At 44.4% G+C, this 57671-nt stretch carries 55 protein-coding genes and 1 pseudogene (1 of these 56 running past the window's edge); 12 read left to right on the forward strand and 44 right to left on the reverse strand.

The genetic code is table 11. The features are described 5' to 3' along the window. Positions 1-224: 224 nt before the first annotated feature. The 16 genes and pseudogenes from L9Q40_RS02895 to L9Q40_RS02970 all read right to left on the reverse strand — a co-directional run bounded on the left by L9Q40_RS02895 (position 225) and on the right by L9Q40_RS02970 (position 12707). A complete protein-coding gene (locus tag L9Q40_RS02895) occupies positions 225-458 on the reverse strand; it encodes a hypothetical protein (protein WP_029827106.1) in 234 nt (77 codons plus the stop codon). A 46-nt stretch (positions 459-504) separates the two neighbouring features. Continuing rightward, positions 505-1743 carry an ISL3 family transposase gene (locus tag L9Q40_RS02900; RefSeq protein WP_498791601.1) on the reverse strand — a complete coding sequence of 413 codons (1239 nt, stop codon included), beginning with the start codon at positions 1741-1743 and terminating at the stop codon, positions 505-507. Positions 1744-2003: 260 nt separating this feature from the next. Then, the gene (locus L9Q40_RS02905) at positions 2004-2663 is read right to left on the reverse strand and encodes a Bax inhibitor-1 family protein (RefSeq protein ID WP_498791927.1); all 660 of its coding nucleotides are present in this window, start codon (positions 2661-2663) and stop codon (positions 2004-2006) included. Positions 2664-2908: 245 nt separating this feature from the next. After that, positions 2909-3112, reverse strand: a pseudogene (locus L9Q40_RS02910) (DUF3709 domain-containing protein). Positions 3113-3413: 301 nt separating this feature from the next. After that, a complete protein-coding gene (locus L9Q40_RS02915; RefSeq protein WP_017634597.1) occupies positions 3414-3773 on the reverse strand; it encodes a hypothetical protein in 360 nt (119 codons plus the stop codon). A 684-nt stretch (positions 3774-4457) separates the two neighbouring features. Further along, a complete protein-coding gene (locus L9Q40_RS02920) occupies positions 4458-4883 on the reverse strand; it encodes a hypothetical protein (RefSeq protein WP_498791930.1) in 426 nt (141 codons plus the stop codon). Positions 4884-5111: 228 nt separating this feature from the next. Next, the gene (locus L9Q40_RS02925) at positions 5112-5537 is read right to left on the reverse strand and encodes a GFA family protein (RefSeq protein WP_322626544.1); all 426 of its coding nucleotides are present in this window, start codon (positions 5535-5537) and stop codon (positions 5112-5114) included. Positions 5538-6267: 730 nt separating this feature from the next. Beyond that, positions 6268-6729, reverse strand: a complete 462-nt coding sequence (locus tag L9Q40_RS02930) for a hypothetical protein (protein WP_434172432.1) — start codon at positions 6727-6729, stop codon at positions 6268-6270. A gap of 152 nt (positions 6730-6881) precedes the next feature. Next, positions 6882-7124 (reverse strand): hypothetical protein, encoded by a 243-nt coding sequence (locus L9Q40_RS02935; protein ID WP_498791933.1) that lies wholly within the window; start codon positions 7122-7124, stop codon positions 6882-6884. A 161-nt stretch (positions 7125-7285) separates the two neighbouring features. Then, positions 7286-7768: a nucleotidyltransferase domain-containing protein gene (locus L9Q40_RS02940; RefSeq protein WP_025523681.1), complete on the reverse strand. Its 483-nt coding sequence runs from the start codon at positions 7766-7768 to the stop codon at positions 7286-7288. Positions 7769-7918: 150 nt separating this feature from the next. Beyond that, entirely contained in the window at positions 7919-8341 is a 423-nt protein-coding gene (locus tag L9Q40_RS02945; protein ID WP_498791935.1) for a DUF4259 domain-containing protein, read from the reverse strand. A 139-nt stretch (positions 8342-8480) separates the two neighbouring features. Further along, entirely contained in the window at positions 8481-9017 is a 537-nt protein-coding gene (locus L9Q40_RS02950) for a GNAT family N-acetyltransferase (RefSeq protein ID WP_498791937.1), read from the reverse strand. Positions 9018-9164: 147 nt separating this feature from the next. After that, on the reverse strand, positions 9165-9590 hold the full coding sequence (locus L9Q40_RS02955; protein WP_322626544.1) for a GFA family protein: 426 nt from the start codon (positions 9588-9590) through the stop codon (positions 9165-9167). A 163-nt stretch (positions 9591-9753) separates the two neighbouring features. Further along, positions 9754-10158, reverse strand: a complete 405-nt coding sequence (locus tag L9Q40_RS02960; protein WP_498791940.1) for a DUF1801 domain-containing protein — start codon at positions 10156-10158, stop codon at positions 9754-9756. A 1300-nt stretch (positions 10159-11458) separates the two neighbouring features. Further along, positions 11459-12103, reverse strand: a complete 645-nt coding sequence (locus L9Q40_RS02965) for a Type 1 glutamine amidotransferase-like domain-containing protein (protein ID WP_498791942.1) — start codon at positions 12101-12103, stop codon at positions 11459-11461. 148 nt (positions 12104-12251) lie between these two features. Further along, positions 12252-12707, reverse strand: coding sequence for a GNAT family N-acetyltransferase (locus L9Q40_RS02970; protein ID WP_498792063.1), 456 nt, complete (start codon positions 12705-12707; stop codon positions 12252-12254). A gap of 237 nt (positions 12708-12944) precedes the next feature. Here L9Q40_RS02970 and L9Q40_RS02975 point away from each other — a divergent pair, with 237 nt between their 5' ends. Continuing rightward, a complete protein-coding gene (locus tag L9Q40_RS02975) occupies positions 12945-13907 on the forward strand; it encodes an integron integrase (protein ID WP_498791944.1) in 963 nt (320 codons plus the stop codon). 51 nt (positions 13908-13958) lie between these two features. Here the strand turns inward: L9Q40_RS02975 and L9Q40_RS02980 are convergent, their stop codons facing one another. The 8 genes from L9Q40_RS02980 to L9Q40_RS03015 all read right to left on the reverse strand — a co-directional run bounded on the left by L9Q40_RS02980 (position 13959) and on the right by L9Q40_RS03015 (position 21783). Then, positions 13959-14432 carry a DUF2947 domain-containing protein gene (locus L9Q40_RS02980; RefSeq protein WP_498791946.1) on the reverse strand — a complete coding sequence of 158 codons (474 nt, stop codon included), beginning with the start codon at positions 14430-14432 and terminating at the stop codon, positions 13959-13961. 13 nt (positions 14433-14445) lie between these two features. Then, positions 14446-15033 (reverse strand): HD domain-containing protein, encoded by a 588-nt coding sequence (locus L9Q40_RS02985; protein WP_498791948.1) that lies wholly within the window; start codon positions 15031-15033, stop codon positions 14446-14448. A 1-nt stretch (position 15034) separates the two neighbouring features. Then, the gene (gene rimJ / locus L9Q40_RS02990; protein WP_014232343.1) at positions 15035-15619 is read right to left on the reverse strand and encodes a ribosomal protein S5-alanine N-acetyltransferase; all 585 of its coding nucleotides are present in this window, start codon (positions 15617-15619) and stop codon (positions 15035-15037) included. Between the two features lie 36 nt (positions 15620-15655). After that, entirely contained in the window at positions 15656-17200 is a 1545-nt protein-coding gene (tyrR, locus tag L9Q40_RS02995; RefSeq protein ID WP_014232344.1) for a transcriptional regulator TyrR, read from the reverse strand. 100 nt (positions 17201-17300) lie between these two features. Continuing rightward, the gene (locus L9Q40_RS03000) at positions 17301-18341 is read right to left on the reverse strand and encodes a YcjF family protein (protein ID WP_498791952.1); all 1041 of its coding nucleotides are present in this window, start codon (positions 18339-18341) and stop codon (positions 17301-17303) included. Further along, positions 18338-19714, reverse strand: coding sequence for a YcjX family GTP-binding protein (locus L9Q40_RS03005; protein ID WP_498791954.1), 1377 nt, complete (start codon positions 19712-19714; stop codon positions 18338-18340). Before L9Q40_RS03005 ends, L9Q40_RS03000 begins: the two co-directional genes overlap by 4 nt. Before the next feature lie 191 nt (positions 19715-19905). Continuing rightward, positions 19906-20091 carry a hypothetical protein gene (locus L9Q40_RS03010; RefSeq protein WP_014232347.1) on the reverse strand — a complete coding sequence of 62 codons (186 nt, stop codon included), beginning with the start codon at positions 20089-20091 and terminating at the stop codon, positions 19906-19908. 174 nt (positions 20092-20265) lie between these two features. After that, positions 20266-21783, reverse strand: a complete 1518-nt coding sequence (locus tag L9Q40_RS03015; RefSeq protein ID WP_498791956.1) for a fumarate hydratase — start codon at positions 21781-21783, stop codon at positions 20266-20268. 288 nt (positions 21784-22071) lie between these two features. On the opposite strand from L9Q40_RS03015, the gene pabB reads away from it, so the two are divergent. From pabB to L9Q40_RS03035, 4 genes are all read left to right on the forward strand, one after another. After that, the gene (pabB, locus tag L9Q40_RS03020) at positions 22072-23433 is read left to right on the forward strand and encodes an aminodeoxychorismate synthase component I (protein WP_498791958.1); all 1362 of its coding nucleotides are present in this window, start codon (positions 22072-22074) and stop codon (positions 23431-23433) included. 182 nt (positions 23434-23615) lie between these two features. After that, a complete protein-coding gene (locus L9Q40_RS03025; protein ID WP_264905521.1) occupies positions 23616-24215 on the forward strand; it encodes a CoA pyrophosphatase in 600 nt (199 codons plus the stop codon). A gap of 365 nt (positions 24216-24580) precedes the next feature. Further along, complete coding sequence (locus L9Q40_RS03030; RefSeq protein WP_498791960.1) at positions 24581-25834, forward strand: aromatic amino acid transport family protein; 1254 nt, start codon at positions 24581-24583, stop codon at positions 25832-25834. A 97-nt stretch (positions 25835-25931) separates the two neighbouring features. Beyond that, a complete protein-coding gene (locus L9Q40_RS03035) occupies positions 25932-27293 on the forward strand; it encodes an L-serine ammonia-lyase (protein ID WP_498791962.1) in 1362 nt (453 codons plus the stop codon). A 133-nt stretch (positions 27294-27426) separates the two neighbouring features. Here the strand turns inward: L9Q40_RS03035 and queD are convergent, their stop codons facing one another. Further along, complete coding sequence (gene queD / locus L9Q40_RS03040) at positions 27427-27789, reverse strand: 6-carboxytetrahydropterin synthase QueD (protein WP_005376896.1); 363 nt, start codon at positions 27787-27789, stop codon at positions 27427-27429. 513 nt (positions 27790-28302) lie between these two features. Between queD and asnS the strand changes: the two genes are divergently transcribed. Beyond that, a complete protein-coding gene (gene asnS, locus L9Q40_RS03045) occupies positions 28303-29703 on the forward strand; it encodes an asparagine--tRNA ligase (RefSeq protein WP_014232354.1) in 1401 nt (466 codons plus the stop codon). Between the two features lie 72 nt (positions 29704-29775). Here asnS and L9Q40_RS03050 read toward each other — a convergent pair whose 3' ends face one another. Together L9Q40_RS03050 and L9Q40_RS03055 are read right to left on the reverse strand one after the other, a co-directional pair. After that, positions 29776-29994, reverse strand: coding sequence for a hypothetical protein (locus tag L9Q40_RS03050; RefSeq protein ID WP_020335524.1), 219 nt, complete (start codon positions 29992-29994; stop codon positions 29776-29778). A gap of 86 nt (positions 29995-30080) precedes the next feature. Then, entirely contained in the window at positions 30081-31478 is a 1398-nt protein-coding gene (locus tag L9Q40_RS03055) for an aminotransferase-like domain-containing protein (RefSeq protein ID WP_498792064.1), read from the reverse strand. Between the two features lie 172 nt (positions 31479-31650). Here L9Q40_RS03055 and L9Q40_RS03060 point away from each other — a divergent pair, with 172 nt between their 5' ends. Then, on the forward strand, positions 31651-31908 hold the full coding sequence (locus L9Q40_RS03060) for a hypothetical protein (protein WP_174234189.1): 258 nt from the start codon (positions 31651-31653) through the stop codon (positions 31906-31908). A 704-nt stretch (positions 31909-32612) separates the two neighbouring features. Continuing rightward, positions 32613-33803 (forward strand): amino acid aminotransferase, encoded by a 1191-nt coding sequence (locus L9Q40_RS03065; RefSeq protein WP_014232358.1) that lies wholly within the window; start codon positions 32613-32615, stop codon positions 33801-33803. Between the two features lie 68 nt (positions 33804-33871). Here the strand turns inward: L9Q40_RS03065 and L9Q40_RS03070 are convergent, their stop codons facing one another. Next, complete coding sequence (locus tag L9Q40_RS03070; protein WP_014232359.1) at positions 33872-34513, reverse strand: outer membrane beta-barrel protein; 642 nt, start codon at positions 34511-34513, stop codon at positions 33872-33874. Between the two features lie 206 nt (positions 34514-34719). On the opposite strand from L9Q40_RS03070, the gene L9Q40_RS03075 reads away from it, so the two are divergent. Both L9Q40_RS03075 and L9Q40_RS03080 read left to right on the forward strand, forming a co-directional pair. Further along, positions 34720-36609 (forward strand): DUF294 nucleotidyltransferase-like domain-containing protein, encoded by a 1890-nt coding sequence (locus tag L9Q40_RS03075; RefSeq protein ID WP_498791967.1) that lies wholly within the window; start codon positions 34720-34722, stop codon positions 36607-36609. Positions 36610-36617: 8 nt separating this feature from the next. Beyond that, positions 36618-37337, forward strand: coding sequence for a 3'-5' exonuclease (locus tag L9Q40_RS03080; RefSeq protein WP_020335530.1), 720 nt, complete (start codon positions 36618-36620; stop codon positions 37335-37337). 71 nt (positions 37338-37408) lie between these two features. On the opposite strand, the gene L9Q40_RS03085 is transcribed toward L9Q40_RS03080, so the two are convergent. Further along, on the reverse strand, positions 37409-39292 hold the full coding sequence (locus tag L9Q40_RS03085; protein WP_020335533.1) for a methyl-accepting chemotaxis protein: 1884 nt from the start codon (positions 39290-39292) through the stop codon (positions 37409-37411). Positions 39293-39500: 208 nt separating this feature from the next. Beyond that, complete coding sequence (locus tag L9Q40_RS03090; RefSeq protein WP_020335534.1) at positions 39501-41072, reverse strand: BCCT family transporter; 1572 nt, start codon at positions 41070-41072, stop codon at positions 39501-39503. A 392-nt stretch (positions 41073-41464) separates the two neighbouring features. Between L9Q40_RS03090 and cosR the strand changes: the two genes are divergently transcribed. Further along, the gene (gene cosR, locus L9Q40_RS03095; protein WP_014232364.1) at positions 41465-41953 is read left to right on the forward strand and encodes a MarR family transcriptional regulator CosR; all 489 of its coding nucleotides are present in this window, start codon (positions 41465-41467) and stop codon (positions 41951-41953) included. A gap of 37 nt (positions 41954-41990) precedes the next feature. On the opposite strand, the gene L9Q40_RS03100 is transcribed toward cosR, so the two are convergent. From L9Q40_RS03100 to L9Q40_RS03125, 6 genes are all read right to left on the reverse strand, one after another. Continuing rightward, positions 41991-42629 (reverse strand): response regulator, encoded by a 639-nt coding sequence (locus tag L9Q40_RS03100; RefSeq protein WP_020335536.1) that lies wholly within the window; start codon positions 42627-42629, stop codon positions 41991-41993. Beyond that, on the reverse strand, positions 42622-43977 hold the full coding sequence (locus L9Q40_RS03105) for a cache domain-containing protein (protein ID WP_118118833.1): 1356 nt from the start codon (positions 43975-43977) through the stop codon (positions 42622-42624). Before L9Q40_RS03105 ends, L9Q40_RS03100 begins: the two co-directional genes overlap by 8 nt. A 97-nt stretch (positions 43978-44074) precedes the next feature. After that, positions 44075-45361 (reverse strand): TRAP transporter large permease, encoded by a 1287-nt coding sequence (locus tag L9Q40_RS03110; protein WP_014232367.1) that lies wholly within the window; start codon positions 45359-45361, stop codon positions 44075-44077. Positions 45362-45373: 12 nt separating this feature from the next. Beyond that, entirely contained in the window at positions 45374-45913 is a 540-nt protein-coding gene (locus L9Q40_RS03115) for a TRAP transporter small permease subunit (RefSeq protein ID WP_014232368.1), read from the reverse strand. Between the two features lie 119 nt (positions 45914-46032). Further along, positions 46033-47121 (reverse strand): TRAP transporter substrate-binding protein, encoded by a 1089-nt coding sequence (locus L9Q40_RS03120; protein ID WP_020335537.1) that lies wholly within the window; start codon positions 47119-47121, stop codon positions 46033-46035. A 522-nt stretch (positions 47122-47643) separates the two neighbouring features. Further along, the gene (locus L9Q40_RS03125) at positions 47644-48045 is read right to left on the reverse strand and encodes a MarR family transcriptional regulator (protein ID WP_498791974.1); all 402 of its coding nucleotides are present in this window, start codon (positions 48043-48045) and stop codon (positions 47644-47646) included. A gap of 335 nt (positions 48046-48380) precedes the next feature. On the opposite strand from L9Q40_RS03125, the gene L9Q40_RS03130 reads away from it, so the two are divergent. Then, complete coding sequence (locus L9Q40_RS03130; RefSeq protein ID WP_498791976.1) at positions 48381-49061, forward strand: DUF2982 domain-containing protein; 681 nt, start codon at positions 48381-48383, stop codon at positions 49059-49061. A 57-nt stretch (positions 49062-49118) separates the two neighbouring features. On the opposite strand, the gene L9Q40_RS03135 is transcribed toward L9Q40_RS03130, so the two are convergent. The 8 genes from L9Q40_RS03135 to L9Q40_RS03170 form a co-directional block, all read right to left on the reverse strand. Next, positions 49119-49775: an MBL fold metallo-hydrolase gene (locus L9Q40_RS03135; RefSeq protein ID WP_498791978.1), complete on the reverse strand. Its 657-nt coding sequence runs from the start codon at positions 49773-49775 to the stop codon at positions 49119-49121. Positions 49776-49897: 122 nt separating this feature from the next. Beyond that, on the reverse strand, positions 49898-50446 hold the full coding sequence (mepK, locus tag L9Q40_RS03140; RefSeq protein WP_065297668.1) for a peptidoglycan L,D-endopeptidase MepK: 549 nt from the start codon (positions 50444-50446) through the stop codon (positions 49898-49900). A 172-nt stretch (positions 50447-50618) separates the two neighbouring features. Continuing rightward, positions 50619-52181 carry a L,D-transpeptidase family protein gene (locus L9Q40_RS03145; protein ID WP_481930591.1) on the reverse strand — a complete coding sequence of 521 codons (1563 nt, stop codon included), beginning with the start codon at positions 52179-52181 and terminating at the stop codon, positions 50619-50621. A gap of 131 nt (positions 52182-52312) precedes the next feature. Next, the gene (locus tag L9Q40_RS03150) at positions 52313-53395 is read right to left on the reverse strand and encodes a DUF1513 domain-containing protein (protein ID WP_498791981.1); all 1083 of its coding nucleotides are present in this window, start codon (positions 53393-53395) and stop codon (positions 52313-52315) included. After that, positions 53376-54413, reverse strand: coding sequence for an imelysin family protein (locus L9Q40_RS03155; protein WP_498791983.1), 1038 nt, complete (start codon positions 54411-54413; stop codon positions 53376-53378). Before L9Q40_RS03155 ends, L9Q40_RS03150 begins: the two co-directional genes overlap by 20 nt. Before the next feature lie 10 nt (positions 54414-54423). Then, entirely contained in the window at positions 54424-55824 is a 1401-nt protein-coding gene (locus L9Q40_RS03160; protein ID WP_498791984.1) for a di-heme oxidoreductase family protein, read from the reverse strand. Between the two features lie 93 nt (positions 55825-55917). Beyond that, on the reverse strand, positions 55918-57180 hold the full coding sequence (locus tag L9Q40_RS03165) for an imelysin family protein (protein ID WP_498791986.1): 1263 nt from the start codon (positions 57178-57180) through the stop codon (positions 55918-55920). A 176-nt stretch (positions 57181-57356) separates the two neighbouring features. Further along, positions 57357-57671, reverse strand: the 3' end of a protein-coding gene (locus L9Q40_RS03170; RefSeq protein ID WP_014232379.1) for a GTP cyclohydrolase II. It continues 333 nt past the right edge of the window; only the last 315 of its 648 coding nucleotides appear in the window; its start codon lies off the right edge, out of view; its stop codon occupies positions 57357-57359.

Below are 57671 nucleotides of genomic sequence, written 5' to 3' on the forward strand. Positions count from 1 at the left end.
AAAATTGAAGTACGAAACGCCACCAAAAACACACTAATTTTAACTCTAAACATTCTGCTTTAGCTGCGTTTTCCTCGTTGGCAACTAACGCCCTGTTAAGGTGTGAGCAACGCAATACCCAAGCTCCCGCATACCACCTTAAACACTAAAACCAACGCATAGTAAAAATGCCACGCGTTGCGAATCACTCTTAAACAGTTTGTTATGTGAATTTATCTTTCAAACTATTTAATAGACGAAAACAACAGTTCTGCTTTTTTTTGATTATTCAAGTATGCACCAGAATTAGGGTCGTTTATGAGTAGAAGCATACTATTTAGGAGCTCTTTCAATGTGATAAGTTCTCCATCAGACAACTTATCTAAATCAGATACAGCTAACGAATCTATAATTGGATTCACTTCATTAGATTTTATCTCTCCTTTTGAGAGCAAAGTTTTAATTTGGCTTAGGTTCATATTTACCTCTGTAATCTGGTTGAAAACAAAAACGGTTCTTCTCCGCTTAGGTGAGCTTGATATTTGGGTAAAAAGTTGAGTGGGTATCAGGAACCGATGTTTGTCTGATCTTCAACTTAAAATAATCTGTATCTCTTACTCCTCTGGCTCTTCGTCTGAGTAACCCTATAGATACATTGCCAGCCTCAACCCGAGCGTTGGTCAGCTTGTATTTTGCGTAGTTACAGATACCTACTTTTCTTTCTAATATTGAGTCTGCAAAGCTGCTTAGTGACATTATCCGAGTTGACTTTGCTAGACGGCACCAAGCTTCAAGAGCGGCTGTCATGGTCTCGTAACAAGGCTCATCCCATATCGCTTGTAGCTGCTCTTTTAGCATATAAATCACGCACAACGTCTTGTTACTCTCAAGTAAATCGTCGAGTCTGTCAGACTGCTTGTCATCCAATTTCTGTGCATTTTTCAGTAGGAGGAAGAGTGTGCCTTTAAGCATCCTTTTCTCATCGTGCGAGCCAATCCTAAAAGCTTTCGCTCTCTCTTTTCTGATTAAAATGCAGTAGTTTTGCATCACATGGAATCGGTCAAAAACGATGTCTGCATGAGGTAACATTTTTCTTACCGCTGATTGGTAAGCTTGCCCCATATCCATTGATACCGCTTTAATTCCAGCCTTTGTTTCCTCTGATAGTTGCTCGAAAAATGAGATAAGGACTTCTGCTTTTCGTCCATGTTCTACCCAAATTAAATGACCAGAAACAAGGTCGTAAACGACGGTCATATAATCGTGTCGTTTAGCTCTAGCTACTTCATCAACGCCAATGTGGAGTAAGTTCTTTAGTTTCTCGGGTTCTAAAGCTGGCAGGCTTGAACGCAAGTATTCTCTATCGATGTTTTTGACTGTTTCCCACCGAATACCTAAATGCTGAGACACGGCATGTATGCTCATGTGGCGGCATAATCCACTGATAAACTTGCAAAAGCGAGCGGTATAGCGACCTCCTTTAGAGACATAGTCAGTATCTTCAATTAGCCGTCTTCCGTCTTTATCTCTGGTTTTAGCCAGTTCAACTTCTATCGTGCATGGCCGTCCGCTAACAGGCAGATCCTGAAGTCGTCTTTTGACATAGTGGTCTACGGTGCAGGTTGCACCTGTGATTGGATCTTTGACCTTATATCTTCGGTCTCGACGGCAACGAACGAAAACTGATTGGGACACTTCTTCTATTGAACAAGATTCGACACACTGACCTTTAAAGCAAAACAACGAGGAATACAAAGACGACAAAATACACTACAAACTTATAATAAAAATAAGCATTATAAATCATGTGATTATGATAGGTTCATTGATGTTGTTTGACTCATGAAAGCGGAGAAGAGCCACAAAAACTAATCTGTAGTGTGCTGAATTCACATAACGCCCGCCTAAGGGGCTGACAACGCCTAACACTAAACTCAAAAACAACAGCCGAAACCACCCTGGCTCAGTGGGACTGGAAACGCCACGCGTTGACAGTCCCTCTTGAGGCGTTTGTTATGTGAATTTTATTTACGCCCCATAATCCGAACGATTCTCAAAAAGAGGTTAATGATATCCATGTAGAGTGCTGCTGCGCTATCAACTGCATTGTCTATTGTCTTGGGAATTTGATTTGCTCGCCCCCAATCATAGCCAATGTAACCACAGAATATGATAACAACTGCCCAATCCAGCCATTCCTGGTGAATGCCGAGTATGAATATTTGAAAAAGCTCAACAACAATTACAGCTATTAATGCAATGGTTAACGCGCCAGAAATTTTTTGGAAGAAAACCGGAAACATTGTACCGAGCAACATCATTATGCCGGTCACTAATCCTGTAACCTTAATCGCTTCCAGAACTAACGAGGGATCATAATTTGATACGACTATGTTGATGATTAGTCCAAAAGGTACAACTACAAAGTTATAGCCTGCAAAACTAACTAGAGGATTTGATGACTTACTGAATAAGTAAATCCCAAATAAACAGCTTGCCAAATAGCCAATAAAAAAGATCCAAGGATTGACAGATGTAATTGACTCAACGGGGATATTCCCAACCATTAACCAATTAACCCAAAATCCCCAACACAGCACAGCCCCTATTGTGAGGTTATACAGCCTTGAGCTTATTTCTGGCTCTCCGATGTTAGTTCGTTCAAAAACATTAGATTCCATCAACCCTGTTCTCCTTTTTCCACTATTCACATAACGCCCGCCTAAGGGGCTGACAACGCATTTCCACTAAACTCAAACACAACAACTGCAACCACCGCGGCTCAATGGGACTGGAAACGCCGCGCGTTGACAGTCCCTCTTGAGGCGTTTGTTATGCTTAAGCCACAACACTTTGAACTTAAACCAACTCAAGAATAACTCACTGAAATCATTGGCCAAACCACAACATTTCTTGAATTAGAACTGACTCAAATACCTATAAACTGACCAATACAGGGGTTCATGCTACAAATCAGACAATGTGGAAACCCTTTCCGACAAACACATTACTGTTTCATTAGACAGCAAAAAACAATGCTCAATTGCCGACAGACTTTCAGCCTATAAGTAAAGGCACCAAACTTCTCAACGCGACTTGAGAGAGACAAACTCACCTCGCGCAGACTCAACATTCCATTGAGGCAATGACTCAGAAATTAAAGCGCACGCAAAATTGCCGCTTCGTTAGGCAGCGACGAATAATATTGAATTGCCGACAAACCTGAACGAAATGCCAAAGGGTTCGAAAACCACAAGCACTTGATTTTAATGGATTAAGCATAACGCCCTGTTAAGGGGTGAGCAACGCAATACCGAAGTAGCCGCATACCACCTTAATCACTTAAACCAACGCATAGTGAAAATGCCACGCGTTGCGAATCCCTCTTGAACAGTTTGTTAGGTTAATTTCTCAACGCACGCTCATTTCTAACCTTAACTGTTTTCGTTAACCGGAGGAAAGAAGTCGCTGTAGTTTAATACCGTGAGTTGTTGAACTAAAAGACTAAAACCTAAAAGAAGAAACAACGTTGAGATCAGGCTAATTACTATAGTCCCTTTCAAAGAGCCTCTAGGCTGTTGAAAAAGTTTCCTTTCCATTATTTTTGTATTCACCCAAAACAAGTAAATAGCCAAGCAACTAAACAGTATTCCGAGTGTATCTATAAATAAATTTCCAGCAGGACGGATTACAGTCCAAACACCAACATAGAGAATTACTCCGCAATATATGTAGTTTCGAATTCCGTCAAACAATGATTTAACTTTATCATCATCTTCATACCATTTATTCAATTATTATCTCCATTAACCTAACGCCCAGTTAAGGGGTGAACAACGCAATACCGATGCTGCTGCATACCGCCTTAAACACTAAAACCAACGCATAGTAAAAATGCCACGCGTTGTGAATCCCACTTGAACTGTTTGTTAGCACGCTGCCCTTTAAGCCTTTGGTACACGCCAAGATATTGAAATATAGCACGAAATTTATGACTAAAAACACTGAAACCAAACAGGCAGCTGCCAAACTGAAAACTAAATCCAAGACGTAAGTTGGCTAGAAGAAAAACATGCTTAACTGCCCTTTTTCACCTCTTTCAAATTAGCAAAGAATACGGGCTTCGAACTTGAGCAACAGCGACAAAGAAACGCTTGTTTTGCCGAAAATTTCTCAGCGCTAAAGAAACAACACCAGAGAAATAACCCGAAAGTTAGAAACCGTAAAGAATGAACTCAAAGCGAAAACTTCACATCTAGTGCCACCGGAGCGAACCTGAAAGGCACATTTGCTCAGGTGTAAAGCGAGGAAAAGAAACCAATAAAAACAGAAACTTTTAGCCTTTAATGCCAACCCAGTGCTAACGCCCAGTTAAGGGGTGAAGCACGCAATGACCAAGTTTCCGCATTGCACTTCAACACCGAAATCAAACGCATACCAAAAATGCCACGCGTGCTGAATCCCACTTGAACTGGTTGTTATGTTCGTACTTTTTTCACCTCTGCTCTCAATAGAACAATGTGAGCAACTGAGATTGCAGCGATAATAAGTGGAATAAATACCGAAACGAGTGATAGCAAAATGTATATTTGAGACATCATTAGCTTTTCACCCACACTGCCACTATGCGTCCAACCTGCTAAATGACCATCTGCAAAAAGCCCAAAAGAGCCATAATAGTAAATTGGATACATTAACGCTGACTCTTTCCAATAACCTTTCTGCAAGTACCTAATTGAAAATCCAGAAATCAGGAATGCTAGTAGGCCACCAAACACTATAAACATAAAGTCTGAAGGATATTTGAACGCCGTCCCCAAAAAACTCCCTTTTGAAACTAAACCCGCGATAATCATTCCCAAAATGAACGTGATCATAGCGTTTGTTAATCTTAACTCTTTCATATTGCCCTCCGCTCACACAGTATGAAAGAGTCTCAGAAGGAAAATGTATGAAAAAGACTCAAGCTCGACTCATATCCCTTTTTTAACGATGAGAACATAACGCCGCGTTAAGGGGTGAACAACGCCACCACCTGACGCAAACCATTGTGCCATAATCACAAAAGCCAAACTTTGAACTAAAACTGCCAAGCGTTGAGAATCCCTCTTGAACGCCTTGTTATGCGTGCGTTACCTGCATATTTTTAACCAATCTTTCTCAGTTGGCATCGTATCAAATTTCGGTATACCGTCATTAACAAAACCCACGTCCCAACTAGCGTGAGAGCCAACATAAACATGAGCAGAAACTTTTGTATCCACGGGCTCGGACAGCAGACCAGCTGGCACCCAATATGAATCACCGCTTGAGCTGATATTCGGTACTGGGCTACCGCATTGACAGCAAAACTCAGATTTAAAACCTGAGCTCGTAGAAAATGACCTAATTTGATGTTCGCCGGAACGCCACTTAAAATTTGATGCTTCAACTATCAACGCTGAATTTGATGAAGAACCCGAAACCTTGCGACACAGAGAACAATGGCATTGATAGATGGGTGGCAATTCGCCTGACAACTCAAACGAAACCTCTCCACACAAACAGTTTCCTTTCAAATTTAATTCTTCCTTGTTAATTAGTACGCATAACGCCCGCTTAAGTGGTGAGCAACACTACCACGACACTTAATTATTACACCGTAAACGCAAAAGCCAATTCAAACCAAAACCGCCGAGCGTTGCGAATCCGTCTTGAAGCGTTTGTTATGTTTTACCACAAACGCCTGATTTATTTGGCAATGAACTGCTTTGTTGAATGCATTCTAAGAAGTGAATCACACGCTCAAAGTCACTTAGCCGCCAAATGCGCCAAACATTCAGCGAACAATTCCACTTCCCAGACCAATGAGGCAACCCAACCAACGTTCAACAAGCGCCCTCTCTTTCCAACCAAAGCGCTGAACAATGGCAAATTGCCGAGACAACTGCTAAGCCAATAGGCTGATTGGCAAATACACTGACAACAACTTTACGCCAGACAGACTATCAACACGGAGGCGCGACTTCGAATTGAAGCAACCCACGAATCTTGAAGCGTAAAGTCGGTAGAGGAATTCTAGAATTTGAACAGACAAAGCGGAGTTGCTGAGACTACTCGATCTAACGGGTAAAGAGACCAAAGAATCAGAGCCACGAAATCATCTTATTCATTGAAAATCAAAGAAAACATAACGCCGCGTTAAGTGGTGAGCAACGCTACCACCCTACCTAAACCATTGCGCCGTAACCACTAAATTCAAAGCAAACCGAAAATGCCAAGCGTTGGGAATCCGTCTTAAACGCTTTGTTATGCATATTCCCACTTATCACCTAGAAAATCGCCCTTGGCATTCCACGCAAGGAAATTACTTTGTAATTTAGAGAACTCATTAAACAAACCGCCCAGCCGATTCAGATCTCTAGGTTCAAGTTGTATACAAAACTCTGATACGTGTTTATAGGGTAGAGGAGAATTATTGCAGAACCTAATTTGAAGAGCACATTGCCCTCGTGGGCTCACCATAAATGCCCTCAGACGAAAATAATGCGCAAAGTTATCCTCTTCCCTTTCCGAACCTATTTCATACAGAAAAACGTCTTTTGGATGACGAGGGAAAACCTCTAGAGCTTTAGCGATTTTCAGTAGATCAGAGGCATTATTATATAGTTCAAATCTTGTGCTCTGCATACCATTTGAAACGTCCCACAATAGTTGCAGATGATATGGCTCTTCATAAGGAACTCTTTCTATTTTTACGCAATATTCCATTTTTTGCCCTTATATGCATAACGCCGCATTAAGGGGTGAACAACGCAAACCACCTGACCTAAACCATTGTGCCGTAAACACTAAAGCCAATTCAAACCAAAATTGCCAAGCGTTGTGAATCCCTCTTGAATGCTTTGTTAGCCTTTTTATTTTCAATGCTTCTCTACTTTGCCGCATTTGTCACAATGGTATAGTTTTTCTTTAGCAATATAGTAAGAAGAGCCGACTAAACTTCGCCAAAAAACTTCGAAAGAGAAGCCAAGCGCCCGGATAAATGAAAACGCACTTGGCTTCTCTTTACTTTGTTCATCATCGTTAAATGTTGAAATCAAAGTATGAGGAGTTAACGCATTACAAAATGAACAGTTTAATGGGTATTTTTGGTACTTATTCATGTGCATTTCCTCTATTTGATTCTACATGCTTGGAGAGAAGGCTAACGCCGCATTAAGGTGTGAACAACGCGACCACTGAACCTAACCATACCACCGTAAACACTGAACTCAACGATGGAATGAAAAATGCCAAGCGTTGAGAATCACCCTTAAATGCTTTGTTATGGCGCTGAACTTGAAGCTAACTGCTGAACGTCTATGAGGTCTACTTCCCTACCCAATATTCGCTTATATTCTACCAACTGATGAACCGGAATGACCTGTAATTCAATACCTTGATAGCTTTTGACAACTGACTTTGAGAAGTCGATTTCAAGTTGGTGCCACGAACCATCCAGTGAAGATTGGATCTTGGTATGTTGAGCCAAACCTATTTCAATTTTTTGATTTCGATAGATTAACTGAAAATACTCTAAGTCCCAGCCATATTCCGAGTAACGAGTAAGTGGCTTAGAAACATACTGTGAAACGTGAGCTAATACTTTTTTTGCATCTGAATTGTGGATATAGAGGTCGATGTCTGCGACTTCACGACTGCCACCATGAATCGTTGCCGCCAACCCACCGACTATTTGATACTCGATATTCTCCGATTCCAAAAGACCTTTGAGCCAGTTCAAGGCTACTTTTACTTTCTCGCTCATAGAGTTCCCTTAGCTGATTCTATCCCTGCGCCATAACGCCCTGTTAAGGTGTGAGCAACGCAATACCAACGCCGCCGCATACCACCTTAATCACTAAAATCAACGCATGATGAAAATGCCACGCGTTGCGAATCACTCTTAAACAGTTTGTTATGCGCTTTCTAACTTGGCAATGAGATTACTTTGTATTTCTCTCCATTTTTCATTAACTCCATCCTCTTCCCAGAGTTCTTGAAGCTCAGAGCTTGAAAGTATTTTTTGAACTGCTCTTAGCGCTTGTTTCGCATGCTCTGCTGTTATTTGAGGCTTACGACCAATTAGCCAACCTTGCTTACGATTAAGCCAATTTCGGGCTTCATCTGGCAACAAAATGTGATCGTTTGTTATCGCCGCCGCAATGACTTCTGAGGCAGCTAAAGCTTCGGAGCAAATATCTACTTCCAAGTACTCATTCTCATTTACCACCGATTGTATCGGTGACAGTAGAGTATTCACCCCTTTTGATTTCTCCAATTCCCATATCCAATTACTGGCACTATCATTGCCAAAATTGTCTTCACTCCATGCACCCAAAATAAAACTCCTCTTTTACGCATAACGCTTTGTTAAGGGGTGAACAACGCAATACCGAAGTTGCTGCAAACCACCTTAAACACCAAAACCAACGCATAGTAAAAATGCCACGCGTTGTGAATCCCTCTTGAACAACTTGTTAGGCGAATTTGCAAAGGCTTATACGCATATCAGCACAGTTGAATAGACCATCGCCCAAAGTCGGAAACCGCGCATGATTTTTGAGCGTACCATGATTTGAGAAACCCGACTTTTCTAAAACTCTTATGCTTGCGAGATGCTCAATAAAGGGATTTGTTCTTACTTCATTTACACCCAAACTTTTCAAGTATTGCAGACCAGAGCGGCATAACTTTGTTGCGATGCCTTGATGACTAAATTGATCTGATATACCAAAGTGAATTTCAGCATATTGCTCATTAAATACGAAAACAACTAAACCGAACACGAAATCATCTGGACTCGCAGCAACAGCATACACACAAACTTTGGGAGCATTTTCTGAATAGAATTTTCGCCATTGCTTAATTTTCGAGAGCGTGGTTTCAACTGTGTCGTGAGGCAATGTCGATATGTACTTGGCTGAACTGCTTGAGCCTGAATACATATTGAACAAAGAATTTGCATCAGCTTCTCGAAACTCTCTGACTCTAAAAATTCCACTTTCGTAGTTCATTGCACCTCCATTCGCCTAACGCCGCGTTAAGGGGTGAACAACGCCACCACCTGACGCAAACCATTGTGCCATAATCACAAAAGCCAAACTTTGAACTAAAACTGCCAAGCGTTGAGAATCCCTCTTGAACGCCTTGTTATGCGTGCGTTACCTGCATATTTTTAACCAATCTTTCTCAGTTGGCATCGTATCAAATTTCGGTATACCGTCATTAACAAAACCCACGTCCCAACTAGCGTGAGAGCCAACATAAACATGAGCAGAAACTTTTGTATCCACGGGCTCGGACAGCAGACCAGCTGGCACCCAATATGAATCACCGCTTGAGCTGATATTCGGTACTGGGCTACCGCATTGACAGCAAAACTCAGATTTAAAACCTGAGCTCGTAGAAAATGACCTAATTTGATGTTCGCCGGAACGCCACTTAAAATTTGATGCTTCAACTATCAACGCTGAATTTGATGAAGAACCCGAAACCTTGCGACACAGAGAACAATGGCATTGATAGATGGGTGGCAATTCGCCTGACAACTCAAACGAAACCTCTCCACACAAACAGTTTCCTTTCAAATTTAATTCTTCCTTGTTAATTAGTACGCATAACGCCGCGTTAAGGGGTGAGCAACGCAGATCACCTAACCTAAATCATTGTGCCGTAATCACTAAAGCTGAATCAAACCCAAAATGCCGAGCGTTGGGAATCCCTCTTAAACGCTTTGTTATGTGAATTATTTCAAGCACCCAACAGAGGCAAACTTTTACGCTGCTGATAGGTTAAAGCTAACTCTAAACAGGACTTGATTGCTGTTTCTGGCAACGGTTTCGATAAGGACAGAACTATTGCTCTGTTTCCCTGAAACTTCAGTTCTGCACCATACAATTCCCGAAATGTATCAACTAACTTAGTTTGGCAGTTAAAGAACAAGTAATAATTATTGGGGGACTTCAGTTTCCAATCCATTCTTAGGGGACTGCCTGTTTTTACGCTGTAGCTTGGTTCACCCCATTTTAGAGATTCATCGATTTCACCCAGCTCCAATTCAGATGCGATTTGAAAGACTAGATTTCTCAGTTCCTCTAACCTAAGGCGAACATTTTCCGGATATTCATCGAAGCGAGCTTTGACTACCTTGTTCATTGGAACCTCCTATTCACATAACGCCCAATTAAGGGGTGAGCAACGCTACCACCCAACCTAAAGCATTGTACCGTAACCACTAAAATTGAAGTAGAAGCAAAAGTGCCAAGCGTTGGGAATCCCTCTTAAATTGTTTGTTATGTTTTACCACAAACACATGATTTACTTGAGAAAGAACTGCTATTTCTGACTGGTTTTCTGAAGCAAACCACACGGTATGAGCCGACTTGGCCTCCAGATGCGCCAAACCTTAAGCGCATAAGACCACTTCCCTGCCCAATGAGGCAACCCGATAAACGTTCAACAAGCGCCCTCTCTTTCCAACCAAAGCACAGAACAATGCTAAATTGCCGAGGCAACTGCCAAGCCGATAAACTACTTGGCAAAAAACCTCAAAGCGACTTTAAGCCAGCTAAACAAGAACCCAACCGACACGACCTGCAAATGAAGCAACCCACGAATATTGGCATGTTTTATGGGCTGAGAAATTCACGAAATTGAGCCGACAATGCAGATTTGCTGAGACAACTCGGACCAACTGCCAAAGGGGCAAAGAACATAGACCGAAGAAGCTTTAAGCCACTGAAATACAAGTAAACATAACGCCCAATTAAGGGGTGAACAACGCCTACACCCAAACCTAAAGTATTGTGCCATAAACACTGAATTTGAAGTAGAAGCAAAAATGCCAAGCGTTGTGAATCCCTCTTAAATTGATTGTTATGTTTTACCACAAATACTTGATTTACTTGAGAAAGAACTGCTATTTCTGACTAGTTTTCTGAGCAAAACCTCAAGGCTCGAACCAACTTGGCCATCAAAGGCGATTAACCTTAAACGTGTAATTCCACTTCCCTGCCCAATGAGGCAACCCGACCAAGAAACAACAAGCGCCCTATCTTTCCAACCAAAGCGCAAGACAATGGCTAATTGCCGAGGCAACTGCCAAGCTAAAATGCTAATTGGCTAAGAACCTGGAAGCGACTTTAAGCCAGTTAAACCAGAAGACAACCGCCACGACCTGACAATGAAGCAACCCACGAACATTGGCATGTTTTACGGGCTGAGAGATTCAAGAATTTAGGCCGACAATGCGGATTTGCTGAGTCTACTAGGGACGAATTGCCAGAGGGACAAAGAACTAGAGCCTAAGACATTTAAGCCTTTGAAATACAAGTAAACATAACGCCTTGTTAAGGGGTGAAGCACGCAATACCAATGTTACCGCATACCACCTTAATCACTAAACCTAACGCATAGTAAAAATGCCACGCGTGCTGAATCCCTCTTGAACAATTTGTTAGAGTGAATTTTTTACCACTACTTTCGCCTCTTCGTGGCTGACTATTTCGTTAGAAAATACACCGTTAATGAAATGTATAGCCGCATAATCGCTTATACCATAGCAACAAACATCAGGATTTTGAGCAGCAAATGCCGTAAATTTGCTGTACTTTTGGTCAGTGTAATTGAAGTGCGCAGCAGCAAGCCCCTTAACGAAACCCAACCCTTTTATCACTGAATATTCGTTTGGATCGCTGTCGGTAATACCGTAGTCAAACCAACAAATTGCTCCAGCGCTCATACCGCATAGAATAATACCTCGCTCATAACACTCACGGAGAATAATATCTATTCCCCACTCTCGCCACAAAGCGAGCATTGAGCGAGTGTTACCACCGCCAACATAAATAATATCTTGCTCAAAGAGCTTAGTCTGCCAGTCACGGTCCAACTTAAATAATGGGTAATGACTAAGGTTTGCGCTTAACTTGGAATCGTAGAATCGTTGAATTACTTCTTCTGCGTCACCCGTTGCCGTTGATAAATAGCAAATTTTAGGGTTGGCTTTGCCACTAAGCGACAATACATAGCTATCCAATTTACTGGGTATTTCCCCCATCATCCAACCACCGCCACCTAAGACGATACAATGTTTTTCCATAAACCTAGCTCGCTACTTCCTCATTCACTCTAACGCCGCGTTAAGGGGCGCAGGCACGCAATACAAAAGTGACCGCATAACACCTTAACCACTAAACCCAACGCAAATTGAAAATGCCACGTGTGCCAAGTCCCTCTTAAACGCTTTGTTATGCCGTTACTTTTTGTTTTAACTGAACTTCTACCGCTTTTGAACCGTCGGAAAGTATGAAAAAGTCTGAATCAAAACGTTGAACTACATTAAAGCCTAGTGCCTTAAAAACAGCGACATTACCTGTTTGCTCAACACCCCAAACCGAAACTGAGTTAATACGCTTAAACTGTGTAACAGCGAAATCGACGAGCTTTCTAGCTACACCTTTTTGGCGAAAACTTGGTGCAACTGCTAACGAGCTAAGCTGTAATTCTGAGCCAACCTGTTTAGCTTCAACTACTCCAACTAAAACCTCATCAACATGGAAACCAAAACAACTCCACTCACTTTTAGCACTGTTTTTATTGCTAACTGCGAGCTCAGTTGGCCTGTAAACTTGACGAAGCTCGTCGAAGCAACGCTCTGACAGTTCAACCACAGATTTTTCATTTGCATCAAGCTGCTTGATCATCAATTTCACCTTAGGCATAACGCTTTCTATACGGCTTTTTGCAGCCTTTCAGACGTAACAACGCCTTATTTCCTCTTAAGCATATTCATGAATATTAGCACTTATCTTTATGAAAAATATAGAAACGAGGTATGAATATGAGTGATGGTACGCGCAATTAGACGGCAAAAAGCAGGTTAGACAACTGAGTGATGTTAAATTAACAATCCTGTATAAATAAACAGGTTACGTTTCGTTATGAAATCCCAATTTTTACTTAGTGTAAAAGAGCATATGCTAATGCGTCATTACTCAAATAAAACGATTGAAAGTTACCTATTTTGGATCAAGCGTTATATCGTTTTTCATCAGTTTTCACATCCATCTAAGTTATCAGAAGAACATGTAGTTCAGTTCCTTAGTCACATTGCTGTCAAAGATAAAGTCGCAGTAAAAACTCAAGCTTTAGCGCTTTGTTCAATTGCATTTCTGTACCGAGATTTCTTTCAGACACCGCTCTCACTCGAAATGCGATTTCAAAAGTCACTAACTGAGAGAAAACTTCCTGTCGTGTTAACACGAGACGAGATTCGTAGATTTATTAAACATATCGATCCCAAATACAAGCTTCAAACACTTCTACTCTATGGTTCCGGGCTTCGCTTAATGGAATGCCTGAGATTAAGAATTCAGGACATTGATTATGATTATGGTGCAATCCGTGTCTGGCAAGGTAAAGGCGGAAAAAGCCGTACGGTGACATTAGCAAAAGAGCTACATTCTCCCCTAAAAACACAAGTGGATCTCGCTAGGAGTTATTATCAAAAAGATTGCCACATGCCTGGCTACGCAGGTGTTTATATTTCAGAGGGTCTACAACGTAAATACCCAAACGCGCAGTTGGACTTTAACTGGCACTTTCTATTTCCATCAGCAAAACTAAGTGTTGACCCAGAAATGGGAGAGTTAAGAAGACATCATATCAACGAGAGTGCTCTACAAAGAGCCGTCAAACGCTCAGCGAAAGACGCGGGAATCGAAAAATCGGTAACGTGCCACACACTAAGGCACAGCTTTGCCACGCATCTACTCGAATCAGGTGCCGATATCAGAACAGTTCAGGAGCAGTTAGGACACTCAGATGTAAAAACCACTCAAATATACACTCACGTTATCGAAAGAGGAGCAAGTGGCGTCCTAAGCCCTCTATCAAACCTTTAAATAAAAAAAGCCACCAAATTGGTGGCTTAATATAATAACTTCAGCATATTACTAATGGCGTTCGCCCAGTTTAACATTGCCTTTTGAGTCAAACCAAAGAGCTTGAGCGCGACGGCGGCCAAGCAACATTGGGCCATCATCATAGAACAGGAAGTTCTTCCAATGCTTTTTGAAGATAGACCACTTGGTTTCGATGACGTTGTACTTCTCGTAACAAAAATAAACGGTAACATCGTCTTGCCAATCAATATGTGTTTCAACTTCGGTTGGCATGTCTGGCTCGTCTGATTCCCAAGCGGCCATCCAGTCGACAGTTTCTGACCAGTTGGACTCTTTCATCGGCCAATCTTGAGAGCTCAAACGGTCCATATCAGGGCTTTGCGCACTGATGTTCTCTTTCCAGAACTGAGCGGAGCGAGCCTGACTCATCGGCTTTATCTGCGCTAAGTCTTCTTCTGGTACCGGCATCGACTGGTGAGTAAAAATCCATTTTCTTTGGTATTCGTCCAAAGGCAAATAAGACATTCAGTCTCCTTTATTACGACTTCAGCCAACCTTTATCGGTGGCATCTTCAATTATTTCTTTCGCTTTGTCCCACAATGTGACAGAGCCAAGTTCAATTCTTTTGTTAATAGTAAGCGCTTGTTCACGCGTTACGCCATGTTCTTGCCAACTTTGACCGTCATTATGATAATTCAGAAGCATTGGTATTAAACGGTCGAGGGCTTTTGCATACTTTGCATCGTCAGTTTGTGCGGCTTCAAATTCATGCCACAATACCAATAGCTCTTTGCCTTGCTCGCTTGGCAGCATTCCGAATAAACGTTCTGCGGCTTTGATTTCTTTTTCCGCCTGCTCTTTTGAAGCGGCCGTATCATAAACAAAGGTGTCGCCCGCGTCGATCTCTACGACATCGTGGATCAACAGCATTTTCATGACTCTGCAAATATCGACGGGGGCATTGGCATGTTCTTCCATCAAGACGGCCATCAGAGCTACGTGCCAACTGTGTTCTCCGCTGTTCTCCAGTCTGCCTTCCGCGCTTTTAACACGGGTTCGGCGAAGCACATTTTTCAACTGATCCAACTCTATTAATAGCTTTAACTGCTTCTCTAGTCTTTCCATATCATCGAGCCTTTGGTTGCCAGTCAGGTTTAGTCAGTGAAGTTAAGATATGATCTTGCCACTCGCCATCTATCAAAAGATAGTCCTTCGCATAGCCTTCTTTATTAAAGCCAACATGTTCCAGAACCGCTTCGCTGCGTTTGTTGTGCGGCATGTACCCTGCTTGAATTCGATGCATATTTTGTACGTCGAACATGTAATCACAAGCCATTTTAAGACCACGACGCATGTATCCGTTACCCTGCGCCGTTTGGGCAAGAGAGTAACCAACGCTGCATGAGTGGAATGGGAAACGCACCAGGCCGCTGAAGGAAATTGTGCCTAACATGCGTTGTTTTTGGGTATCAATGAGAAGACAGTAATAGCCAAGCCCTTGACGATGGAGTTCGCTTAATTTAATGAGTTTTTGTAGCCAACCATTGACGGTAAAGAAGGCGTCCTCACGGGTTGGTTCATACGGCTTTAAATACTCGCGATTCACCTGAAAATATTCAGCGATCATATCAGCATCTGCGATTTCAGCAGTACGCAGAAGTAAGTCGCCGTCCAACTTATGAACGGCGACGGATGAACTTTTATCTTCCATTACAAATGACAACGTCCGTTTTCTCTTCGTTCAGGATTAATTTTTACGAATCCCATAGTCACGCAGTTTATTGGCAATTGATGTATGTGATACATTCAAACGCTTCGCCAGCTTGCGACTTGATGGGAATGACTGATACAAACGCTCAAGGATCTGAGACTCGTAATCACGCATGATCTCATCCAAAGAGCCATCTAAATTGAGTGTCGCACTGCCACCACCGACAGATTGAGGTTGTGGCAAATTAAAGTGTTCAACCTTCAATAAATGACCATCCATCTCGGTTAACGCTCGAAGAACCATATTATCGAGTTGACGCATATTGCCTGGCCATTGGTAGTTTGCGAGTCCGTCGATCAAATCTTCATCGAAATCCGGTTTATCAATACCCAATTGCTGCGCGTGCTTGGTCACAAACAGCTCTAATAGTGGAGCGACATCATTAGAGCGCTTACGTAAAGGAGGAATCGTCAACGTAAGAACGTTCAGGCGATAGTATAAATCTTCACGGAACATACCCGCTTCCGACAGCTCAGCAAGGTTATGCTTGGTAGAGGCGATAATGCGCACATCAACGTGCATTTCATCCTCTGCGCCAACTCGACGGAAATTACCATCCTGAAGAAAACGCAGTAGCTTGATTTGCAAGTGGGAGCTCATCTCACCAATTTCATCCAAGAAGACGGTGCCGCCATTCGCTTGTTCGAAAATGCCTTTGTGCCCCTGCTCGTGGTTAAATGAGCCTGGCGCATGGCCGAACAGTTCAGTTTCAGCCACATCATCCGGCATAGACGCGCAGCTCAGTACGAGGAAAGGCTTGCTCGCTCGGCTAGATCGGCTGTGACACGCTTTTGCCAGCATTTCTTTACCAGTGCCAGTTTCACCTTCAATCAATAAAGGCTGATCAAGGACAGACAATTTCTTGGCTTGGTTCATCAATGCTTTATGGCGGTTAGATAATCCGACAAAGTGTTCAAAACCAAGCGGGTTATGCAGCGGCACGGCTTCTTCAATTCGCGAAACTTGCTGGCTGGAGCGAATCGTGATCAACGTACTCGCCAGTGTCGAGTTTTGCGCTTCATCTTTAATATAAACCGGCATTAACTCGAGAATGTAATCCAGACCATCAATCACCAGATTTTCACGAGTTCGGGCGTTCACCCCTTCTGACCAACGGGAGAAACGCATGCTTGGTAATAGCGTACCAATTTGTGTGCCAATCACCTCTTGCTTGTGCAAACCTAGCAGAGACAACGCAGACATGTTGGCCATGTCTACCGCGCCTTTTAGGTCGATAGCAAAGACGGGATCTGGCAGATTATCCACCAGCGAAAGCAGCTCGGTATTATGGCGTTCCATGGGCATGAACTGGATTTTACGTACGTCTTTAACCCCCGAAATACGTCGGATTTCGGCCATTAATTCGCTAAAGGTATCAAAATCAATATCCGGGCAATTCAAATATATAATGCCGCTGATATCAATCTCGATACCACGCAAGTCGATACTTTTAGATGCTAAAATATCGAGCAGTTCTCGGGTAAGACCGAGTCTATCTTCACATAAGACTTCAAGACGCACTGAAAATATCCCAATTCACAACTGTCAGGAAAAGTTGACAGTAGTTTCTATCAAGCTTGGAATGGCGTCAAGCAATCCTATTCATCAATGGTGATATTGGTTACGGTTTCATCGTAATTGATGCAACTTTCGCCACTACCGCTTTGCGAATTGTACCCAGTTTAACCTGACGCTCAGGATACCAAGGTAATGGGCGTAACAGTGTCATCGCTTTTAAGCCCAAACGCGCAGTAAGAATACCGACACCAAGCCCCTGACCTGCGCGAGCTGATACTTTGCCCGCAAGATCCATCGACATTAAATCCATGCCAGCATCAATCGCTAGCTCACTCGCACCGGCGGCAGCCATATTCACGAAGACCGCTTTGAGCAGTTTTATTCGCGACGCATAACCCAGTTCGACGCCATAGACTTTCGATAAATTGTCGATCATTTTGAAGTTACGCCAAGCTACCAAAAACATATCTGCGGCGGCCAGCGGGCTTACTGCCACCAAAGCCGCGGATTCGGTGGCATGTTGAGACACAATTTTAGTGGCGAGCTTATCTTGCTGGCTAACCACCATTGAGTCGTACATATCGAGAATTTCAGCGTCGCTGTGCGCAGGGTTTACGCTGTTTTTCCAGCGGTCAAAGCCCGGATTTTCTGCCAGAACGCCACTCTGTTCAGCCACTTTCTCACAAAACGTTTTACCCTTGCCAACACTGTCACTGTTCACCAGCAATTCGCTTTCTTCCTGAATGCTAAAGTGATTTCTCAGTTTGCGTAACTTCCACAACTCTTTGCCCAGTGCGCCTAAACCGAAAGAGGCGACAGCCGTAATAAAGCCAGCCCAGCCTAATGCAAGCCAGTCGGATGTTTGGACCGCAGTGATAACCGAATCAATTGCCTGCCAGCCAACAAGGCCAGAAAACGAGGCTAACAAGCCTGTCGCTAACCACTTTCGTCCGGGTTTAGGCCGAATCACATGCTCAAGCTGCAGTTCCTGCTCTGTTTCAGGCTGTTCTTCTTGCACCGTGACAGGCACAAAGGTTTCTTTGTCACTAAAGGCTTGTTGAGAAGTTAAATCCTCAGATACAGAATCCTTTTCTTTCTCTAGTACATTGTCGGAGAAGACCTGTTTTTGTTTAAACTCACTCATTTCAGCTTATCTCCGATTAGGTAATCCAAGGCTTTATCTAAGCGTATGTGTTTCATTGGTTCATCACTTGCTGACGGCATTGGACGGAACGAAGTGAAATCAAAACCACTGTTTTGCCAATATGCCGCATTCGGTAGTTTCCTTGGTACTTCACCAGGGAACATCGTCATTGGTTCGCCATCCAGTGTTATACCCTGCAAAGCCGGAACGGTCTTGTAGCCGGTGGAAATAAACCCCGGCGTCGTGGCCTGAATCGAAGCAATACTCATACAGCTCATTTCAATGTTCTCATAAGCGGCAGTTTGCCAAGCGGGATGCACCATCTGCTGGAGCAAAGAGACCAAATTCGGATGCTGTTCTGGCGTAACATGGTCTGCTTTGGTTGCAGCAAAGAGAACTTTGTCGATTTTGGGAGAAAATAGCCGACGAATAAAACTGCTGCGTCCGTAGCGGAAGCTATGCATTATTTGCTCCAATGCCTGGCGCATATCGTAAAATGCCTCATCTCCGGCATTTAAAGGTTGTAAGCAATCCACCAGCACAATTTGGCGGTCAAACGTCGCAAAGTGATGCTTGTAGAACGCCTTCACCACTTTTTGCTGATATTCATGGAAACGCGCTTCTAGCATCGCTAGATTACTGCCTTTAACAGGCTTGGTCTCTGCTTCAACCCTACAAGGGAAAAATTGCAGAACCGGCGCTCCGGCCAATTCACCCGGCAGAACAAAACGCCCTGGTTGAACCCAATGCAACCCTGCGTCTTTACAACCATGTAGATATTGCGTGTAAGAATGCGCAATGCTCTCGAGCTGCTTTTCATTGACACTCTCGTTAAGGTCCAGGTTTTCCAGTTCTTCTAACCACGTTTCTGCCAACTGACTGCGTTGACCTTTTAGCGCATTAAACTGCGTTTGCGACCAGGTGGCGAAATCCATATCCAGAAGCGGTAAATCAAGCAACCATTCTCCCGGATAATCGATGATATCCACGTTAAGGACCGCGGTTTTGCTCAATAACTTTTTGGTGGTTTTATTCGGCTTATATTTCAGCGCCAGTCGAATTTCACTTACATCGCGCGTTGGCACTGGCCACGCTGGAGGCGTGGCATGAATTTGAGCGATGGCTTCGTCGTAAGCAAAACGGGGAACCATCATGTTCGATTGAGGCTCACGTTTAGCGCCTATCAATCTTTTGTCTCTGGCTGCGGTTAGTAATGGCAGATTATCGTGAGTCGCCGTATAAAGCAGCTGATCGACCATAGAAGTAATAAACGCCGTTTTGCCCGCTCGGGATAAGCCTGTAACGGCGATTCGGACATTAGAGTCCATACCACGGCTAATAAAGTCATTCACTTCTTTTGTAATTCTTTTCATGCTTTTTATTTATCTCATTCGTTCTGCCATACCAATATGACGTCGCTATGAGTCTAATTTTACATACATTAATCAAAGATGAACAAAATACTCACAGCATAAAGGCGTTGCCCAAAAACACAAAAGCCCCTGAGAATTCTCAGAGGCTTCGGCATTCTAACTATCGATCAAACGATTTAAGCTTAAACGTTCTAATCTTCTTCAATCAGTTTGTAGATAACGAATAGCGCTACCTCTAGCACTACCCACAATACACACGTAATAGTGACGTATTTTTCATCAAAGATACTGATACCGTGAAGAATCAAGTCATAGCCAACAAAGCCACCCACCACAACAGCAAGAATAATTTGTAGAATTTGAATAAAACGAGGCATGCCGTCTCCTAATTATTATTGTTCGCATAACGTCTGTTGCTATGCCCAAAGGTTAATATACCTAGTATATAGACAAAAAGTGCAGTTTTCGCTGCACTTTTGTCAATTGTTTGCTAGGTAAATCAGCACCTTGTCACATTCTCATGGCTGAGACGCTACAAAATGCCATTTACATTAAGCTTCCATCTCTTGGATTTTTACTTTCCAAGTGTCCGGACCAATCTGGTGAGCGTTCACACCGTTAGAGTCTACCGCGACTGTCACTGGCATGTCTTCTACTTCAAATTCGTAGATCGCTTCCATACCGAGATCTTCAAACGCTACTACGCGCGCTTTCTTAATCGCCTTCGCAACCAGATAAGCCGCACCGCCAACCGCCATCAAGTAAACCGCTTTGTGCTTCTTGATAGATTCAACGGTCGCAGGGCCACGCTCCGCTTTACCGATCATGCCCATAATGCCCGTTTCATCAAGCATCATGTCGGTGAATTTGTCCATACGAGTTGACGTTGTCGGGCCAGCAGGACCTACGGCTTCATCACCCACAGCGTCTACAGGGCCAACGTAGTAGATAAATTTACCTTTGAAATCGACACCTTCTGGCAGCCCCTCACCATTTTGCAACATAGTCTGGATGCGTTTGTGTGCCGCATCGCGACCAGTAAGAATCTTACCAGAAAGAAGAACGGTCTCGCCTGTCTTCCACTGCTCAACATCAGCTTGTGTCACTTCGTCTAAGTTCACACGACGGGTATTCGCGCCCGCTTCCCAAGTGATATCTGGCCACTCTTCAAGCTTAGGTGGCGTTAAGTCTGCCGGGCCTGAGCCATCTAGCGTGAAGTGTACGTGACGAGTCGCCGCACAGTTCGGGATCAGACATACTGGTTTAGACGCAGCATGTGTTGGCGCTGTTTTGATCTTAACGTCAACGACTGTCGTCAGGCCGCCAAGACCTTGCGCACCGATACCAAGCTTGTTCACGCGATTGAAGATATCAAGACGAAGTTCTTCTTCTGCGTTTTGTGGACCACGGTCGATAAGCTCTTGAATATCGATGTGCTCCATAAGCGATTCTTTAGCCAGTACCGCTGCTTTTTCAGCCGTACCGCCGATACCAATGCCAAGCATGCCCGGTGGACACCAACCCGCGCCCATCGTTGGTAGTGTTTTTTCTACCCACTCGACAATATCGTCAGATGGGTTTAGCATCACCATCTTAGTTTTGTTTTCACTGCCGCCGCCTTTAGCCGCGATCTGAATTTCAACTTTATCGCCCGGTACCATGTTGATGTGTACTACCGCTGGCGTGTTGTCTTTAGTGTTAATACGTTTACCAGCAGGATCCATCAGAACCGATGCACGCAATGGGTTATCTGGATTCGTGTAGGCCTGTCGAACGCCTTCATCTACCATTTGCTGAACCGTCATGTCCGTCGAGTCCCACTGAACGCCCATGCCGATGTTGACAAAACACGTCACGATACCGGTGTCCTGACAGATTGGGCGGTGGCCTTCTGCCGACATACGGGAGTTAATTAAGATCTGCGCAATCGCGTCTTTCGCGGCTTGGCTCTCTTCGCGGTGGTAGGCTTTTTCAAGGGCTTGAACAAAGTCTAGCGGGTGGTAGTAAGAAATGTACTGTAGCGCATCAGCAACACTGCTGATGACATCCTGCTTGCGAATTACCGTCATTACATGCCTCATTATAGTTATGCTTCCATTACTGGCTTGGCTTCAATCGTGTTTGTTGAGCGAGTTGCTCTTTTGAGCTTCATTTTTATAAACACATTTTATAAACGGTTGTCGAATGGCTGATATCGACACACGAGTTACTGAAGTCGCCTTCTTGTATAGTGAAACCTCCTCAGAACCCTTTGTAGAGAGGAAGTTTGGCTATACGGTGGAATATGATACTCTTGCTGCCCATGACATGCCATGCAGTGAACGATCTCTTTGTCACAAATTACACAAATGAACAACATGGATAATCAATTCATTGATTTTAAAGCGTTGGATTACGCACCAGACTTAGCACTTCACCTTTTTTCGCGTATTCAGCATCAGCCTTGGGCGATGTTGCTGCGTTCTGCGTCAGAAACTCACATCGACAGCCGTTTTGACATTCTCGTGGCGAACCCAGTTGCGACGTTAGAAACCATTGCCGAAAACACACGCATCAAGACACCATCTGACGATTATGTGTCGGCTGATGACCCGTTTGCCCTGCTCGGTCAATTGCAACAGCAATGGCTACCGAGTGTTGAGCTCGGTTCAGAGTGGGATCTTCCGTTTGTCGGCGGTGCGCTTGGCTACTTCAGCTATGATTTAGGTCGCCGCGTAGAAGCTATGCCAGAGCTTGCCGAAAAAGACCTGCAAACAGCGGATATGGCGGTTGGCCTTTATCAATGGGCGATCGTTGTCGATCATAAACTAAGCAAGGCCTGTATCGTTGGGCAAAACATTGTGTCAGCCTTGGGTTGGCTCGATAAACAAACCGCCGTACAAGACGCTGAATTTAGTTTAGCTGGCGCTTGGCAATCGAACATGACCGAGCAATCTTACGCTACTCGTTTTAATAGCGTGCAAGAGTACCTGCTAAGCGGTGACTGTTATCAAATCAACTTAGCACAACGTTTCAATGCGCCATACTCTGGCAGCGAGTGGCAAGCCTACCTGAAGCTGGAATCCGCCAACCAAGCGCCTTTTTCTGCATTTATTCGTATGCCTGAGTCTTCGATTTTAAGCATCTCACCAGAACGTTTTCTGGAGCTAAAAGAGAGGGTCATCGAAACCAAGCCAATCAAAGGCACGCGCCCTCGCAGTCTGGATGCAGAGCGAGACAAGGCGAACGCCCATGATTTGCAGACCGCAGAGAAAGATCAGGCTGAAAACTTAATGATTGTCGATCTGTTGCGAAATGATATTGGCCGCGTTGCCTCACCGGGTAGTGTTCATGTGCCAAAACTGTTTGATATCGAAAGCTTCCCTGCGGTTCACCATTTGGTCAGTACGATTCGTGCAGATTTAGATGAGCAACACTCTCCTGCGGATTTGTTAAGGGCGTGCTTCCCTGGCGGTTCAATCACTGGTGCACCTAAAGTGCGTGCGATGCAAATTATTGAAGAGCTAGAACCTCATCGACGCAGCGCTTACTGCGGCAGTATTGGTTACATATCTCGCCATGGTCGTATGGACACTAGCATTACCATTCGCACTTTGGTTGCAGAGAAAGGCAACTTGTACGCTTGGGCCGGCGGTGGCGTCGTGGCAGACAGTGAATGCGCTTCCGAGTATCAGGAGACACTGGATAAACTGTCGAAAATTTTACCAGCGTTAGAGTAACACCAGCGGTAATCTTCAAACCCTATATCAACGCCTCCGCAACTGGAGGCGTTTTTGCATCAGCGTTGTTACCCTAATGTCTGATTTACTCCGGTTCACCATCGTTATAATCTTGATAACACATTAAGAGAGGATGCGGCTCCTCTATAATTATCAATAGATGTTAGACAAAAGGACGCAATTTGGTCATCAATAAAACAAAGCTACTACAAAACTTTCAACTGCAGTTGCCTACTGGGTATCACAAAGAATCACTCGCTCGGTTAAGCTTTTTAAAAGATAAGCCACTGCGTGACGCTGCGGTATTGATTGGATTTGTGGAACGCCCGGAAGGATTGCAAGTCATTTTAACCAAGCGAGCCGAGCACTTGCGCCATCATCCAGGACAAATCAGCTTTCCCGGAGGTAAATTTGAAACAGAAGACATTCACTTAGTGAATACCGCGCTTCGTGAGACAAAAGAAGAAATTGGTATCGCAAATAATGACATACACATCTTTGGCCAATTGCCCAAACTGCCTACCATTAGCCGCTTTAATGTCACCCCTTTTTTGGCTTTTGTATCGCCAAACTACAAAACTCATATTGATCCTAATGAAGTTGAGTATGTGTTTGAAGTACCTGCAAACCATATTTTAAATCCGAGCAAACTCTACAGCAGCAAATTTAACCTTAAACAAACGAGCCACCGTGTATTTGCTATTCCTTATCGTCAGCACTTTATTTGGGGCATGACCGCTCAGATTATTGAGTCGATGCAAAGGCACATCATCGCTAAGTAGCGGTGATTTACAAATAAGTATGATTTCCGAGCAAGCATGAGGCTCCTTAGCTGCCCTTCCATCCAACATTTCACTTCAAAAAATCTATTCGTAACCTCTCATTTACATTAGTTTAATTTGTCATTTCCACCGCAAGCGTTTGCACTGATAAAAATATGTACAAATAAGACTATCAATTAGATTTTCTAATTCGACACATTAACAATAATCACTAGTAGCACATCATTTTCGTGATAAAAAACAGGTTTTTGACATATTATTCAATAAGCCCAATCAATACATGACCTAGATCTAATTTTCTCAATGCAAAATCTTGCAAAATTGCACCCGACTTATTTCCTGTTCCCAAAATGAGTAAACAAAAAATGAATTCAATCAATTCAGCGGTTTCTACCGCACAATCGTCTAGTAAGTTTTCTTACAAAGACTTCACCTGGTGTCTGTCGTTATTCGGTACAGCAGTAGGTGCAGGTGTACTGTTCCTACCAATCAAAGCAGGTGCGGGTGGTTTTTGGCCATTAGTAATCCTAGCCCTAATTGCGGCTCCAATGACTTGGTTCGCACACAAATCTCTGGCTCGTTTCGTTCTTTCAGCTAAGAATCCAGAAGCAGACATCACTGACACAGTAGAAGAGCACTTCGGTAAAACTGGCGCAAACCTTATTACTTTCGCTTACTTCTTCGCTATTTACCCTATCGTACTTATCTACGGTGTCGGCATCACTAACACGGTTGACTCATTCCTGGTTAACCAAATGGGCATGGAATCTATTCCTCGCTGGTTACTGTCTGGTGCTCTTATCGCAGCAATGACAGCAGGCGTGGTATTCGGTAAAGAGCTCATGCTGAAAGCAACATCAGCGATGGTTTACCCACTAGTATTTATCCTGCTAGCGCTGTCTTTCTACCTAATTCCTGACTGGAACACATCCATGATAGAAGTTGCGCCAAACTGGGGTGACATGCCTTCTATCGTTTGGCTGGCAATTCCAATCATCGTATTCTCATTCAACCACAGCCCTATCATTTCTCAATTCTCTAAAGAGCAACGTCGTGTGTACGGTGAAAACGCAGTGAAGAAAACTGATGCTATCACTGGCGGCGCAGCAATGATGCTAATGGGCTTCGTGATGTTCTTCGTGTTCTCTGTAGTGCTTTCTCTGTCTCCAGAGCAACTAGCAACAGCACAAGCGCAAAACATCTCGGTTCTTTCTTACTTAGCGAACGTTCATGAGTCTCCACTGATCTCTTACTTAGGTCCACTGGTTGCGTTTGCAGCAATTACTTCTAGCTACTTTGGTCACTTCTTGGGTGCTCACGAAGGTCTGGTTGGTCTAATCAAATCTCGCTCTAACACTCAAATAAGCAAGATTGAAAAAGTGTCGCTAATCTTCATCGTACTGACGACTTGGATCGTTGCTATCGTTAACCCAAGCATCCTAGGTATGATTGAAACAATGGGTGCACCAATGATTGCGGCAATCCTATTCCTGATGCCTGTTTTCGCTATGCACAAAGTGCCAGCAATGGCGAAGTACAAAACTTCAGCACCTGTGCAAATTTTCACAGCTATCTGTGGTCTTGCAGCGATTAGTTCTGTAATCTACGGCGCTCTTTAATCTCAGCTGAAATACCAGCGTGATTAATCGAAAAATATAACGATAAAAATTAAGCCTCCCAAATCCCCTTGGGAGGCTTTCTTCTGAGGTAATCGATATGATTAGTGTATTTGATATCTATAAAATCGGTGTTGGACCTTCAAGCTCACACACTGTAGGCCCAATGAAAGCGGGTAAAGAGTTTATTGATGATCTTCGTGCAATGGGAAAATTACGCGACATCACTAAAATCACCGTTGACGTTTATGGATCGCTATCACTGACAGGGAAAGGTCACCACACAGATATCGCTATTATCATGGGTCTTGCAGGCAACTCCCCTGAGAAAGTTGATATCGATTCTATTCCGGGCTTTATTGCTCGCGTAGAAGAAACTGAACGTCTTCCTGTTGGCATGCACTGTCATACAGTATCGTTTCCGCGCGAAGGTGGAATGAACTTCCACAAAACGAATTTGGAACTTCACGAAAATGGTATGCAAATCCATGCTTGGATTGACGAAGAAAAAGCATACTCAAAAACCTACTACTCTATCGGTGGTGGTTTTATCGTTGATGAAGAAAACTTCGGTAAAGAAGTCGAAAACCCAATTAAGGTTCCTTACGCATTCACAACGGCAGAAGAACTGGTTAGCCAGTGTCGAGAGAGTGGCCTTTCTATCAGTGCGCTAACCATGAAAAATGAACAAGCGCTTCATTCTGATGAAGAGACGCGTACCTACTTTGCGAACATCTGGCGCACCATGCGCGAATGTATGGATCGCGGTATGAACGAAGAAGGCATTCTACCTGGTCCACTGCGTGTGCCTCGCCGAGCTGCAGCGCTGCGCCAACAACTGCTTACGTCTGAAAAGACAACCAATGATCCTATGTCTGTGGTTGACTGGGTAAACATGTTTGCGTTTGCTGTAAACGAAGAAAACGCAGCAGGTGGTCGTGTTGTAACGGCACCAACGAATGGTGCGTGTGGCATTATCCCTGCAGTACTGGCTTACTACGACAAGTTCATTCAGACCGTATCTGAGAAAGACTACATCCGTTACTTTGCGGCTTCTGGTGCAATCGGTGGTCTTTACAAGCGTAATGCATCTATCTCTGGCGCAGAAGTTGGCTGTCAGGGTGAGGTTGGCGTGGCGTGTTCAATGGCAGCAGCCGGCCTTGCAGAGCTGATGGGTGGTAGCCCAGAACAGGTTTGTATGGCAGCAGAAATCGCAATGGAGCACAACTTAGGTCTGACATGTGACCCTGTCGCTGGTCAAGTTCAGGTTCCATGTATCGAGCGTAATGGTATTGCAGCGGTAAAAGCAATCAACTCGACTCGTATGGCTTTGCGTCGTTCTTCAGCTCCTACCGTATCTCTGGATAAGGTTATCGAAACCATGCTAGAGACAGGTAAAGACATGAACGCGAAATACCGCGAAACTTCTCAAGGCGGTCTGGCAATAAAAGTTATCTGCTAATCCTACCTTCTGAACACCAAGCCCGAGCCACTGCTCGGGCTTTTTTGTATGTGTACTTAGCGTAGTTTTCATCGCCCAGATACAACAAAGGCAAGCGAATAAGCTTGCCTTTGTAAATGAACGCTTGTTGCGATTACTCGCCTTTGTAGATACAACCTGCTGTGCAAGTTTCTTTGATCTCTACTTTGCTTAGCAGCGGAAGGCTTGGTTTCAGTTGCTGCCAAATCCATTTCGCTAGCACTTCGCTGGTTGGGTTTTCCAGACCTTCAATATCGTTTAAGTAGTAATGGTCTAAACGATTGTAAATTGGTTTGAAAGCCGCTTTGATTTCTGCAAAGTCAACAACCCAACCCGTATGCGGGTCTACCTCACCTTCTACATAAAGACGAACAAGGAAAGAGTGTCCATGCAAGCGACCACACTTATGACCTTCGGGTACATGTGGCAAGTGGTGTGCCGCTTCGAACATGAACTCTTTGTACAATTCTGTTTTCATCTTGATTCTCAGGCTTTAAAAAAGACGCGATATACTAAGGAAATCACTGCCAAGAGACAAGCATTAGTCCATTATTGAGTCATAAATCAGTATTTTTATTTAAGTGAATGATAACCGAGCGTCGAGTTTTGCCATTCGCCAGTTATTTGATTACATAATAATCACGTTATGAATACACAAAAAAAACAGTGTGATTAACGCAGCATGTGTTTAAAAACGTAGTTTCGAACTCCCCATAAACGGAATATCAGTGTCTACTTGCATTTCTGTCTGAACGTTTTTCGCTATTCCTGCTTTCATCAGGGGTAAAACTAAGATGAAATCATCTTTTTCTGACCTTCAAAATGAATATAAAGGTTGAAGCTGACGAATTGACAGGTAATATGTCTCGTTGAATCTGTAAAATTCTACCCAACCCAGCACTCTGCTTGTTTTTTAAACAAAAAGATTATGAAACAAGGACTTTAAAGAGCGTTGAGTTGAATTTTTACCTCTATGGAGAATATTGAAAACATGACTTACGCGCCTGTATCAGACGTTTTGAAAGGTCAGCTAGCAGTAGACAGTGAAGTTACTGTTCGTGGCTGGATCCGTTCACGTCGTGATTCCAAAGCTGGAATCTCTTTCCTTGCCATTTATGACGGCTCTTGTTTCGACCCGATTCAGGCCGTGGTCCCTAATAATCTTAATAATTACGACGACGAAGTATTAAAGCTGACTACAGGCTGCTCTGTTGAAGTAACTGGTAAGATTGTTGAGTCTCCTGCGAAAGGTCAGGACTTCGAACTGGCAGCAACTGACGTTAAAGTTGTTGGTTGGGTTGAAGATGCTGAAACTTACCCAATGGCAAAAACTCGTCACTCGATCGAGTACCTACGTGAAGTAGCACACCTTCGTCCACGTACAAACGTGATCGGCGCGGTAGCTCGTGTACGTAACTGCCTGTCTCAAGCTATTCACCGTTTCTACCACGAGCAAGGTTACTTCTGGGTATCTGCGCCACTAATCACCGCTTCTGACGCAGAAGGTGCGGGTGAAATGTTCCGCGTTTCTACGCTAGACATGGAAAACCTACCTCGCACAGACGCTGGCAAAGTAGATTACAACGAAGACTTCTTCGGTAAAGAGACGTTCCTGACAGTTTCTGGTCAGCTAAACGCGGAAGCTTACGCTTGTGCAATCAGCAAAGTTTACACTTTCGGCCCTACTTTCCGTGCTGAAAACTCAAACACAAGCCGCCACCTGGCAGAATTCTGGATGGTTGAGCCTGAAGTTGCGTTTGCAGAGCTAGACGACGTAGCAAAACTTGCTGAAGACATGCTGAAGTACGTATTTAAAGCAGTACTTGAAGAGCGTCGTGATGACCTTGAGTTCTTCGCACAACGCATCGACAAAGAAGCTATCACTCGTCTGGAGCAATTTGTTTCTTCTGACTTCGCACAAGTAGACTACACTGACGCAATCCAAATCCTTCTGGATTCTGGTCGTGAGTTCGAATTCCCAGTTGAATGGGGTATCGACATGTCTTCTGAGCACGAGCGTTTCCTAGCGGAAGAGCACTTCAAAGCGCCAGTAATCGTTAAGAACTACCCGAAAGACATCAAAGCGTTCTACATGCGTATGAACGACGATGGCAAGACAGTAGCAGCGATGGACGTTCTAGCACCAGGCATCGGTGAAATCATCGGTGGTTCTCAACGTGAAGAGCGTCTGGACATTCTAGATTCACGTATGCGTGAAATGGGTATCGACCCTGAGCACATGAGCTGGTACCGCGACCTACGTCGTTACGGCACAGTGCCACACGCAGGCTTTGGTCTAGGCTTCGAGCGTCTGGTTTCTTACGTAACTGGCATGGGCAACGTTCGTGACGTGATCCCATTCCCACGTACACCTCGTTCTGCGAACTTCTAATCACTTTTAGTGAAACAGAATTAAAAAGACCTCCCAAGTGGAGGTCTTTTGTTTTATCTGGCACTCACCAAATTAAGAATTACTTTCCTCTTGATCGGCTTTCACCGCATACCTCACACCGACAAAACACAAACCAAAGATAACGAACGGAATGACCGCAGCGGTATATTCAACCCACGCATAATGTGCAAATGACTTGGCCAAAATAAGGTGTCCAAACACAAGTAAGAAAGCACTAAATATCGCCACAATGATCAGTGTTAATTCATGTTTCACCAACTGCTTTTTCATTATCACTCCGAGGTAAGAGGTTGTTACTGCATTGATTAAACCACACTCCGACTAAGATGAACTGATACAGTTAACGTGATAAATGCCTAAACAGTTGTCAGCAACTCGCCTATTTTTTTGATGGCATTTTCTAATGCTCCATCGACAGGCATGGAAGTATTAAGTCGCAGGTAGTTTTTAAACTTGGTATCGCTTGAAAACAACTTCCCATATGCCACAGTTATCTGTTGTTGCAACAGAGCTTGATAAATCGACTTGCTGTCCGTCCCATTTGGCAACTTAACCCATACAAAGTAGCCACCTTCAGGTACGTTATAAGTCAGGTTTTGGGGCAAGTAGCGTTGTATAAGTTCAATGAACAAGCTTTGGCGCTGTTGCATGATTTTTCGCAGCTTTCTCAAGTGATTGTCGTAGCTGTCATTTTGCAGATAATGGGCGATACCTTGCTGAATCGGTGCACTCCCCGACAAAGTAGAGATAAGCTGTAGCTTTTGGATCGGTTCGTTAAAGCGATGGTTCACCACCCATCCTAGCCGATACCCCGGACAGAGACTCTTAGAGAGTGAAGAGCAGTGAAGCACTCGCCCTTGCGTATCAAAAGTTTTAAGAGAAGTCGGTTTATTCGCCGTGAAATAAAGCTCGGAATAGACATCATCTTCAATTAAGTAGACATCATGTTGTTCCGCCATCCGGACAATCCGTTCCTTTTGTTCATCTGACAGCAGTGCACCCGTCGGGTTGTGAAAATTAACCATCAGCCAACAAGCGCGAACAGCATGTTTTGCAAATATTGCTTTAAGCTGTTCAAGATCGTGCCCGTTTTGACTGTCTACAGAAACCTCGATTGCCTTCAGCCCAAGACGTTCTATCGCTTGAAGCGCACCATAAAAAGCCGGTGACTCCACAACAACCGTATCTCCGGGCTGAGTAACCGCTTGCAAGCTCAGATTTAACGCCTCGAGCGCGCCAGAGGTGATCACAATATCTTCGTGCGTAATCGATATGCCTTGCTGTATGTACCGCTGCGCGATCAAACGACGTAATGACTCACTCCCCGGAGGCATGTTATCAAGCAAGCTTTCTGGCCCCATTTTACGGCCAGAGCTGGCGAGGTTGCGGTTTAAGGCTTCGAAAGGAAATAAACTGGCGTCGGGAAACGCGGAGCCCAAACGCACTGCATCGGGCAATCCTTGATGTTTAAGATAATCGTAAAGCTCATCATTGAAGCTAGAGCGATAAGCTGGCACGACTTCATTGCTTGCCTCAAAACGCTCTAATTCGGCCGTAACATAATAGCCGGATTGAGGTTTAGCACTTACCCAGCCCTGAGCTTCCAGTAACTGGTAAGCCTGTAATACCGTCCCCGCACTCACTGAATGATTACGGCTGGTCACACGCACAGATGGCAGCTTCTCCCCTGCTCTCCATGTATTCTGCTGAATCTGAGTTTTAAACAGCTCAGCTAATTGACGGTATCGATTCATCATTCTCTCACTTTGACTTCGGGTGCACCTTAGCATACTTCGCGCCGACATTCTGATAGCTGACTTATCGTTCTTGCAAGGTAATTAATCAATCTTAGTAAGATGAATTCGCGATCCGAAGTGTAGAATTATGTTCCATACTTTCAAAGAAATGACGTTTTTGGAGGAAGTTATGAAAGTGTTTACCATGGATGATCTCTCATACCGAGGAGCGCATAAAGGTGTCCATAGCTGGGACCACCCTGGTGCGTCCGATCCTTATTATTGGCACCCAGACTGGTTACATATTGCTGAAGATGCAATGGGTGTACACAAAATGGCGGATCTCGTTGTGCCACCCGGTGAAACAGCAACGGAAGAACATGCGAAAGAGGCGATTGTAAAACACCTCAACGAGGAAAACGCTAGCAAAGAAGAACAAGACGACTAGACGCGCACATCGGTAAAATTCGGTGCATCATCATGGGCCGACTATCGGGCCGACTATCGGGTCGGCTCACTGGCTATCAGTGCTATCTTAAATATGTTGGTTGTATTGAGTCATTGATGATGCACACCTCCGGGTCAAAACAACGAAAGTGTTTTCGTTAACCAGCTATGCTCTGTTAAGTTTGCCAATATTCCACCCAATGACCTCTAGTTGACGTAATTTTGAATCAAATAAAGACATCCTGACATAGAAAAAACAACGTCTAATCTGGTTTCTCGTCCAATCCAGTCAAACCCGACATTAACCTCAAAAAGCCATTAAAAAAGAAGAACAAGAAATTGAACCCAAAAACATCTCTATCTGATTCTCCTGTGTTAGTTTTGCGTTCTTGTTTTGTAACGAGTTTACCTAGGCTTTCTATGCCATCAGTTAAGCAGAACCATGTAACTTTTCCGTAACAATTTGGCACATAGACACTTTCGAAGTAAACGATTGCATTCGATGTACAAAACAGCATCAATTCTCGATAAAGCTTGCTTCTAACTCCCCTTCTTAGCACTGTTAGCATGCCAAAAGTCTGGTTTATCTTTGAATTCGATTTCTAATAGCATCTTTTTTAGGTTTTCTTATCAGAAGGTGTTGTAACAAGTAATGCTGAAAGGTATAAATACGGGCACACCCTTCGATTAACATGGATGAAGATTATGTTTGAAAAAGTAGTAGCCGCTCCGGCCGACCCTATTCTTGGTCTTACTGAAGAATTTAAAAAAGATACTCGCGCAGAAAAAATCAACCTTGGCGTAGGTATTTACAAAAACGAACAAGGTGAAACCCCTGTTCTTGCTACGGTAAAGAAAGCTGAAGCAGCTCTAATTGAGACTGAGAAAACTAAATCTTACCTAACCATCGAAGGGACTGCAGAATACGCTCTAGCAGTACAAAAACTGCTATTCGGCGAGAGCGCTGAAGTGGTTGCAGACAAACGTGCAAAAACAGCTCAAGCGCCAGGTGGTACAGGTGCACTGCGTGTTGCTGGTGAATTCATCAAACGTCAGCTAGGCGACGTTAAAATCTGGATCAGCAACCCTACTTGGGCAAACCACAATGGTGTGTTCACTGCGGCTGGCATCGAAACTGCTCAATACAGCTACTACAACGCAGAAACAAAAGACAAAGACTTCGATGCGATGCTTAACGATCTTCAAGCTGCTTCTGAAGGCGACATCGTTCTTCTACACGGCTGCTGCCACAACCCTACTGGTATCGATCCAACAGCAGAAGAGTGGGAAACACTAGCTAAGCTAGTTGCAGAGAAGAAATTGCTTCCTCTATTCGACTTCGCATACCAAGGTTTCGCGAAAGGTGTTGAGGAAGATGCAGCGGGTCTACGTACTTTTGCTAAGTACAACAAAGAAATCCTAGTTGCTAGCTCGTTCTCTAAAAACTTCGGTCTTTACAACGAGCGTGTAGGTGCATTCACTCTTGTTGCTGAATCAGAAGAAGTGGCAACAACAGCATTCTCACAAGTTAAAGCAATCATCCGTTCTATCTACTCTAACCCACCAGCTCACGGTAGCGCTGTCGTTACGCATATTCTAAACGATGCTGACCTTCGTGCTGAATGGGAAGCAGAAGTAGCAGAAATGCGTGATCGTATCCAAGAGATGCGTGAGTTGTTTGTAGCGACACTGAAAGAAGAAGGTGTAGATGCAGACTTTAGCTTTATCGAACGCCAAAACGGCATGTTCTCTTTCTCTGGTCTATCTAAAGAGCAAGTGAACCGTCTGAAAGAAGAATTCGCTATTTACATTGTCGGCTCAGGCCGAATCAGTGTGGCTGGTATGACTAAGTCAAACATGGGCCCGCTATGTAAAGGCATTGCAGCAGTTCTTTAATCTGCAGCGATAAGATAAGAAAAGGTCAGCACTTGCTGACCTTTTTTGTATTCGATTAAGACTTTAAGCTAGTAAACGAACCTGAGGCTTAAACCCACCTCATTGATGTAATCAGAGGGTGCTCCCGAGTAGTCCGTATCTCGGTATTGGTAGTAAAGACCGGTACCAATGACGTCATGCCACTGATAGTTGAAGCCTATTTTATATTTGTTTTCGTCAACAATATCACTGCGATTGGCTTCGATCTCAGCATTAACAATCAGCGTTTCACTCAACAAGTAGTTAGCGCCAAATACTGCCGCGTGTAGGAATTCCGATTCGGATACCAGTGTTTTATCCGTATCGTCATCCGTTGCTTTTGCCTTAATTGCACCTAAACGATAAACACCGTAAAGGTCGAGTTGTTGGGTTATGCCATATCGGTAACCACCACCAACCGTTAAACGATCGATGCGCAGCGTGTAAGTGTCTGGATGAAAAAACTGTGCGGAATAGTCTGCATTAAACAGCCAGTTATCCGTGACTAAATAGTTACCACCCAAATCAATCGTCGTAACATTCGCATTTTCTAACCATTCTTCGTTGGTTGTCCCTGCACCAACGTTTAGATAAATATGTTCATAACCAAATTTGTCCGCTTGTTCCGCCTCTGAAGCACCGCTAAGTGCAGAAAAAACACAAAGTGGCACAAGTAATAAACTTCTCAACATTCGATTTCCTTTCATGAGAATCAATAGATGCTTTCGTAACCCGATTTTACTCATTCGACATCCAAGATATTAGCCGAATGACATTACTATTGTCGTGTTACACGTCGGAATCTTATGATTAAGTGCTCAAAACGACGAACGAGTAAGACTCTGTTTTAAAACTAAGTTAAGATTACTTTATTACTTGAAAATCAAAAGGCAACCTTATGGATGCAGAACTTCTCGAGATTTATAACTTTCTCGCCAAGTATCCCCCTTTTAACGAACTCCCAGAAGAAGCGCTAACCAAAGTCACCGAAAGTGTCGAAATTTCGTATTATCGAGAAGATACTCCGATTATCCATTTTGGAGATGAAGTTCAAGAGCTCTTCGTCGTGAGAAGTGGCGTCGTTGAGGTTTACCGACGTAAAGGTGAACTTTATAGCAGACTGGATGAAGGCGACCTTTTTGGTCAGATGGGCCTGCTTACCAATAATAAAGTTCGTTTTCCTGTAAAAGCGATCGATGATGCCCTCATCTACTGTATTCCTGGCGACGTTTTCCAGGAAATGTACGATAACTACGACTCATTTGCTGACTTTGTCGAAGTAGAAAACAGCGCGCGACTACGCATGGCTATCTCTGAAAATAAAGAAGCCAATGATCTCACGACTTCCAAAGTGAAAACGTTGCTAACGCGTGACACTCCGACGATCGAGCGTGGCCAGTCGATTCAGGAAGCAGCAAAAATTATGGCAGAAGATAACGTCTCGTCTCTGCTTATTATTGACCCGGACTTTGTACGAGACGAAGACGACCCACAGTCTCCAGTATTAGGTATTGTCACCGACCGAGACTTGTGTGCGCGTGTACTGGCTGAGGGTTTATCCCCACAAGAAGATGTTGCGACGGTAATGACTACCGAAGTTATCTCACTCGATCATAACGCTTACATTTACGAAGCCATGCTTAAAATGTTGCGTTATAACGTGCATCACCTCCCTGTGGTGAAAGATCAACAGCCAATCGGTATCATTGAAACCACGGATATTGTTCGTTACGAATCACAAAACTCATTGCTACTTGTAAGCAGTATTTTCCACCAGCACACCATCGAAGAGCTGGCCGCCGTTGCTGAAGAAGTAAAAAGCAGCTTTGTTCGTTTGGTGAACGAGGACGCTAATTCTCACATGGTCGGCAGTGCCATGTCCGTAATCGGTCGCAGTTTCAAACAGCGCTTACTGGAAATGGCCGAAGAAAAGTTAGGTCCACCACCTGTCCCTTACTGTTTTCTCGCGCTTGGCTCCATGGGGCGTGATGAGCAGCTTCTGGTTACCGATCAGGACAATGCCATCATTCTCGACGAGAGCTATCAGGAGTCGAAGCATGGTAAATATTTTGAGGAGTTAGCGCAGTTTGTCAGCGATGGCTTAGATGCCTGTGGCTACAAATATTGTACCGGCGATATCATGGCAACTAACCCAATGTGGAGAATGACACGTTCACAATGGGAAGAGTGTTTCGCAGACTGGATCGACGATCCAAACCCGAAAGCGTTGCTTAATGCATCCATCTTCTTTGATTTAGACGGCGTGTACGGACGACTAAAATGGGCAGAGCAGTTAACCAGCTTTATCGTGCGTCGTGCACGTAAAAACAACCGATTCCTGGCTTGCCTTGCACGTAACGCGCTTAACCGAACGCCTCCACTCGGCTTCTTTAAGAGCTTTGTGGTGGAAAAAGATGGGCAGCATAAAAACTCCATCAACCTCAAGCGTCGTGGTACAGCCCCGCTGGTCGATTTGATCAGGGTTCACGCGTTGGCTGTTGGCTCTCGCACACAGAACTCATTTGAACGCCTGGATGACATTATTGACGCCGGTATTCTGCCAAAAGGTCGCGCTCAAGATTTAAAAGATGCGTTAGAGTTCATCTCCATGGTACGAATTCGCCACCAAGCGTACGATGTTGAAATGGGCATTGAGCCTGACAACAATATTGAACCGGAGAATCTGTCGGACTTTGAGCGCCGAAACCTTAAGGATGCCTTCCAAATTCTGAGTAATGGCCAAAACTTCCTTAAGTTTCGCTATCAAGCAAACAAGAGCTTTAAGTGAGGCTTAACATGTTAAAAAAGCTCTTTCAAAAGCCGACTATCCAATGGCACACGAAGTTTAAGCAAAAAGTCGAGATGGCGACGGATGAAAATCTGGTTGCCTTTTACGGCACTGAATTGCCATCGCCAGATACGCCAATTTCAGACGTTGAGTTTGTCGCACTGGATTTAGAAACCACGGGCTTAGATCCTGATAAGAACGACATCATTACGATTGGGCTGGTCCCTTTTAACCTGAAGCGTATCTTTTTGCGTAATGCTCGTCATTGGAAAGTAAGACCGAAACAAAAGCTGGATGAAGACTCTGTCATCATTCACGGTATTACCCATAGTGAGCTGATTGATGCGCCTGATTTAGGGGATATTCTCAATGAGCTGTTGCCCTGTCTAAGCGGTAAGATCGTGGTGGTGCATTATCGTCGCATAGAGCGTGAATTTCTCGATAAAGCACTGCGAGATCGCATCAATGAAGGCATTGAATTCCCGGTATTGGATACTTTCCAGATAGAAGAAGACATTCAGAAAAAGCGACCGGGAAGTCTGTGGGAGTCGTTAAAAGGCAAGAAGCCAGAATCGTTGCGATTAGCTCAATCACGACGCCGTTATGGCTTGCCGGACTATACTCCTCATCACGCTCTGACTGATGCGATAGCTACTGCTGAACTACTTCAGGCACAAATCGCGCACCATTACGATGAGAGTCAAGCAATCAGCGAATTCTGGCTTTAGCCTACAGCCAGAAAAACAAAAAGGAGCCAATGGCTCCTTTTTAAATTTAACGCGCTCGAGATCTTTAGAAATTACAGCTTAAAGCGTTTGATTTCCTGCTCAAGCTCATGTGATAGCTCAGACAAGTAAGCGGCTTGTTCAGCAGCCTGATGTGCTTCTGCTGAAAGCTCGTTAGAAACATCACGAATGCCTTCAGTGTTACGAGTAATCTCTGTCGTTACCGACGCTTGTTCTTCAGCAGCAGAAGCGATCTGTGTTGCCATGTCGTTGATTTGCTCAACTGCGCTATGAATTTGAGTCAGACTCGCTGCTGCTGAGTTCGCATCATCAACGCTGGTATCAGCCAGAAGACGGCTGTCACCCATGATACCAACCGCTTTCTTGGTCGTACCTTGCAGCATCTCGATGGTTTCTTGAATTTCTTTGGTTGAAGCGTGTGTGCGTTGGCTCAATACACGAACTTCATCGGCAACCACTGCAAAGCCACGTCCTTGCTCACCTGCTCGTGCCGCTTCAATAGCCGCATTAAGTGCCAGCAAGTTTGTTTGTTCTGCGATGTCTTGAATGGTCGATAGAATCGTATTGATGCTATTACCGTGCGCTTCCAAATCCTGAATAACATCGGTCGCAACCTGCACTTCTTTGGCCAGATTCTGGATTGAAGATTGCGTCTGCGAAACTTGGCTAGAACCGTGAGCGCAAGCGCCTACCGCCTCTTCTGAGTGGCTAGCCGTGCTTTCTGCGTTACCCGCAATTTCTTGCGTAGCGGCCGCCATTTCATTAACCGCAGTCGCCACCATGTTGATTTCATCTTGCTGATAAGAAATACGCTGACTACGTTCCTCTGCTTGCTGAGCCGTGGTACGAGCCTGTTCAGACAGTGATGAAGAGACATGGCTAAGTGTGGTCACCATGGTATGCATGTTGCCAACAAAGCGGTTAAAGTTTTCTGCCAGTTTACCAACTTCGTCGTCACTGCGTGGTTCCAGACGCTGAGTCAAATCACCTTCACCAGAAGCAATTTCTTCCAGTGCATGAGATACTCGGTTTAGATCGCGGAACAAGAAGCCAACTAGCCAAGAAACCGCAACAATCACCGCGATTGTGATCATCACAGCAGTGATCAGCAAGTCACGCAACAGTACTGCATTGCCCGCCTCTTCCGTCGCGCGGTCCATCTCAATGGCGAACATCCAATGCGTTCCCGCCACTTTGTGGAAGTAGTAGAGTTTTTCTACCCCTCTGATGATCGTGCTTTCAATTTTACCTTCGTCAGCAGCGCGCTCGATCGCCTGTCGTGAAAAGTCTGTCGATAAGCTGCTGATTGGCTTTAACGTCAAACTTTTATCCGGATGAGCAAGAAACGTCCCTTGGTTCATGTCAATCAACATCGCGTTGGCATTTTTACCAGCATCTAAGTTGATCACATCACTGATAAGCTGATCGATAAGAACATCGGCCCCGACTACCCCGATAAACTGACCATTTTTCATAACCGGCTCTGCGATAGTAACCAAAAGCGCATTGGTGATCGCGTCTTGATAAGCCTCAGTGATGATCTGTTTACCCGCGACATTAGCATCTTTATACCAAGGGCGAGTTCGCGGATCATAATCAGCACGGTTTCGCTCAGGATGAGAACGGTACATCTCTCCTTTTGGCGTACCAAGGAAGATATCGTCAAAGCCGCCTGCTTTGCGTGCCTGCTGTAAGAACGGCACTACGTCCTGTTCGGTCGAGTAGTCATTAAATGCGGTGGCGATTTCTTTACGGATGGTAATCCAGTCAGAAATCCCTTCCGATGCAACGGCACTCAAGCTTTGTGCTCTTGAATAAACACCAGCAGAAGTCTGATCAAATAGTTGACCAGCCGACAACCAAGTCAGTGCAGCAGCCATAATAACCACAGCCGAAAGACTCGCGCCGATAAGTTTTTGTTTTAGTGAAAATTTCATATGTTTATATTATTTGGGAGGACAACCTAGGAGCGTGAATATTACACACTTTTTTGGCACTAATCACCAAGTTTCAAAATAATCAATTACATTGCTAACTTATTGTAAGGTATGAACTTTAATTGAGTCATTCTTTTGTCTATCGTCAGAAAAACAACACAAAAAAAGCCAGCTAAGCTGGCTTTTTAAACGTAGTATTTTATTCCGACTATTGACGCTCGGTTCTCATACCCATCAATAAGCTCACACACATCGCAAGCAAGATGATAGTGAATGGCAACGCCGTAGAGATGGCACCAGCTTGCAGAGCCTGAACGGCTTCCGAACCACCAATCCAAAGCAGTGCAACCGCAATGGCACCTTCCATCAATGCCCAGAAAATTCGCTGTGGCACTGGTGCGTCAACTTTACCACCTGCCGTGATGCTGTCGATAACCAATGAGCCTGAATCTGAAGAGGTAATAAAGAACACCAAAACCAGAACGATAGCAATAAACGACAAGATATTACCAAATGGCAGTGAATCAAACATTTGGAACATGGCCAGTGACACGTCAGTCAGACCATTAGCCCCTAGATCGCCCACTTTATCAACCACCTGCTCGATAGCCAGACCACCAAATACAGACATCCAAACCACCGTTACTGCGGTTGGAACAAGCAGAACCGCGGTAATGAATTCTCGTACTGTGCGGCCACGGGAAACACGTGCGATAAACATACCTACGAATGGTGACCAAGAAATCCACCAAGCCCAGTAGAATACAGTCCAGCCTTGGAACCACGCTTCGTCAGTACGGCCAAACGGGTTACTCAGTGGAATGATGTTTTCTACGTATGCCATCAATGTGGTTGGAATAGAGCCCAGGCTAGCCGCCCAGCCAATCAAACCAACAAGGATAAGCAGTAAGAAAGCAACAATCATGTTGATGTTACTGATGACTTTCACCCCGCCATCAATACCGCGAACAACCGATACCACTGCAAGTAAAGTCACAACAGTGATTACAATCACCTGCAACCCGATACCAGCCTCGATACCAAACACATGGTGAATACCACTTGCGGCTTGTTGTGCTCCCAGACCCAGCGATGTTGCCAGACCAAATAGTGTTGCCAGTACCGCTAAAATATCAACAATGTGGCCAGCCCAGCCCCACGCACGATCACCCAATAGTGGGTAAAAGATCGAGCGCATCGACAATGGAAGCCCTTTGTTGTAAGCGAAGAAAGCTAAGGAAAGCGCAACAACACCGTAAATGGCCCATGGGTGCAGACCCCAGTGGAACATCGTTGCACCCAACGCCAATCTCGCCGCTTCAGGGGTGTTCGCTTCCACACCTAATGGTGTTTCATACCACCCGGTGAAGTAAGCAACGGGTTCTGCCACACTCCAGAACATAAGACCAATACCCATACCTGCAGCAAACAACATAGCTAACCACGATAGGAACGAGTAATCGGAAACTGCGTCTTTACCGCCGAGGCGGATTTTCCCCATCGGGGACACTATCAGTACCAGGCAGAATATAACGAAAATGTTACCTGAAATAATGAATAGCCAATCAAATGAACCAATGATTTGCCATTTGATTCCATCAAGTACCGTCTTAGCAGTGTGTGCATCTAAAACCAATGCAGCCACAAGAAACAGTGCAATTAAACCCGCACTAATACCAAAAACAGGGTTGTGTACATCAAACCCCCATTTTTGAACGTTATCCTGACCTACCGTATAGTCGGTACTATCGATACTGTACTTATCTATACCCTTTGTCATCGTTCCTCTCTAATTCTTGTAATCTTTACGCACCAAACAATAAAATCATTCGAACACGATACGTTTTAAATTCCGTGAAGGGTCAAGATCCTAACACCTGAGGTGTTTTTGTCTAGAATTTCCATAAAAAATCCACATTTATTACCTTTCAATCAGAGATTTCTGACCAAATAAATGCAACACATTGCATTAATAATTAGACCACAAACAATTGTTGCTATAATAATTTTAGAGCGTAGTGATTCACTTCCATCATGCTGTAAATGGAAATTGGAATCATCAAAGAAGTGCCGGAAGAGAAACGACGGAATTTTTTTACACAGCTCTTTAAATAACAAAGCATTTGAGTTAGTGTCGCCTCGTTAAATGTTCCTACAGACTGGATGAATAAATTGGAAAAGTACGAAGAAGTATTGGTCTCGATTCGTCAGATCATCCGCGCTATTGATTTACACTCTAAAAAGCTGAGTAAAGAGTCTGGTCTGACTGCACCTCAGCTAATTTTAATGCGTGCTATCAACGAGTTAGATAATGTCACTATCAAACAATTGTCTAGCCATACCAATATGAGTCAAGCCACAGCGACCACCATTCTCGATCGATTAGAGCGTAATCAGTTTGTAGAACGTCGCCGTAGCGTTGAAGATAAGCGCAAAGTGCACGCTGTACTGACAGAACAGGGACAAGAAGTATTAAAGCAAGCACCGACGCCGCTACAAGAGCATTTCATTAATCGATTCCAGAAGCTGGAAGAATGGGAACAAACACTGCTACTTTCTTCAGTACAGCGTATTTCGACCATGATGAATGCAGAAGATATTGACGTTGCCCCAATGCTCGAAATTGGTAGCATCACCGGTACCGTTCCTAAAGCTGAGTAATCATTCCCGCCAGTGCTCGCCTGACGCGGGCACTGTGTTATTTGGTAAGTCCTGTCTCAAATGCATATTTGGCTAACTCGGCGGTCGAATGCAGATCTAGCTTGTGCTTAATATTATGACGATGTGTTTCTACTGTTCTGTAACTGATACTCAGTAACGTAGCAATTTTTTTGCTGCTATTCCCCTGCGCAACTAATTTGAGCACCGCTTCTTCTCTGCGACTCAGTGGGTTAGGTCTTTGATTGATTGGCGTAACATCTTGCGTGAACAACGTCTGGGTGACGGACTCACAAAAATAGGTTGAACCCTGATTAACCGTTTTGATCGCCTGAACCATTTTCTCTGCTGAAATCTCTTTCAACATATACCCTACTGCCCCGGCTTGCATCACTTTCATGATGTACTCACGGTTGTCATGCATGGTTAACATCAGAATTCGGCTCTCAGGCACTTCCTCTTTAATGATTCCCGTTGCCTCAATGCCGTTCATTATGGGCATACTGATATCCATAAGGATCACGTCTGGATGAAGATGCTTGGCTACTTCTATTGCTTCCAAGCCGTTACTGGCGGTACCGATGACTTCAATATCCGGCTCCAGCTCCAACCGTGCCATAAAACCATCTAACACCACCTGATGATCATCGACAATCAACACACTAATCGGTTTATCCATAAACACCTTCATCCAAATTTAGCAGCACGGTTATTTCGGTCCCCAGACCGAGTTCACTCATTAGTTCAAATTCACCACCAATAAACTCAACACGCTCCTGCATGTTTCGTAACCCAATCCCTTGACGATGGACCGCTTGGTTGACGACAAATCCAATGCCGTCATCACGTATCAGTAATTGCAGCATATTGCCCATTTTTTGCAAAATCACCGTCACTTTTTTCGCTTTCGCGTGCTTTTCGATGTTGTTCAATGATTCTTGAGCAACGCGATATAAAGTGGTGGCGACTTCCGACGTCAATTTTTGCTGCTGGGTATCAAAATGGCTATCAATATCAATCCCAGAGTGAGAGTGAAAATCCTGTAGTAATGTGGTAAGCGCCGCTTCCAAACCAATATCATCCAGCGCACTTGGCCTCAACTGGTGGGAAATATGCCGGACTTCATTGATGGCGGTAACCAACGAACGTTGAGATTTATCCAAGTGTTGCTTTAGCTTTTCGTCTTCCAAACGATGACTCATCAGATCTAAATGGCATTTGCTAGAGACCAACAGCTGATTAATGCCATCATGAAGCTCGCGCGCCAAATGTTTTTTCTCATCTTCCTGAAACATCACGGTTTTATACGCCAGTTCTTTCAGGTTTTTATCTGCAAGGCGATGTTCGTGCAAGTTAATGGCAAGGGTTAATACGATGATCACGGCAACCGTAACGACCAGAATCACAACGACCGAAAAGAAGGTCGTTTCGATATTTTTATTCACTGCCGCGCGCATGCTGGCCACTTCCTGGCTGACATCCTCTATGTACAGCCCGGTTCCAACCATCCACTCCCACTTCTCTAACCAACCCGCATAACTGAGCTTAGGAACAACCTCACCTGTCGACGGCTTTTGCCATAAGTATTGGTGAAAGCCACCACCCGTTTGCGCTTGATATAACAGCGCCTCAATGAGCCGATCACCGTTCTCATCTTGGAGGCCAAGCAGGTTCTCCCCGACTAAATCAGGTTGTGCTGGATGGACAAGGTTAGTGCCATGTTTATCGTAAGCAAAGAAATACCCATCAGACCCATAGGTTAAGTGGTTTAAAATCGCTTTTACACGAGCTTTGGCAACGTCTTCTTCAATCGTTGTGTCGTTATAGATGTGAATGATGGCGTCAAAAGCAACATCGACGGTATCCTTTAGCGCCGCTTCTTTTGACTGAATGAGGTTTTGGTGGAAAAGCTCCACTTCTCGCTGACCAAGGGTCTTGGCTTGGTAGATAGAAATCCAACTGATACTGGCTGACACCAATACCACAGGTATCAGTGTCAGCAGAATTAACTTTGCTTTGAGAGGCATCCCTTCCCTCCATGAAACGCTGCTCCAAGCGTCAACGCATAAGCAGCTTAACAACTTGTTTCAAAAGGTGGAAACTCTCAGGTCACAAAATCTCCTTTTAGCCCATTCCGTAAAAGCCAGGGAAGAATAGAAGCGATGCAAGCACGGCTATCTGAATAGCGATAAACGGCATCACGCCCTTATAAATATCACGCGTTGTTACCCCTGCTGGCGCCACCCCTTTCAAGTAGAACAAACTGAAACCAAATGGTGGCGTTAGGAAAGAGGTTTGTAGGTTCATCGCTACCAGAATCGCAAACCACGTCATATTAATGCCTAGCATCTCTGCAACTGGGGCGAGGATTGGAACGATGATGAAACAGATTTCGACGAAGTCGATGAAGAAGCCCAGAATCAAAATGACAAGCATGGTGATGATGAGGAAGCCCCATTTTTCACCTGGAATACTCAACATCCACTCTTCGACTAAGTAATCACCACCAGTGTACGTAAATGCCATGGAGAATGCGGTCGCACCAAGCAATATCGCAAATACCATCGCGGTGACTTTTACCGTCTCTTTTGAAGCATCATAAACCATCGACCAGCTGAACTGCTTGTACAACACAGCGAGTACGATCGCACCAGCACCACCCAATGCCGCCGATTCTGTCGGCGTGGCAACACCTGCGAAAATAGAACCTAATACCACGATGATTAAGGCCAGAGGTGGCAGAACCGCTTTGAGCGCGCTAATGACTTCTTCTTTTCGGCTGACAGACTCATCTCGCTCGATAGGCTGAGCGGCTTGCGGGTTCAACTTTGCATACACCAGAATGTAGATCACGTACGCCACAACCAGTGTGATTCCCGGCCATACCGCTGCTTGGAAAAGATCACCAACAGGTACACCTAATACGTCCCCTAGTAGGATCAAAACAATCGATGGAGGGATAATTTGCCCCAGCGTACCTGAAGCACAGATGGTGCCGCACGCCAGACCTTTGTCATAGTTGTACTTGAGCATCACAGGCAGGGAAATAAGCCCCATTGCCACAACAGAAGCGCCAACAACACCGGTAGATGCAGCAAGTAACGCCCCTACTAGTACAGTAGAAATGGCGATACCACCACGAACGCCACCGAACAGACGCCCCATTGACTCTAGTAGCTGTTCTGCAAGCTTGGTTTTCTGTAAAACCAGCCCCATGAACACAAATAACGGCACAGCCATTAGTACCGTGTTTTGCATAATCGATTGAATTCGATATGGCATAAAGGCAAACATTTCAATGCCTTCTGCCCAAACACCAAAAATAAGTGCGATACCACCGAAGGTAAACGCAACGGGGAAACCCAGAAGTAGCGCAAATAAGGCTACAAAAAACATGACTATACCGATCATAATAACTTCCTTTTACGACTTACCGTTATTACCGGCATAGATAAGATGAGGGTTAACAATTTTATTGATAGAGTGCAGCAACAAACCAATCCCACTCACTGCCATAAAAAAGAATGATAATGGGATCATTGCCTTAATGATCCAACGATAAGGCAAACCACCTGGGTCTCCAGAAGTCTCCCCTAGTGCATAACTTTCTTTAGCAAAGTCGATACCGAACCAGGCGACCAATAAGCAAAAAGGAAGCAGGAAAAATAACGTGCCTATTATGTCGATAATGGATTGCGCTTTATAAGATAAACGCTCGTAGAAAATGTCGACTCGAACATGCCCACCAGCTTTGATGGCGTATGGTACACCCAGCAAAAATACTGAGGCAAAGAGGTGCCATTCCATTTCCTGAAAGGCGATAGAAACATCGTTGAACACGTATCGCATAACAACGTCGTATACCACATTTAGTAGCAGTAAGATGAAGAGGATGCTGGACAACCACCCCAAAAAATCACTGAAGCGGTTAAACATCCGCTCAATATAAATAAGGCTTCTCATTCCTGACTCCGTGGAACGTATGGTTGAGCTCCGCTAAGTGGCGGAGCATTTTATTATGAGTTTTTTCTTGGGCTTCACTCGCTGCCCAAACCAATTGGCTTGGGCAGCATACTGACGTATTAGTCAGCTTGGCTGTTTAGATAAGCACGTTGTGAGATATCAGTCCATTGACGAACTTGCTCCATGTAGGCAGCTTGAGACTCTTGAATCTCTTTCGCCAAGGCATCTTCTTCCGCGTGTTTCTTCAGAAGGCGATCATTCGCTTCTTTCATTGCTGCCATGACTTCTGGCGGGAAGTCCTTCACTTCTACGTTCGGGTACTCTGACTTGATCGTCGCCCAGTTCTTACCACTTTCGTGTTTAGACTGCGTGTACATATCGTAAGCTGCAGTTTTCATTGCCACTTTTAAGATCGCTTTAAGATCATCAGGCAGTTTTTCCCAAGTACGCTTGTTGACCAGGAACTGAAGCTCTGTCGCTGGCTCATGCCAACCTGTGTAGTAGTAAGGCGCAATTTTGTGGAAACCCATGCGAAGGTCTAGCGAAGGACCAACCCACTCAAGTGCATCAATGGTGCGACGCTCAAGGGACGTGTACAGTTCACCCGGTGCGATATTGGTTGGCTTAGCGCCCAGTTCAGCCAAAATTTCTCCAGCAAAACCAGGGATACGCATTTTCAGACCTTGAAGGTCATCCAGTGTTTTAATTTCTTTTTGAAACCAACCACCCATTTGAGTATCTGTGTTACCACCAGGGAACGACATCAGGTTGTGAGGAGCGTACACTTTGTCCATCAACTCCATGCCACCGCCATAGTAGAACCAAGCGTACTGCTCTGTAGGTAACATACCGAAAGGCATAGAAGAAAAGTAAAGTGTGTTTGGCACTTTCCCTTTCCAGTAGTAAGACGCCGAATGGCCCATGTCGTATTGACCTGATTTCACCATGTCAAACACACCAAAAGGTGCTTTGTGCTTGTTTGCTGAGTCAATACGAATTTGCAGACGGCCGTTTGACATTTCTTCTGCCATTTTAGCCATATTTTTCGTGGTATCGCCGAAGATAGGAAAGTTAGGTCCCCATGTTTCTGCAAGTTTCAGGCGGTAGACTTTTTCCGCAGCATTAGCAGAAGTTGCAGCGAAGGCCATCGCGGCAACCACAGCAGTAGTTTTCAGCACTCTTTTAAGAGATTTTTGGATCAAACTCATCGTTCACGTCCTTTGTCACCAAGGTTATTGTTATCATCCATTTCACAAGGATTTGTATTACACCAAGTAACGAACAATGTGCTTGTCTAAAGTTGACTCTTAAAATAGCGCAGCATCATTTGAGTTACAGGGCGTAACTTGATGCTAAAGATGTATCAATAACGTTGATTCTGAAATGGGCAGGAACACGCAATTTTTACTGCCCACTACTCATACATTAGCCATTGGTAGTACGCATTTATACGTAGGAGATTAACCCAATTAAAATTTCATGCCTAAATTAAACAGTTAGTTAGGAAGAGATTAAAAATATCGAAAATAGAAAACCACGTAAGTAGTAACTTTCCAAAAAATTTACAAAGTATTTAAAGAATTGTGACATTTGCCATTTTGACGTCGCTAGACTTGCCAAAGAAGGAGCAGAAACACGGAGTGACGGGACGTTAGGTCGCTCAAAAAAATACCCCGACAATAGTCGAGGTATTAGAGAGCTGTATCTTAATAAGATTGAGGATTTAAAAACTAAATCGCTTTGTAGATAACTTTGTTACCTGCCAATTGCTCTTTTTGAACCAGGTTTTCTTCAAGAAGCTTCTTCAGAGCGCCAGTTGCCCATGATGCCGCTTTAGTGTCTTCTTGACCTGCAGCAAGGCCGATGCCTTTAGGGTTAATACCGTCCGCATTTGCGACAACAATATCTAGCACTTGTTGCTGTTTTGGAGTTAGCGCAACTTCTACTGTTTTCACTACAGCTACTTTCTTCTCAGCTACTACTTTCTCGGCAACAGCTTTCTCAGTAACAGAAGGTGCTGCTTTCTCAGCAACAGGCTTCGCTGCTTTTTGTACTGCAGCAATGTTTGCTACTGTCGCTTTAATGCGCTTTTGCAATTTCATTTGCACTTTACGCTTATGAGCAAGTCTCATTGAATATGTCTCCAGTTCACTGCATATCAGCAGGGATGAAAATTTGAAGCGCGTTTTATACCAAAATTCACAAGCAATTTGTAGGTTTTAGCGCCGAAACGCGATGAAAAATGCGCTCAAAACGCAGAGCGTCTAGAATTTATACAGGTAATTTGTGAACTGTTTTATTGAATACTGGGTATAAAAACAGAGGTTTTTTATCCACCAAATGCATTTTGTTTCACACCAAACAAATGAAGTAATCGCACCGCAAATAGCCTAGAAGCACAGTTAAATTAGATCGTGATTAACGGGAAAGCATTTGGGTATTTTGTTGACTCTATGAGGTTAAATGCATGGAAACGCTACATCTCACAAATTCACATTTTAAACCCGGTTCTATTCTTACCCGAATAACCTTGTTGGTTGTCGCTTTAATAACTTTGTTTCTTGTGTTGATATCACCTGGATGGAAGCAAGCGATATTGTCTGTAGTATTAATGGCGGTTATTGTCGGCTTTGCAGTTATGATGATTAAGAAAAGCCAAGTCTCATTTACGCTAACCGCAACCCACTTTCAACAACACCTTTTTAAGGGTGGTTGGGTTGTTCGCTGGTGCAATATTGAATCGATAGGTATTTGTAGCTATCAACAAGACGGATGGTACCAGCCACTGCCCTGGATTGGCGTACGGTTAAAACACTACTCTCCTTACTTGGATGCGATTTGCCCTCGCATCGCGACAGAAATCCTCCTAAGCCAACGTGCGCTTCTGTATTTAGGAGCACGACAAAATCGATGTGAAGAAAAATTCGAAGATATGGTGCTCGATCCAAGGCCATACCTGAGCAGTCAGGGAAAGCAATACGATGGCTTGCTTGCGATGCTTGCAAACAGAATGAAATATCAGCGAGATTTTTATGGCTACGACGTGTTTATCTCTGCCAGTGATTTGGATAGAGAAGCCGAAGATTTTGTCGGGTTAACTCGGCGGTATTTAGCTGCCGCCGAGCCAGACTTACTCGAGACAAAATAACTTTGTTCTGCCCGAGTCAGTCATTCAATTACCCGTTATTTTCCGAGTCAGAACTCGCTAGTAAAGCGGCATCTCATCGGCGACAAATGGGTTGGTTTTACGTTCATGACCAAAGGTAGATTGTGGGCCGTGGCCTGGAATGAAGGTCACATCGTTACCCAGTGGCCAAAGCTTCTCTTTGATCGACGTGATTAAGGTATTGAAATCACCTTGAGGGAAGTCTGTACGACCGATACTGCCGTTAAACAGGACATCACCAACAAATGCTACGCGAGCTTCTTCGCTATAAAGCACAACGTGCCCTGGTGTATGACCCGGAGTGTGGATCACCTTCAGCACTTGGTTACCAAATGTGACAGTGTCACTCTCGTCAAGCCATTGATCAGGTTCAAATGCTTCAGTTAGCGGGAAGCCAAACATTTTGCTCTGCCCTTCTAAGCCTTGTAACCAGAAATTGTCCGCTTTATGAGGTCCAACAATTTCCTTTCCACCAAGTAAAGCCGCTAATGGTTGAGTACCACCAACGTGGTCCAAATGTCCATGCGTCAATACCAATTGAACAACATCAACGCCTAACTCTTTGATTAACACAGCAAGCTGCTTCTCATCACCGCCCGGGTCTACCACGATGCCTTTCATCGTTTCATCACACCAGACAATAGAACAGTTTTGAGAAAAAGCTGTCACCGGGACAATTTGGTATTTAAGAGCCATGGATAACCTATCACCACATAAATTTTATTAAGACTTCCGCAACTATGACACTAAGCCTAAATGACTTCAAGACTTGTGAAAACCTTGCGCGTCAAGACTTTCAGGGTGACTTGCAACCTCACCTACCAGGAGCGAACCGCACCAGTGTCAATATGAACGAAGTTACTGCCCGGGTAGTAGCCAACACCACCAGCTTTCAGGCTTAAAGCAGCGTCACGTACAGTAGACAACTTTACGCCGTCTAAACGAAAGTCGATGGCTTTACCTTCCATGTGAAGGCTTTTCTTTGCCACACCAGAAGAGCTGTTACGCAATGAAGAGTTCGTCTTTGGTGAACGATAGCCAGAGATCACAATGACTTCTGACTCCGTACCAATAAGCTTTTGAATTTGGCTTATCTGATCAAACAAACGTCGATCCATAGGGAAGGTTTCATTACGTCTGTGATCGCGACAGAACTCATCTAACCTTTCAAGCTCACTTTTTACGTAGCCACTTCCATCAAAGTAGCACGTTTCCAATTGCTCACCAGTATTCAGGTTATTCATCGCTAGTACGCGAGGTTCATCAGGCAATGAAGCCCATGAGAGAGTTGGCATTGCAGACGCCAATACAACACCACCAGCGGTCATTTTAAGAAAATCACGACGGGAAAAATTACGACTTACCATATAGAAATACTGCTCAAAAACTACACGAAAGGCGGACATTAACCAAACTGGTGCATTTCGTCAAACTCACAAGTCAGGCTGGAATGTCCTAATACACTATTTTGGATGGATTACTGGTTGAACGACAAGTAAATTTTCTGCAATGTAAATTTACTTAAAGTTTTGTATGCCGCTAGCCTTGATTATCGTAAGAATAAATATCATCACGGTAATACAGCGTACCTTCTTCTAACCACGCAGTTTGGTAGATGATGTGAACCGCAATACGCTCGCCTAAAGGAACCGACGTATTAGAACGACGGGCACTTTCGCGTTTTTTCGCGAAACGCTCTTCCAGCCCCTGCGTTTTGAAAAGCAGTTCAGCTAATTGATCGGCATTTTCCACGCGAACACAACCAGAACTGAATGCGCGACGATCTTGCTCAAACAAGTTTTTACTTGGCGTATCGTGTAAATAAATGGCCTGCGGGTTTGGCATGTTGAACTTATACAAGCCCAACGCATTTTGTGAACCGGATGCCTGACGCATTCGGTATGGGAAAGTTCGAGGATTAACCGTCGCCCAATTGATAGTGGTAGGATCGATGATCTCTCGTGAAGTCCAAGATCGAATGATTTGAATGTTATTGTGAATCAAATACATTGGGTTGCTTTTTACTTTAGGAATGATGTCTTTGACCATGATCTTCCATGGCACATTCCATGTTGGATTCAAAATAACCGAATCCATATTGACCGTCATTATCGGCGTCTTTCTTGAACTCTTACCAACCACGACTTTCGACTCAAACAATGGCTGTCCATCATGCCAGTATGTAACTTGATACCCTGGCACATTGACGAATACGACATTATCACGCTCTTTCGCCCATATTCTTGAGCGCTCAGCATTTAAAGCAAGCAAATGCAGCCTCTGCTTAGGAGAAAAGTTAATCCAACGTATCGTATTTGGCCCGATAACGCCGTCCTGCTTCAAACCATGAATACGCTGAAATTCTTTGACTGCCAGTTCAAGGTTCTCATCATATCGCGCCGAATTTGGGTCAACATAGCTGACATCCACGCCCACTATCGCAAGGCGCTCTGCCAAAGAGGCCTTATTGGTTATTGGATCGCCAAGACGAAGCAAGCCTTGTTGCTCGTATAAAGGGTATTGGTATTGCGCGTGCTCAGATAAGGCTGAAAAAGCCGAGTTGAAATCTCGATCCATTTGCAGCGGAGAACGCAAACTGGACAAAAACTGATCCAGCTTACCAACAGTCAGCTCATTGCTAAGAACCGATAATGTATCGATACTCGGCGGAGGAAGATCAACTTGCGTTTTATTGGCAAATAGCCAGTTAACCCCTTCGTGAGGCAACTGCTCCAGGTAACTTAAATACATCAACAATGAATCTGTCATCACCAAATCAAAGTCGAGGTTGTCACCTTGCCATTTGATCTGGTTGATTCGATGCAACTGGTTATCGAACTCTTTAGTGACGTCTGCAAGCGCGACAACATTCAGCTGAAAGATGAACTGTTCAACGTCACTTTCATTCTGCCAGTTCAAACGGTAGTTTGTGCTCTGGTACAATTGCTCCACCACAGATGGATAGTGGATCATTTTTTCAATTGAGAGCTGCTTAACCGCTCCCTCTTGCTCCACTTGTGAAGTATCGTCAAGAGAAACTGCGGTAGAAAAGCTGCAAAACGGCACTAAAAGTGCCGTCATTATTAGAACCCTAGCAAACACTGATACAACCCTTACCTACTTGCCTTATTAGAAAGTATGGCAAATATCTCACAGGTTGCTGCTTTAAAAATAAGAACGGGACAATATTTTTTCCGATAAGTTTCACATAAAACTATCAATAAGGTTGTTTTTCACACAATTCTAGACCAATGATTGTCCCACTGTATACCTGTTGAAAATGTATTCTTAAATTCTATTGGCTGTTGCTCCACAACTTTGCCTGCACCAGAGCTGATGCGGAACTCATCCCCATAGATCACAACACCCGATGCATCGGGTAACGCGTTCAACTCAACCAACTTGCCCGTCGCTTTGGACCAAATACCATAGCAGCTTCCCGGAGGAGAAGTGGCTAATATCCACTCATCAGTCGCCGCAATGCTGGCAACGTAATGATTGAAACGCGCCCATTCTTCAGGTTCAGCCTCAAGCTCCAGCATTTTTTCACCTCGAGTGTGCATCGCGATAAGAGCCGGGTATTCATCTGGCTCACCCCGATATTGCTGGCCGCATAGCACTGTCTCTGAGCCATCATGCGCAAGATGACGAATGCTCAGCTTGTGATCGGGCAGAGAAACTTGATCGAGCAACTCACCATCTTGAGACAGGTAGCTCAGACTTGGGGTCATGGAATCGAGGTTTAGAGGCTCTCTTCCATTAGTATGCACACCGCCAACACCGATCGCTAATGCACCATCGGGCATCATGATGACTTCATGTGGTCCGATACCAAAGCCTGACAGCTCATCCATCTTTTGATACTGCTTGCGCACATCGTAAACGCCAATAATACCTCGGCTTGTGCCCCTTTCACCTTCTGTCGCAAACAGATAGTTCCCATCGTGGGAATACACGCCGTGACCATAGAAGTGACGATTTGCTTTTGCCGTGTGCAGCTTTATCGCTTGCCCATTCCGATAGTCAAATACCATGAAGAAGGTACCCGGCCGACGACCAAACACCGTCGCATGACCGTGTTGGTTGATAGCAACACCATGACCACGTTCTGGAATTGGCAATTTGGAAATCGGCATCCCATGTTCATCGGCAACAACTGCTGCATATTTGTCACGGCCAATGATTGAACATCCTATTAACGCTGGCGTTCGCGGAGTCGTACTAGCACAACCAAAAGGCAGTAATGGGGCTGCCGCTCCAAATAGAGCGGCTTTAAGCAATGTGCGTCTTGTTTGATCAGTCACCATCGGTAGCATTAAATCCTATAACCACGCCGAGTTCGATTGCTACCTCTTCATGAATGAGGTACTTCAATTGCTCTAACTTGTTGTATTGCGCCAACACCATGCGGTAACCATCTACGGTTTGTAGTGCCTCAAATAGGCTCTTCTCTTCAGGCCAGGTTTCAAGTGTCATGTCAAACTGACGCGAAACTCGATCGGCGAGTTCCAACTTGCCCTGTTCGCGTAAAAGAGCGTCTAAGCCATCGCCATTGGCCAAGTATAAAGCTTGCATGCTTTGCACGTTTGCTTTCAAATTCGCGAGTGAAGTGCCTGAACGCCAAGACTCAGAAAAGTAAGGTCTAGGGTGACCAATTTTCGCCATCGGGCGGCTCAACTTTTTCATGCTGTATTCAAGCTGGTTGGACAGTAGCGAAATATATTCCGACTCCCACTCCGTCTTTTTCATTGCTTTCCACGGGTTCTCGGCCCAAGCGTTCGCAATCAAGTCGGCTTTAGCGTTGAGGTTTTGAGAAATTGATACCGCTGTGGAACAGGTATTGCTGTTTGTTTCCAGTGTCGAACCACTATCGTAAAGTAACCACTCAAGTGCCCCCAAGCCTTGTACCGTCACGCTCTGCGTGGAGATCTGTTGTGCACTCCAGACTTGATCCGATTTGGTCAGTGCCGACATTTTTCGTCCGGTGGTATTCTTTTTATCTGGCCAGAATTGCACATTCCAGCTTTGCTCCAACGCACTCGCAGGCCCGCGCTCCTGTCCTTGTAGAGCCATCCATGCGCGCATGGTTTCATGCCATTGTTGTTTTACTGAAGATGGGTCTTTATCCCCTGATGCACAAAAATCATTAAAAGCACGTTCTAATGATGCGCTCTGTTCTAAAAAGGTATGAGCAGATTGATACTCGATTTCATACACACTTTGCGAAATATGGCTCGTTTTCTCTGCCTGATCATCGGCTGAACTCAATGTCGATTGGCAACCCGTCAGACTCAGCGCAGTAACAACGGCACACACTAATAGTTTTTTATTCACATTCGATTCCTTATAACGAGTCCAGGAAAGCTACCAGCGCTTCACGCTCGCTCTTGCTTAACGCTAATACGTTCTGTTTTGAAGCTTCTGCTTCGCCACCGTGCCAAAGTACTGCTTCCATAACGTTACGTGCACGTCCATCGTGCAAATAGTAGGTATGACCATTAACTTCTTCGGTGTAACCAAGCCCCCAAAGAGGTGGGGTACGCCATTCACGACCATTCGCCAGATATTCAGGTCGGTGGTCTGCCAAACCTTCGCCCATATCGTGTAACAGTAGATCGGTATATGGGTGTATTTCTTGTTCTGAAAGCGCAGGTAAACCAGCTCGTTTAGCGGTTTTAACGTTAGTTTTATGGCAGCTTTCACAACCTGATGAAGCAAAAATTTTCTGACCTAGTTGCACTTGCGGGTCTTCAAAATTACGACGAATTGGCACGGCCAGGTGCTGACTGTAAAACTCCACGAAGTCGAGAATATTCTGGCTAACTTCTGGATCACCACCATTTGGCAGCTCATTACATATTGTCTGCTTTGAGGTACAGTTTTCATTTGGGAACAAATGACTTGTGAGGCCAACATCACCATTAAAGGCGGCTGCATTCTGCTGCATCAATGTTGGTTGACCCGCTTTCCAGCCGAAACGACCGAGCGCGAAGTCACCTTTTTCAATGTCCCAAACTTTGTTTACCTTCCCAGAAATACCATCTTTGTTAGTGTCGTTTTCGTCCGCCCAAGCAAGTAGAGTGTCGTCCGGAATGCTTTCCAGCAGCCCCAAACCTATCATTGGTGGCGCAACACGCGCAGAAAATTGGGTATCCGGGTGCATGTCTCCATAACCCAGATCAGTAATCTTTAGCGTTGGTTTTCTTAACGTTACCATTGTGCCATCGTTGAATTGCACCGGAACATCGCTATAGGTAATCGAAATTTTACCTTCGGGAGTTTGGTTCTGTAGGGCAAAATCTTGTAACTGGCCACCATAAGTTGGCTCTGGAATACCACCATCAATGATGAACGCTTTTTTTTGCTCTGGCGTTTCAGCTGGAATGCTCAAACGTACTAACATAGAAACGGCGTGGATATCCCCTTCTTCAGGTGGATGACCTCGGCCATCTTTGATATGGCAGTTTTGACAACCATTGGTATTGAATAGTGGTCCGAGTCCATCTCGCGCTTCTGTAGTCGCTGGCGCTTGTACCCAAGGGTTTCTAAAAAAGCTATTCCCGACACTAAAGTCCAGTCGTTTACTCATCGGTAAATTTGCCGCAGGAAGGGAATAAGCATTCGCACCGTCTTTTTTAACACTGGTTTTTCCGCCAGAACGCACTTCATAGGCAGTTACAGACGTAGAAAATGCAGCAGTAAAAAGTAGCGCTAAATGGGAGTAATTTAGGGATGATGGCTTCATATCATTGCTCTTAAATGAATTGATAACAGCGAGCGCAAACAGCAAAGGGCTCAGTCGGTAAAATGAGCCCTTGATTGGTTATTATATTTTTTATTAGAACTCGTGGTCTGCTGTATCTGGGCTTAGGCTTTCAATGCCAATGATATTTGCAGCACGTTCAATTGCACCCGTTTGAGCCACCAACGACATGATGGTTTCGTTCACTAACGCGTTACCTTGAACGTTATCAGCAGCAATCAGTTGGTCGAAGTGTTGGTTTTTCTTCTCGGCAGAATTCACCAACTCACCTACTTGACTACGAGTGTCATCAAACTGCTTTTGAATCTCTTTCGCCGCTTGCTCATCTTGTTGTGCAACCAGGTCAGCAATACTTGGACCAGTCAGTAACGTACCGTCTTGGCGCTTATAAAGCCCCATGTACACGTTGTAGATACCCTGCTCGTTGTAGTAGTGAGAGTTGTGCGTGTTATCAGAGAAACAATCGTGCTCATCTTCTGTTGAGTTCGCTTCTAACGCCACTTTCATACGCTCACCGGCCAGTTCACCAAGAGACAGCGAGCCCATACCAAACATCATTTTGCGCAGGCCATTCTCTGCTGAATCTGCCAGTAGTTCCTGACGGTAATTGTCTTTCACATCCGCAGACCACTGTTTCTCCATCCATTCAAGATCCTGAACCAATAGATCAGCTGCCGCTTTCAGGTATTCACCACGACGGTCACAGTTGCCATTGGTACAAGCAGAACCGACAACAAAGTCCGTGTAAGCACGTTGACCTGCGCCAGCATTTGTTCCGTTAAGGTCCTGTCCCCAAAGTAGGAATTCAATCGCGTGATAGCCAGAAGCAACATTCGCCTCAGAACCACCCACTTCATTCAGATCGGCAATCAGTTCAGGTGTGATTTTTGATACGTCTAGTGTCGTTGCACCAATAGTCAGACTTTTGTTAGCCACGATGTTTGCCGCAGCGCCTTCGTTACCAAGTTCATATTGGTAATCCGTAGCGACGTAGTCGATTAAGCCTTCATCCAACGGCCAAGCGTTAAGTTGACCTTCCCAATCATCGACGATCGCGTTACCAAAGCGGAATACTTCAGACTGTTGATATGGTACGCGAGAATCAAGCCATGCTTGTTTAACCTCTTCTAGCTTTTTCGCTGAAGGGGCTTTGAGGAATTCATCAATTTTCACGTCTAGCGCTTTAGCCGTGTTTAATGAATCTGCGAATACAGCATGTGCGACGTCTGCATAATGTTCGACAACGCCTTGTTTGGTTACTTGAGCAGCAACCGCAGTACCACTGGAAATAAGAAGTGAAGCAGCAATAGCTTGAACTAATACTGTTTTTGCATTCATTAGAAGCATCCTTGTTGAGCAAATTGTTTTTTGTATTCGAAGTGCTAATTATTCTTATTTGCACTTTTAGTCACGAGATAATACAAATTTACAATTTTTTTGCAACTTAAGATGAAAAAAAAGCCTCATCAATGTGAGGCTTTTAACATGACTTGTTAACAGTTCTGTTTTTAAGGCTAAACCTTGAGATTGTGTTTGCCGTGAGAGACTTTTGCTTTGAGGTAATTCTCGTTACCATCTTTGACGTGAGCAGAAGTGTTTACAACTTCAACAATTTCGACCCCGTACTCGGCGAGCTCGCGGATTTTTTTAGGATTATTCGTCACAAGGCGGATCTTGCTAACACCTAAAGCTTGCAACATTTGAGCTGCTTCAGTGAAGTCACGCAGATCATCATCAAACCCTAAGTGGTTATTCGCCTCGTAGGTGTTCATACCCTGACTTTGTAGTCGGTAAGCATCAATCTTGTTGTACAGGCCAATACCTCGACC

Origin of the sequence: Allocatenococcus thiocycli, assembly GCF_921292965.1 — a bacterium.
Classification (GTDB): Bacteria; Pseudomonadota; Gammaproteobacteria; order Enterobacterales; family Vibrionaceae; genus Vibrio; species Vibrio natriegens.

Excerpts from the sequence above, each read along its gene's own strand:
- L9Q40_RS02895 (WP_029827106.1), bottom strand. The coding sequence starts at position 458 with ATGAACCTAAGCCAAATTAAAACTTTGCTCTCAAAAGGAGAGATAAAA.
- L9Q40_RS02920 (WP_498791930.1), bottom strand. The coding sequence starts at position 4,883 with ATGAAAGAGTTAAGATTAACAAACGCTATGATCACGTTCATTTTGGGA.
- L9Q40_RS02930 (WP_434172432.1), bottom strand. The coding sequence starts at position 6,729 with ATGGAATATTGCGTAAAAATAGAAAGAGTTCCTTATGAAGAGCCATAT.
- L9Q40_RS02935 (WP_498791933.1), bottom strand. The coding sequence starts at position 7,124 with ATGAATAAGTACCAAAAATACCCATTAAACTGTTCATTTTGTAATGCG.
- L9Q40_RS02940 (WP_025523681.1), bottom strand. The coding sequence starts at position 7,768 with ATGAGCGAGAAAGTAAAAGTAGCCTTGAACTGGCTCAAAGGTCTTTTG.
- L9Q40_RS02950 (WP_498791937.1), bottom strand. The coding sequence starts at position 9,017 with ATGAACTACGAAAGTGGAATTTTTAGAGTCAGAGAGTTTCGAGAAGCT.
- L9Q40_RS02960 (WP_498791940.1), bottom strand. The coding sequence starts at position 10,158 with ATGAACAAGGTAGTCAAAGCTCGCTTCGATGAATATCCGGAAAATGTT.
- L9Q40_RS02965 (WP_498791942.1), bottom strand. The coding sequence starts at position 12,103 with ATGGAAAAACATTGTATCGTCTTAGGTGGCGGTGGTTGGATGATGGGG.
- L9Q40_RS02970 (WP_498792063.1), bottom strand. The coding sequence starts at position 12,707 with ATGATCAAGCAGCTTGATGCAAATGAAAAATCTGTGGTTGAACTGTCA.
- L9Q40_RS02975 (WP_498791944.1), top strand. The coding sequence starts at position 12,945 with ATGAAATCCCAATTTTTACTTAGTGTAAAAGAGCATATGCTAATGCGT.
- L9Q40_RS02980 (WP_498791946.1), bottom strand. The coding sequence starts at position 14,432 with ATGTCTTATTTGCCTTTGGACGAATACCAAAGAAAATGGATTTTTACT.
- L9Q40_RS02985 (WP_498791948.1), bottom strand. The coding sequence starts at position 15,033 with ATGGAAAGACTAGAGAAGCAGTTAAAGCTATTAATAGAGTTGGATCAG.
- rimJ (WP_014232343.1), bottom strand. The coding sequence starts at position 15,619 with ATGGAAGATAAAAGTTCATCCGTCGCCGTTCATAAGTTGGACGGCGAC.
- L9Q40_RS03000 (WP_498791952.1), bottom strand. The coding sequence starts at position 18,341 with ATGAGTGAGTTTAAACAAAAACAGGTCTTCTCCGACAATGTACTAGAG.
- L9Q40_RS03005 (WP_498791954.1), bottom strand. The coding sequence starts at position 19,714 with ATGAAAAGAATTACAAAAGAAGTGAATGACTTTATTAGCCGTGGTATG.
- L9Q40_RS03010 (WP_014232347.1), bottom strand. The coding sequence starts at position 20,091 with ATGCCTCGTTTTATTCAAATTCTACAAATTATTCTTGCTGTTGTGGTG.
- L9Q40_RS03015 (WP_498791956.1), bottom strand. The coding sequence starts at position 21,783 with ATGACGGTAATTCGCAAGCAGGATGTCATCAGCAGTGTTGCTGATGCG.
- pabB (WP_498791958.1), top strand. The coding sequence starts at position 22,072 with ATGGATAATCAATTCATTGATTTTAAAGCGTTGGATTACGCACCAGAC.
- L9Q40_RS03030 (WP_498791960.1), top strand. The coding sequence starts at position 24,581 with ATGAATTCAATCAATTCAGCGGTTTCTACCGCACAATCGTCTAGTAAG.
- L9Q40_RS03035 (WP_498791962.1), top strand. The coding sequence starts at position 25,932 with ATGATTAGTGTATTTGATATCTATAAAATCGGTGTTGGACCTTCAAGC.
- queD (WP_005376896.1), bottom strand. The coding sequence starts at position 27,789 with ATGAAAACAGAATTGTACAAAGAGTTCATGTTCGAAGCGGCACACCAC.
- asnS (WP_014232354.1), top strand. The coding sequence starts at position 28,303 with ATGACTTACGCGCCTGTATCAGACGTTTTGAAAGGTCAGCTAGCAGTA.
- L9Q40_RS03050 (WP_020335524.1), bottom strand. The coding sequence starts at position 29,994 with ATGAAAAAGCAGTTGGTGAAACATGAATTAACACTGATCATTGTGGCG.
- L9Q40_RS03055 (WP_498792064.1), bottom strand. The coding sequence starts at position 31,478 with ATGAATCGATACCGTCAATTAGCTGAGCTGTTTAAAACTCAGATTCAG.
- L9Q40_RS03060 (WP_174234189.1), top strand. The coding sequence starts at position 31,651 with ATGAAAGTGTTTACCATGGATGATCTCTCATACCGAGGAGCGCATAAA.
- L9Q40_RS03065 (WP_014232358.1), top strand. The coding sequence starts at position 32,613 with ATGTTTGAAAAAGTAGTAGCCGCTCCGGCCGACCCTATTCTTGGTCTT.
- L9Q40_RS03070 (WP_014232359.1), bottom strand. The coding sequence starts at position 34,513 with ATGTTGAGAAGTTTATTACTTGTGCCACTTTGTGTTTTTTCTGCACTT.
- L9Q40_RS03075 (WP_498791967.1), top strand. The coding sequence starts at position 34,720 with ATGGATGCAGAACTTCTCGAGATTTATAACTTTCTCGCCAAGTATCCC.
- L9Q40_RS03080 (WP_020335530.1), top strand. The coding sequence starts at position 36,618 with ATGTTAAAAAAGCTCTTTCAAAAGCCGACTATCCAATGGCACACGAAG.
- L9Q40_RS03085 (WP_020335533.1), bottom strand. The coding sequence starts at position 39,292 with ATGAAATTTTCACTAAAACAAAAACTTATCGGCGCGAGTCTTTCGGCT.
- L9Q40_RS03090 (WP_020335534.1), bottom strand. The coding sequence starts at position 41,072 with ATGACAAAGGGTATAGATAAGTACAGTATCGATAGTACCGACTATACG.
- L9Q40_RS03100 (WP_020335536.1), bottom strand. The coding sequence starts at position 42,629 with ATGGATAAACCGATTAGTGTGTTGATTGTCGATGATCATCAGGTGGTG.
- L9Q40_RS03105 (WP_118118833.1), bottom strand. The coding sequence starts at position 43,977 with ATGCCTCTCAAAGCAAAGTTAATTCTGCTGACACTGATACCTGTGGTA.
- L9Q40_RS03110 (WP_014232367.1), bottom strand. The coding sequence starts at position 45,361 with ATGATCGGTATAGTCATGTTTTTTGTAGCCTTATTTGCGCTACTTCTG.
- L9Q40_RS03115 (WP_014232368.1), bottom strand. The coding sequence starts at position 45,913 with ATGAGAAGCCTTATTTATATTGAGCGGATGTTTAACCGCTTCAGTGAT.
- L9Q40_RS03120 (WP_020335537.1), bottom strand. The coding sequence starts at position 47,121 with ATGAGTTTGATCCAAAAATCTCTTAAAAGAGTGCTGAAAACTACTGCT.
- L9Q40_RS03125 (WP_498791974.1), bottom strand. The coding sequence starts at position 48,045 with ATGAGACTTGCTCATAAGCGTAAAGTGCAAATGAAATTGCAAAAGCGC.
- L9Q40_RS03130 (WP_498791976.1), top strand. The coding sequence starts at position 48,381 with ATGGAAACGCTACATCTCACAAATTCACATTTTAAACCCGGTTCTATT.
- L9Q40_RS03135 (WP_498791978.1), bottom strand. The coding sequence starts at position 49,775 with ATGGCTCTTAAATACCAAATTGTCCCGGTGACAGCTTTTTCTCAAAAC.
- mepK (WP_065297668.1), bottom strand. The coding sequence starts at position 50,446 with ATGGTAAGTCGTAATTTTTCCCGTCGTGATTTTCTTAAAATGACCGCT.
- L9Q40_RS03150 (WP_498791981.1), bottom strand. The coding sequence starts at position 53,395 with ATGCTACCGATGGTGACTGATCAAACAAGACGCACATTGCTTAAAGCC.
- L9Q40_RS03160 (WP_498791984.1), bottom strand. The coding sequence starts at position 55,824 with ATGAAGCCATCATCCCTAAATTACTCCCATTTAGCGCTACTTTTTACT.
- L9Q40_RS03165 (WP_498791986.1), bottom strand. The coding sequence starts at position 57,180 with ATGAATGCAAAAACAGTATTAGTTCAAGCTATTGCTGCTTCACTTCTT.